The sequence below is a fragment of the Roseateles sp. GW823-FHT07B05 genome (assembly GCF_058794515.1).
The window spans coordinates 54,888-111,195 of sequence record NZ_JBXAGX010000013.1 but is presented as its reverse complement, the minus strand read 5'-3'; the positions used below and the strand labels follow the sequence as shown (position 1 = coordinate 111,195).

At 70.6% G+C, this 56,308-nt stretch carries 49 protein-coding genes (2 of these 49 only partly in view); 35 read left to right on the top strand and 14 right to left on the bottom strand.

The window, feature by feature from the left end:
• The 11 genes from serC to AC1Q7O_RS22630 all read left to right on the top strand — a co-directional run.
• Positions 1 to 99, top strand: the final stretch of a protein-coding gene (serC, locus tag AC1Q7O_RS22680) for a 3-phosphoserine/phosphohydroxythreonine transaminase (RefSeq protein ID WP_492662347.1). It extends 993 nt beyond the left edge of the window; the window shows 99 of its 1,092 coding nt (coding positions 994–1,092); the start codon falls outside the window, past its left edge; it ends in the stop codon at positions 97 to 99.
• Positions 92 to 1,189: a prephenate dehydratase gene (gene pheA / locus AC1Q7O_RS22675; RefSeq protein WP_492662346.1), complete on the top strand. Its 1,098-nt coding sequence runs from the start codon at positions 92 to 94 to the stop codon at positions 1,187 to 1,189. Before serC ends, pheA begins: the two co-directional genes overlap by 8 nt.
• 2 nt (positions 1,190 to 1,191) lie before the next feature.
• Positions 1,192 to 2,088 (top strand): prephenate dehydrogenase, encoded by an 897-nt coding sequence (locus AC1Q7O_RS22670; protein ID WP_492662345.1) that lies wholly within the window; start codon positions 1,192 to 1,194, stop codon positions 2,086 to 2,088.
• Positions 2,088 to 4,088: a bifunctional 3-phosphoshikimate 1-carboxyvinyltransferase/cytidylate kinase gene (locus tag AC1Q7O_RS22665; RefSeq protein WP_492662344.1), complete on the top strand. Its 2,001-nt coding sequence runs from the start codon at positions 2,088 to 2,090 to the stop codon at positions 4,086 to 4,088. The genes AC1Q7O_RS22670 and AC1Q7O_RS22665 overlap by 1 nt, the downstream gene beginning before the upstream one ends.
• Before the next feature lie 185 nt (positions 4,089 to 4,273).
• The gene (rpsA, locus tag AC1Q7O_RS22660; protein WP_492662343.1) at positions 4,274 to 5,986 is read left to right on the top strand and encodes a 30S ribosomal protein S1; all 1,713 of its coding nucleotides are present in this window, start codon (positions 4,274 to 4,276) and stop codon (positions 5,984 to 5,986) included.
• A 117-nt stretch (positions 5,987 to 6,103) separates the two neighbouring features.
• Positions 6,104 to 6,403, top strand: a complete 300-nt coding sequence (locus tag AC1Q7O_RS22655) for an integration host factor subunit beta (protein WP_056202110.1) — start codon at positions 6,104 to 6,106, stop codon at positions 6,401 to 6,403.
• A gap of 16 nt (positions 6,404 to 6,419) precedes the next feature.
• Positions 6,420 to 6,716: a LapA family protein gene (locus AC1Q7O_RS22650; protein ID WP_492662342.1), complete on the top strand. Its 297-nt coding sequence runs from the start codon at positions 6,420 to 6,422 to the stop codon at positions 6,714 to 6,716.
• Positions 6,706 to 7,848: a lipopolysaccharide assembly protein LapB gene (gene lapB, locus AC1Q7O_RS22645; RefSeq protein WP_492662341.1), complete on the top strand. Its 1,143-nt coding sequence runs from the start codon at positions 6,706 to 6,708 to the stop codon at positions 7,846 to 7,848. The genes AC1Q7O_RS22650 and lapB overlap by 11 nt, the downstream gene beginning before the upstream one ends.
• 3 nt (positions 7,849 to 7,851) lie before the next feature.
• Complete coding sequence (locus AC1Q7O_RS22640; protein WP_492662340.1) at positions 7,852 to 8,583, top strand: glycosyltransferase; 732 nt, start codon at positions 7,852 to 7,854, stop codon at positions 8,581 to 8,583.
• Positions 8,580 to 9,545, top strand: a complete 966-nt coding sequence (locus tag AC1Q7O_RS22635) for a glycosyltransferase family 32 protein (protein WP_492662339.1) — start codon at positions 8,580 to 8,582, stop codon at positions 9,543 to 9,545. Before AC1Q7O_RS22640 ends, AC1Q7O_RS22635 begins: the two co-directional genes overlap by 4 nt.
• Positions 9,532 to 10,566, top strand: coding sequence for a glycosyltransferase family 2 protein (locus tag AC1Q7O_RS22630; protein ID WP_492662338.1), 1,035 nt, complete (start codon positions 9,532 to 9,534; stop codon positions 10,564 to 10,566). Before AC1Q7O_RS22635 ends, AC1Q7O_RS22630 begins: the two co-directional genes overlap by 14 nt.
• Here the strand turns inward: AC1Q7O_RS22630 and AC1Q7O_RS22625 are convergent.
• Complete coding sequence (locus AC1Q7O_RS22625; RefSeq protein ID WP_492662337.1) at positions 10,543 to 11,385, bottom strand: WlaTC/HtrL family glycosyltransferase; 843 nt, start codon at positions 11,383 to 11,385, stop codon at positions 10,543 to 10,545. The two genes, AC1Q7O_RS22630 and AC1Q7O_RS22625, sit on opposite strands and share 24 nt — an antisense overlap.
• Positions 11,386 to 11,407: 22 nt before the next feature.
• Complete coding sequence (locus tag AC1Q7O_RS22620) at positions 11,408 to 12,412, bottom strand: glycosyltransferase (protein WP_492662336.1); 1,005 nt, start codon at positions 12,410 to 12,412, stop codon at positions 11,408 to 11,410.
• A gap of 37 nt (positions 12,413 to 12,449) precedes the next feature.
• Here AC1Q7O_RS22620 and AC1Q7O_RS22615 point away from each other — a divergent pair, with 37 nt between their 5' ends.
• Complete coding sequence (locus tag AC1Q7O_RS22615; RefSeq protein WP_492662335.1) at positions 12,450 to 14,189, top strand: ABC transporter ATP-binding protein; 1,740 nt, start codon at positions 12,450 to 12,452, stop codon at positions 14,187 to 14,189.
• Position 14,190: 1 nt separating this feature from the next.
• Positions 14,191 to 14,478: a ComEA family DNA-binding protein gene (locus tag AC1Q7O_RS22610; protein ID WP_492662334.1), complete on the top strand. Its 288-nt coding sequence runs from the start codon at positions 14,191 to 14,193 to the stop codon at positions 14,476 to 14,478.
• Here AC1Q7O_RS22610 and AC1Q7O_RS22605 read toward each other — a convergent pair.
• The 3 genes from AC1Q7O_RS22605 to dnaE are packed head-to-tail and all read right to left on the bottom strand — an operon-like array spanning position 14,459 to position 20,485.
• The gene (locus AC1Q7O_RS22605; protein WP_492662333.1) at positions 14,459 to 15,607 is read right to left on the bottom strand and encodes a glycoside hydrolase family 5 protein; all 1,149 of its coding nucleotides are present in this window, start codon (positions 15,605 to 15,607) and stop codon (positions 14,459 to 14,461) included. The two genes, AC1Q7O_RS22610 and AC1Q7O_RS22605, sit on opposite strands and share 20 nt — an antisense overlap.
• Entirely contained in the window at positions 15,607 to 16,908 is a 1,302-nt protein-coding gene (locus tag AC1Q7O_RS22600; RefSeq protein ID WP_492662332.1) for a patatin-like phospholipase family protein, read from the bottom strand. The genes AC1Q7O_RS22605 and AC1Q7O_RS22600 overlap by 1 nt, the downstream gene beginning before the upstream one ends.
• 28 nt (positions 16,909 to 16,936) lie before the next feature.
• On the bottom strand, positions 16,937 to 20,485 hold the full coding sequence (dnaE, locus tag AC1Q7O_RS22595; RefSeq protein WP_492662331.1) for a DNA polymerase III subunit alpha: 3,549 nt from the start codon (positions 20,483 to 20,485) through the stop codon (positions 16,937 to 16,939).
• Positions 20,486 to 20,688: 203 nt separating this feature from the next.
• Here dnaE and AC1Q7O_RS22590 point away from each other — a divergent pair, with 203 nt between their 5' ends.
• The 3 genes from AC1Q7O_RS22590 to AC1Q7O_RS22580 are packed head-to-tail and all read left to right on the top strand — an operon-like array spanning position 20,689 to position 23,532.
• Entirely contained in the window at positions 20,689 to 21,666 is a 978-nt protein-coding gene (locus AC1Q7O_RS22590) for a glycoside hydrolase family 43 protein (RefSeq protein ID WP_492662330.1), read from the top strand.
• Complete coding sequence (locus AC1Q7O_RS22585) at positions 21,663 to 22,538, top strand: hypothetical protein (protein ID WP_492662747.1); 876 nt, start codon at positions 21,663 to 21,665, stop codon at positions 22,536 to 22,538. Before AC1Q7O_RS22590 ends, AC1Q7O_RS22585 begins: the two co-directional genes overlap by 4 nt.
• Positions 22,539 to 22,587: 49 nt before the next feature.
• Entirely contained in the window at positions 22,588 to 23,532 is a 945-nt protein-coding gene (locus AC1Q7O_RS22580) for a peptidylprolyl isomerase (protein ID WP_492658870.1), read from the top strand.
• Positions 23,533 to 23,681: 149 nt separating this feature from the next.
• Here AC1Q7O_RS22580 and feoB read toward each other — a convergent pair whose 3' ends face one another.
• The 4 genes from feoB to AC1Q7O_RS22560 form a co-directional block, all read right to left on the bottom strand.
• The gene (gene feoB / locus AC1Q7O_RS22575) at positions 23,682 to 25,553 is read right to left on the bottom strand and encodes a ferrous iron transporter B (protein WP_492658869.1); all 1,872 of its coding nucleotides are present in this window, start codon (positions 25,551 to 25,553) and stop codon (positions 23,682 to 23,684) included.
• A complete protein-coding gene (locus AC1Q7O_RS22570; RefSeq protein WP_492658868.1) occupies positions 25,546 to 25,809 on the bottom strand; it encodes a FeoA family protein in 264 nt (87 codons plus the stop codon). Before AC1Q7O_RS22570 ends, feoB begins: the two co-directional genes overlap by 8 nt.
• Before the next feature lie 76 nt (positions 25,810 to 25,885).
• On the bottom strand, positions 25,886 to 29,635 hold the full coding sequence (locus tag AC1Q7O_RS22565) for a response regulator (protein WP_492658867.1): 3,750 nt from the start codon (positions 29,633 to 29,635) through the stop codon (positions 25,886 to 25,888).
• A 62-nt stretch (positions 29,636 to 29,697) separates the two neighbouring features.
• The gene (locus AC1Q7O_RS22560) at positions 29,698 to 30,864 is read right to left on the bottom strand and encodes a sensor histidine kinase (protein WP_492658866.1); all 1,167 of its coding nucleotides are present in this window, start codon (positions 30,862 to 30,864) and stop codon (positions 29,698 to 29,700) included.
• Positions 30,865 to 31,002: 138 nt separating this feature from the next.
• On the opposite strand from AC1Q7O_RS22560, the gene AC1Q7O_RS22555 reads away from it, so the two are divergent.
• The 13 genes from AC1Q7O_RS22555 to AC1Q7O_RS22495 all read left to right on the top strand — a co-directional run bounded on the left by AC1Q7O_RS22555 (position 31,003) and on the right by AC1Q7O_RS22495 (position 43,786).
• Positions 31,003 to 33,318 carry a hybrid sensor histidine kinase/response regulator gene (locus AC1Q7O_RS22555; RefSeq protein ID WP_492658865.1) on the top strand — a complete coding sequence of 772 codons (2,316 nt, stop codon included), beginning with the start codon at positions 31,003 to 31,005 and terminating at the stop codon, positions 33,316 to 33,318.
• On the top strand, positions 33,318 to 35,348 hold the full coding sequence (locus tag AC1Q7O_RS22550) for an ATP-binding response regulator (protein WP_492658864.1): 2,031 nt from the start codon (positions 33,318 to 33,320) through the stop codon (positions 35,346 to 35,348). The genes AC1Q7O_RS22555 and AC1Q7O_RS22550 overlap by 1 nt, the downstream gene beginning before the upstream one ends.
• The gene (locus tag AC1Q7O_RS22545; protein WP_492658863.1) at positions 35,345 to 36,448 is read left to right on the top strand and encodes an HD-GYP domain-containing protein; all 1,104 of its coding nucleotides are present in this window, start codon (positions 35,345 to 35,347) and stop codon (positions 36,446 to 36,448) included. Before AC1Q7O_RS22550 ends, AC1Q7O_RS22545 begins: the two co-directional genes overlap by 4 nt.
• 14 nt (positions 36,449 to 36,462) lie before the next feature.
• Entirely contained in the window at positions 36,463 to 37,200 is a 738-nt protein-coding gene (locus AC1Q7O_RS22540) for a sulfurtransferase (protein WP_492658862.1), read from the top strand.
• A 91-nt stretch (positions 37,201 to 37,291) separates the two neighbouring features.
• Positions 37,292 to 38,239, top strand: a complete 948-nt coding sequence (locus AC1Q7O_RS22535) for an alpha/beta fold hydrolase (protein ID WP_492658861.1) — start codon at positions 37,292 to 37,294, stop codon at positions 38,237 to 38,239.
• A gap of 26 nt (positions 38,240 to 38,265) precedes the next feature.
• Positions 38,266 to 39,045, top strand: a complete 780-nt coding sequence (locus tag AC1Q7O_RS22530) for an ABC transporter substrate-binding protein (RefSeq protein WP_492658860.1) — start codon at positions 38,266 to 38,268, stop codon at positions 39,043 to 39,045.
• A complete protein-coding gene (locus tag AC1Q7O_RS22525; protein WP_492658859.1) occupies positions 39,045 to 39,824 on the top strand; it encodes a transporter substrate-binding domain-containing protein in 780 nt (259 codons plus the stop codon). The genes AC1Q7O_RS22530 and AC1Q7O_RS22525 overlap by 1 nt, the downstream gene beginning before the upstream one ends.
• Positions 39,825 to 39,826: 2 nt before the next feature.
• Complete coding sequence (locus AC1Q7O_RS22520; RefSeq protein ID WP_492658858.1) at positions 39,827 to 40,519, top strand: ABC transporter permease; 693 nt, start codon at positions 39,827 to 39,829, stop codon at positions 40,517 to 40,519.
• On the top strand, positions 40,516 to 41,202 hold the full coding sequence (locus tag AC1Q7O_RS22515) for an ABC transporter permease (RefSeq protein WP_492658857.1): 687 nt from the start codon (positions 40,516 to 40,518) through the stop codon (positions 41,200 to 41,202). Before AC1Q7O_RS22520 ends, AC1Q7O_RS22515 begins: the two co-directional genes overlap by 4 nt.
• Positions 41,203 to 41,204: 2 nt before the next feature.
• Positions 41,205 to 42,320, top strand: coding sequence for a succinylglutamate desuccinylase/aspartoacylase family protein (locus AC1Q7O_RS22510; RefSeq protein WP_492658856.1), 1,116 nt, complete (start codon positions 41,205 to 41,207; stop codon positions 42,318 to 42,320).
• Between the two features lies 1 nt (position 42,321).
• Positions 42,322 to 43,089 carry an ABC transporter ATP-binding protein gene (locus AC1Q7O_RS22505; protein ID WP_492658855.1) on the top strand — a complete coding sequence of 256 codons (768 nt, stop codon included), beginning with the start codon at positions 42,322 to 42,324 and terminating at the stop codon, positions 43,087 to 43,089.
• Between the two features lie 5 nt (positions 43,090 to 43,094).
• A complete protein-coding gene (locus AC1Q7O_RS22500; RefSeq protein ID WP_492658854.1) occupies positions 43,095 to 43,412 on the top strand; it encodes a hypothetical protein in 318 nt (105 codons plus the stop codon).
• A 5-nt stretch (positions 43,413 to 43,417) separates the two neighbouring features.
• The gene (locus tag AC1Q7O_RS22495; RefSeq protein WP_394509898.1) at positions 43,418 to 43,786 is read left to right on the top strand and encodes a YbaN family protein; all 369 of its coding nucleotides are present in this window, start codon (positions 43,418 to 43,420) and stop codon (positions 43,784 to 43,786) included.
• A gap of 22 nt (positions 43,787 to 43,808) precedes the next feature.
• Here the strand turns inward: AC1Q7O_RS22495 and AC1Q7O_RS22490 are convergent, their stop codons facing one another.
• The 3 genes from AC1Q7O_RS22490 to AC1Q7O_RS22480 form a co-directional block, all read right to left on the bottom strand.
• Positions 43,809 to 44,771, bottom strand: a complete 963-nt coding sequence (locus tag AC1Q7O_RS22490) for a hypothetical protein (RefSeq protein ID WP_492658853.1) — start codon at positions 44,769 to 44,771, stop codon at positions 43,809 to 43,811.
• Between the two features lie 390 nt (positions 44,772 to 45,161).
• On the bottom strand, positions 45,162 to 47,219 hold the full coding sequence (locus tag AC1Q7O_RS22485) for a M3 family metallopeptidase (RefSeq protein ID WP_492658852.1): 2,058 nt from the start codon (positions 47,217 to 47,219) through the stop codon (positions 45,162 to 45,164).
• 89 nt (positions 47,220 to 47,308) lie between these two features.
• Positions 47,309 to 47,974 carry a hypothetical protein gene (locus AC1Q7O_RS22480; RefSeq protein ID WP_492658851.1) on the bottom strand — a complete coding sequence of 222 codons (666 nt, stop codon included), beginning with the start codon at positions 47,972 to 47,974 and terminating at the stop codon, positions 47,309 to 47,311.
• Positions 47,975 to 48,105: 131 nt separating this feature from the next.
• On the opposite strand from AC1Q7O_RS22480, the gene AC1Q7O_RS22475 reads away from it, so the two are divergent.
• From AC1Q7O_RS22475 to argG, 3 genes are read left to right on the top strand one after another with little or no spacing between them, the layout of a single operon-like run.
• Positions 48,106 to 48,666 carry a YaeQ family protein gene (locus AC1Q7O_RS22475; RefSeq protein WP_492658850.1) on the top strand — a complete coding sequence of 187 codons (561 nt, stop codon included), beginning with the start codon at positions 48,106 to 48,108 and terminating at the stop codon, positions 48,664 to 48,666.
• Positions 48,663 to 48,929, top strand: coding sequence for a GNAT family N-acetyltransferase (locus AC1Q7O_RS22470; protein ID WP_492658849.1), 267 nt, complete (start codon positions 48,663 to 48,665; stop codon positions 48,927 to 48,929). The genes AC1Q7O_RS22475 and AC1Q7O_RS22470 overlap by 4 nt, the downstream gene beginning before the upstream one ends.
• Positions 48,930 to 48,939: 10 nt before the next feature.
• Positions 48,940 to 50,259 carry an argininosuccinate synthase gene (argG, locus tag AC1Q7O_RS22465; protein ID WP_492658848.1) on the top strand — a complete coding sequence of 440 codons (1,320 nt, stop codon included), beginning with the start codon at positions 48,940 to 48,942 and terminating at the stop codon, positions 50,257 to 50,259.
• A gap of 54 nt (positions 50,260 to 50,313) precedes the next feature.
• On the opposite strand, the gene AC1Q7O_RS22460 is transcribed toward argG, so the two are convergent.
• Together AC1Q7O_RS22460 and murB are read right to left on the bottom strand one after the other, a co-directional pair.
• Entirely contained in the window at positions 50,314 to 51,078 is a 765-nt protein-coding gene (locus AC1Q7O_RS22460) for a DNA ligase (protein WP_492658847.1), read from the bottom strand.
• A gap of 136 nt (positions 51,079 to 51,214) precedes the next feature.
• Positions 51,215 to 52,264: a UDP-N-acetylmuramate dehydrogenase gene (murB, locus tag AC1Q7O_RS22455; RefSeq protein WP_492662746.1), complete on the bottom strand. Its 1,050-nt coding sequence runs from the start codon at positions 52,262 to 52,264 to the stop codon at positions 51,215 to 51,217.
• Between the two features lie 83 nt (positions 52,265 to 52,347).
• On the opposite strand from murB, the gene AC1Q7O_RS22450 reads away from it, so the two are divergent.
• From AC1Q7O_RS22450 to prsT, 3 genes are all read left to right on the top strand, one after another.
• Entirely contained in the window at positions 52,348 to 52,836 is a 489-nt protein-coding gene (locus tag AC1Q7O_RS22450) for a YajQ family cyclic di-GMP-binding protein (protein WP_492658845.1), read from the top strand.
• Between the two features lies 1 nt (position 52,837).
• Entirely contained in the window at positions 52,838 to 53,488 is a 651-nt protein-coding gene (locus AC1Q7O_RS22445) for a retropepsin-like aspartic protease family protein (RefSeq protein WP_492658844.1), read from the top strand.
• A gap of 65 nt (positions 53,489 to 53,553) precedes the next feature.
• Positions 53,554 to 56,308, top strand: partial view of an XrtA/PEP-CTERM system TPR-repeat protein PrsT gene (gene prsT / locus AC1Q7O_RS22440; RefSeq protein WP_492658843.1) — the 5' portion only. The gene runs 53 nt beyond the window's last position; the window shows 2,755 of its 2,808 coding nt (coding positions 1–2,755); its start codon is at positions 53,554 to 53,556; its stop codon lies off the right edge, out of view.

The following is a 56,308-nucleotide window of genomic DNA, read 5'->3' as shown; positions in this document are numbered from 1 at the left end:
GTCGGCGGCATGCGCGCCTCCATCTACAACGCGATGCCGCTGGAAGGCGTGCAGGCGCTGGTCAGCTTCATGAAGCAGTTCGAGGCCCGTCATGGTTGAACCCGTCGCCTCACAGGCGCTGCTGGCGCTGCGCGATCAGATCGACGGACTGGACAAGCAACTGCTGGCGCTGTTGAACCAGCGCGCACACGTCGCCGAGCAGGTGGGCGAGATCAAGCGCGCCGAAGGCACGCCGTTCTTCCGCCCCGACCGCGTCGCGCAGGTCATCGAGAAGATCCGCGCCGCCAACCCCGGCCCGCTGAAGGGCGAGCATGTGGCGGCCATCTGGCGCGAGATCATGTCCGCCTGCCTGGCGCTGGAGTCGCCGCAGCGCGTCGCCGTGCTGGGCCCCGTCGGCACCTTCTGCGAGCAGGCCGCCATCGAGTACTTCGGTGGCGCGGCCGACATGACGTACTGCGCCAACTTCGACGAGGTCTTCCACGCGACGGCCTCGGGCAGCGCGCAGTTCGGCGTCGTCGGCGTCGAGAACATGACCGAGGGCGTCGTCACGCGCTCGCTGGACCTGTTCCTGCACACGCCCTGCCATGTGGTCGGCGAAGTCAGCCTGCTGATCCGCCACAACCTGATGCGCAAGGAGCCGTCCATGCACGGCATCGAGGCCGTGCTGGCGCATCCGCAGGCGCTGGCGCAATGCCAGAACTGGCTGAACAAGCACCTGCCCGACGTCGAGCGCCGCGCGGTGTCCAGCAACGCCGAGGGCTCGCGCCTGGCCGCCACCAACCCGGCCTGGGCCGCGCTGGGCAGCGAGCGCGCGTCGACGCTGTTCGGCCTGCACATCACCGCGCACGCCATCCAGGACGAGGCCTACAACCGCACGCGCTTCGCCGTCATCTGCCTGCCGCAGACGATGGCCACGCCGCCCGCCACCGGGCGTGACTGCACCAGCCTCGTCGTCTCCGTGCCCAACCGCCCGGGCGCGATGCATGACCTGCTGGTGCCGCTGAAGACGCACGGCGTGTCCATGACGCGCCTGGAGTCCCGCCCGGCCCGCACCGGCCAGTGGGACTACTACTTCTACATCGACCTCGACGGCCACCCCAGCCAGCCCAACGTCGCGGCCGCACTCGCGGAACTGCGCGAGAACTGCGCCTTCTTCAAGATGCTGGGCGCCTACCCAGTCAAGAACTGACCATGTTCCAGCAACTCGGCGTCATCGGATGCGGCCTGATGGGCGGCAGCTTCGCGCTGGCGATGAAGAAGGCCGGCCTGGTCAAGCGCGTCGTCGGCTACAGCAAGTCGCCGTCCACCACCAAGCAGGCCAAGAAGCTGGGCGTCATCGACGTCGCCGCCGAGTCGGCGCTGCTGGCCGTGTCGGGCTCGGACATCGTGCTGATCGCCGTGCCGGTGTCGGCCACCGAGGCCACGCTGAAGGCCATCCGCCACCTCGTGAACCCCGGCGTGCTGTTCATGGACGTCGGCTCGACGAAGTGCGACGTCATCGAAGCCGCACGCCGCGCGCTGGGTGAGCGCGCGGCCAGCTTCGTGCCCTGCCACCCCATCGCCGGCAAGGAGTCGGGCGGCGTGCAGCACGCCGAGGCGACGCTGTACGAAGGCCGCCAGGTCATCCTGACGCCGCAGCCGTTCACGAACCCGCAACTGGTGCAGTTGGCCACCGACGTGTGGTCCGCGCTGGGCTGCACCGTGCTGAAGATGCGGCCGCACAACCACGACGCCGCGTTTGCCGCCGTCAGCCACCTGCCCCACCTGCTGGCCTTCGCCTACTTCCAGGCCATCGCCGAGCAGCCCGCCGCGCGCGACTACCTGAGCCTCGCCGGCCCGGGCTTCCGCGACTTCACGCGCATCGCCGCCGGCGAGCCTGGCGTCTGGCGCGACATCCTGCTGGCCAACAAGCACGAGGTACTGGCGCAGTCCAAGCGCTTCCGCACGATGCTGGACCAGCTCGAAGCCCTCATCGAAGCCGGCGACGCTGCCGCGCTCGAAGCCGCACTGCGGCCCATCGCCGAAGGCCGCTCGGCCTGGAACCTGTCTTCCCCTGCTGTCCCTCCCGGCCGCCCTCCGGCTAAGTGATGTTCAAGATCCCCTTCCTCGACTTGCCGCCGCTGCGCGGTGCCGCGGGCACGGTGCGCCTGCCCGGCTCCAAGAGCATTTCCAACCGCGTGCTGCTGCTGGCGGCGCTCAGCGAGGGCAAGACCTTTGTGCGCGACCTGCTGGCGTCGGACGACACGGCCGTCATGCTGGAGTCGCTGCGCACGCTGGGCTGTGGCGTCTGGCGCGAGGGCGACGCGGTCGTCATCGACGGCCTGGGCGGCAAGCTCCGCGCCAAGGAGGCCAAGCTGTTCCTCGGCAATGCTGGCACGGCGATGCGCCCGCTGACGGCTGCACTCGCCTTGCTGGCCGCCACGCAAGGCGGCAGCTTCGAGGTGTCGGGCGTGCCGCGCATGCACGAGCGCCCCATCGGCGACTTGGTCGACGCGCTGCGCGGCCTGGGCTGCGAGATCGACGACCTGGGCAACCCCGGCTACCCGCCGCTGCGCCTGCGCGGCCCGTCCGCCCTGGCGCTGGACACGCCGGTGCGCGTGCGCGGCGATGTGTCCAGCCAGTTCCTGACGGCGCTGCTGCTGGCGCTGCCGCTCGTGGCCGAGCGCAGCATCCGCATCGAAGTCATCGGCGAGCTGATCTCCAAGCCCTACATCGAGATCACGCTGGCGCTGCTGGCGCGCTTCGGCATCGCCGTGCAGCGTGAAGGCTGGGCCGCGTTCGTCATCCCGGCCGGCAGCCGCTACGTTTCGCCGGGCGAGGTGTTCGTCGAGGGCGACGCGTCCTCGGCGTCGTACTTCGTCGGCCTGGGCGCCATTGCGGGCTCCGACACGCCCATCCGCATCGAAGGCGTCGGCAGCGAATCGCTGCAGGGCGACGTGCGCTTCATCGAGGCCGCCGCCGCGATGGGCGCCGACGTGAAGGCCGGCCCGAACTGGCTGGAGGTCAAGCGAGGCGCCTGGCCGCTCAAGGGCCTGACGCTGGACTGCAACCACATCCCCGACGCCGCCATGACGCTGACCGTCATGGCGCTGTACGCCGACGGCCCGACGACGCTGACCAACATCGCCAGCTGGCGCGTGAAGGAAACCGACCGCATCGCCGCGATGGCCACCGAGCTGCGCAAGCTGGGCGCGACGGTGGACGAAGGACCGGACTGGATCCGCGTCGAGCCGCTGAAGGACTGGCAGGCCGCGGCCATCCACACCTACGACGACCACCGCGTCGCGATGTGCTTCTCGCTGGCGGCCTTCAATGGCCTCGTCACCGACGCCGCCAAGCCCGTCCGCATCCTGGAGCCGCACTGCGTCGCCAAGACCTTCCCGGACTATTTCGAGACGCTGTTCGGCGTCGTCAGCGTCGATGCCGCCGACGTGCCCGTCATCACCATCGACGGCCCGACCGCCTCTGGCAAAGGCACGCTGGCCGACGAGGTGGGCAAGCTGCTGGGCTTCAACGTGCTGGATTCCGGCGCGCTGTACCGCGTGACCGGGCTGGCGGCCCGCCGCGCCGGGCTGGACCTGGACGACGGCGACGCAGTCGCCGCCATCGTGCCGACGCTGCAGTTGCGCTTCGCAGACGGGCAAGTCTTCCTGGGCCAGGAAGACGTCAGCGCCCGGCTGCGCGCCGAGGCCACCGGGCTGCTGGCGTCGCAGGTGGCCGTGCACCCGCAGGTGCGCCGCGCGCTGCACCAGCTGCAGCTGGACTTCCGCCGCCTGCCGGGGCTGGTCGCCGACGGCCGCGACATGGGCACGGCCATCTTCCCGGACGCCGCGCTGAAGGTGTTCCTGACCGCCAGCGCCGCCACGCGCGCCGAGCGTCGGTATAAGCAATTGATTTCCAAGGGTATTTCGGCTAATATCGATGGCTTGCGTGAAGATTTAGAGGCTCGGGACGAGAGGGACAAGAACCGCTCGACCTCACCTCTGGAACCCGCGCAAGACGCGCAACTGCTCGACAACTCGGCGCTGACCATCGAAGCCTCGGTGGACCAGATGCTGGCTTGGTGGCAGCAGCGCAGGCCCTTCTGAACTGAACCGCAGAGAGGCCACGGCCCGCCGGCCAGCATCGGGCGCCCGCCCGATTGCCATGAGCGACGCAAGTCGCCTGGCTTGTGACGAGCAACGCAAGTTGCTCGGCCGGTGATGTCAACAACCTAACCCCGCAGGCTCGCCTGCAACGCGCGCCGTCCCACGGCGCATCAGGATCAACCAACATGTCCCAAACCCAAACCGCCTCTTTCGGCATGGAATCCTTTGCCGCGATGTTCGAGGAGTCGCTGCAGCGCTCCGACATGCGCGCCGGTGAAGTGATCTCGGCCGAAGTCGTTCGTGTCGAACACAACTTCGTCGTCGTCAACGCCGGCCTCAAGTCCGAAGCGTATGTGCCCATCGACGAGTTCAAGAACGACCAAGGCGAACTGGAAGTCCAGGTCGGCGACTTCGTCTCCGTCGCCATCGACGCCATCGAAAACGGCTACGGCGACACCATCCTGTCGCGCGACAAGGCCAAGCGCCTGGCCTCGTGGCTGAGCCTCGAAACGGCCCTGGAGTCCGGCGACTTCGTGACCGGCACCGTCTCCGGCAAGGTCAAGGGCGGCCTGACCGTCCTGGTCAACGGCATCCGCGCCTTCCTGCCGGGTTCGCTGCTGGACACCCGCCCGGTGAAGGACATGAGCCCGTTCGAGGGCAAGACCATGGAATTCAAGGTCATCAAGCTCGACCGCAAGCGCAACAACGTTGTGCTGTCGCGTCGTGCCGTGGTGGAAGCCTCCATGGGTGAAGAGCGCGCCAAGCTGCTCGAGACGCTGTCCGAAGGCGCCATCGTCAACGGCGTGGTCAAGAACATCACCGAATACGGTGCGTTCGTCGACCTGGGCGGCATCGACGGCCTGCTGCACATCACCGACATGGCCTGGCGCCGTGTCCGTCACCCGAGCGAAGTGGTGACGGTCGGCCAGGAACTGACGGCCAAGGTCCTGAAGTTCGACGCCGAGAAGAACCGCGTCTCCCTGGGCATCAAGCAGCTGGGCGATGACCCGTGGTTCGGCGTGGCCCGCCGCTACCCGACCGGCACGCGCCTGTTCGGCAAGGTCACGAACATCGCCGACTACGGCGCGTTCGTCGAGATCGAGCCGGGCATCGAAGGCCTGGTGCACGTCTCCGAGATGGACTGGACCAACAAGAACATCGCCCCCAGCAAGCTGGTCACGCTGGGCGACGAAGTCGAAGTCATGGTCCTGGAAATCGACGAAGACAAGCGCCGCATCAGCCTGGGCATGAAGCAGTGCAAGGCCAACCCGTGGGAAGAGTTCGCCGAGAACGTCAAGCGCGGCGACAAGGTCAAGGGTCCGGTCAAGTCCATCACCGACTTCGGCGTGTTCGTGGGCCTGGCCCAGGGCATCGACGGTCTGGTGCACCTGTCCGACCTGTCTTGGGACGAGTCCGGCGAAACCGCCGTTCGCAACTTCAAGAAGGGCCAGGAAGTCGAAGCCGTCGTGCTGGCCGTGGACGTCGAGCGCGAGCGCATCTCGCTGGGCATCAAGCAGCTGGACAGCGACCCGTTCACCGCCTTCACCACGATCAACGACCGTGGCGCCTCGGTGACCGGCAAGGTCAAGACCGTCGACCCGCGCGGCGCCGAGATCGAGCTGGCTGACGGCGTGATGGCCTACCTGCGCGCTTCGGAAATCTCCCGCGACCGCGTGGAAGACGCCCGCAATGTGCTGAAGGACGGCGACGAAGTCACCGCCATCATCGTCAACGTGGATCGCAAGACCCGCAACATCCAGCTGTCGATCAAGGCCAAGGACAACGCCGACCAACAGGAAGCCATGCAGCGCCTGAGCCAGTCGAACGAGCGTGAAACCGCCGGCACGACCAGCCTGGGCGCCCTGCTGCGCGCCAAGCTGGACAACCAGGGCAACTAAGCTCCCGGTTGACCACCCGGCCTGAAGCATTTCGCTGAAGGCCGGGTATGCTCCCTACAGGCTCGCCGGCCTCGCCAGCGGGCCTGTTTCAATTCAGAACCACAAAAGCCGTCTCGCATGACCCGCTCCGACCTCGTTGCCGTCCTCGCCGAACGATTTGGCCAACTGACCCAGCGCGACACCGAGTTCGCGGTCAAGACCATCCTCGACGCGATGAGCGACGCGCTGGCGCGCGGCCACCGCATCGAGATCCGCGGCTTCGGCAGCTTCTCCATCAGCCGCCGCCCGCCCCGCGTGGGCCGCAACCCGCGCAGCGGCGAGCAGGTCATGATCCCCGAGAAGCTGGCGCCCCATTTCAAGCCGGGCAAGGCCTTGCGCGAGGCAGTCGACAAGCATCTGCCGGTGACCGACGCCTGAGCCAGAATCCGGGGCCATGCGCACCTTCGTCTGGCTCCTGCGGGCCCTGCTTTTCTTCACGCTGTTCGCCTTCGCGTTGAACAACAGCCACGAGTCTGTCGTCCGCTGGTTCTTCGGGCACGAATGGCGCGCCCCCCAGGTCATCATCGTGCTGCTGGCCTTCGGTCTCGGCGCCGCATTCGGCGTGCTGGCTATGGTGCCCGCCTGGTGGCACCACCGCCGCGCCGCACAGCGCCTGGAGCCGCCCGCCGCCCCCACTCCCGCGCCCGAGGCGCCTGCCGTTCCCTACGCCGCCCACCAAGATGGAGTTTGATCCGCGCTGGCTGCTGTTCGTCCTGCCCGTCGTCTTCGTGCTCGGCTGGCTGGCCTCGAAGCTCGACTCCAAGCAGTGGAAGCTGGAGCAGCGTGAGTCGCCCAAGGCCTACTTCAAGGGGCTGAACCTGCTGCTGAACGAGCAGCAGGACAAGGCCATCGACGCCTTCATCGAAGCCGTCCAGAACGACCCCGACACGTCCGAGCTGCACTTCGCGCTGGGCAGCCTGTTCCGCCGCCGTGGCGAGACCGAGCGCGCCGTGCGCGTGCATGAGCACCTGATCCGCCGCGGCGACCTCGCCAAGGCCGACCGCGACCGCGCCCAGCACGAGCTGGCGCAGGACTTCTTCAAGGCCGGCCTGTTCGACCGCGCCGAGGCCGCCTACGCGGAGCTGCGCGGCACCGCCTTCGAGCGCGAGGCGCGCCTGGCGCTGCTGTCGCTGTACGAGCGTTCGCGCGACTGGGCCAAGGCTGCCGAGGTGGCCGCCGAGCTGGAGGCCGCGGGCACCGGCTCGTTCTCGGGCCGCATCGCGCATTACCTGTGCGAGCAGGCGCTCGTCGCGCAGTCGCAAGGCCATGCCGACCTGGCGCCCGAGCTGCTGGACCAGGCCCAGCGCCGCGCGCCCGAGGCCGCGCGGGCCTACGTGCTGCAAGGCCAATTGCTGCTCAAAGCCGGCCAGCACGACGCGGCGCTGGCCGCGTTCACGAAGCTGCTGGCCGTGAACCCACCGGCCTTCAACCTCGTGGCCGCCGACTGCGCCGCCGCCGCCAAGGCCCTGGGCCAGCCCGAGCGCGCCATCGCGATGCTCACGGAGCAGTACCAGCGCGCGCCCAGCATGCACCTGCTGCGCGCACTGGCGACCCTGCAGCCCGAGCCGCAGCGCGAGCGCCTGGCCGCCCACCTGCGCGAGCAGCCGGCACTGTCGGCCGCGACGGACCTGCTCAAGCTCAACGCCGCCGCGCTGCCCGCCGACGAGGCCGGTCCGCTGGTGCAGACGCTGGAGAAGGCCACCAAACCGCTGCTGCGCTACCGCTGCGCGGCCTGCGGTTTCGAAGCGGCGCACTATTTCTGGCAATGTCCCGGCTGCCTGAACTGGGACAGCTACCCGCCCCGTCACGTCGAAGAGCTTTGAACGATGCGCCACATCATCTGCATGAAGTGGGGCACCAAGTACGGCCCCGAGTACGTCAACCGCCTCTACGCGATGGTGCGCCGGCACCTGAAGGGCGAGTTCACGTTCGTCTGCCTGACGGACCGCACCGAGGGCATCCGTGACGACGTGCGCTGCTTCCCCATCCCCGAGCTGACGCTGCCCAACGGCGAGCCCGAGCGTGGCTGGAAGAAGCTCACCACCTTCAGCCCCGTGCTCGTCAACGACTACGGCCTGCGTGGCACCGCCCTCTTCCTGGACCTGGACGTCGTCATCGTCGACGACATCACGCCGTTCTTCGAAGTGCCGGGCGAGTTCCTCGTCATCCACGACTGGAAGCGCCCCTGGCGCGTCACCGGCAACTCGTCGGTCTACCGCTGGGAGCTGGGCGCGCACCAGGACGTGCTGACCGAGTTCGTCGCCGACCAGGCCAAGGCCAAGGCCGAGTTCCGCAACGAGCAGGCCTTCCTGTCCGCCGTGCTGCATCGCCAGGGCAAGCTGCAGTACTGGGACGCGAGCTGGTGCGCCAGCTACAAGTACCACTGCATCCCGGCCTGGCCGACGAGCTACTGGCGTGACCCGTTCATCCCCGACGGCGCCCGCATCCTGATCTTCCACGGCGTCATGAACCCGCCCGACGCGCTGGCCGGCCGCAGCAACGGCAACTGGCGACATGCGCGGCCGGCGCGCTGGATTGCGGACCACTGGCGCGAATGAGCCTCGCCGCGCTCCTCTTCCTGGCGTTCTTCGTCACCGTCGCCGGCCTGTTCCTGCGCGAGTTCGCCACCGTCGCGCGGGCGCACGCGCCGGCGCAGACGCGTGCCGTCTTCGTGGGTGACAGCGGGCCGGCTTGTGCCGCCGAAATCCCCAAGGTGATCTGGGCCTACTGGCATCCCGCGCCGGCCCCCGCCTTCATCCAGGCCTGCGTTGCCAACTGGCGCCGCCATGCGCCCGACCATGAAGTGCGGCTGCTGGACCGCGCCAGCATCGACCGCTGGCTGCCCGCGCTGCGGGCCGACTTCGACACCCTGCCGCCTTATCGCCAGGCCGACTGGCTGCGCATCCAGCTGCTGGCGCGCCACGGCGGCGTCTGGATGGACGCCTCCATGCTGCTGAGCCGCGACCTCGCCTGGCTGCATGACCTGCGCGCGCACCGCCAGGCCGAGTACGTAGGTTTCTACATAGACCGCCACACAACGCGGCCCGAGCTGCCGCTGATCGAGAACTGGTTCATGGCGTCCGTGCCCGGTGGCGGCTTCGTCACCGAGCTGGCCGCCGCGTTCGACCGTGCGCTGGATGAAGGCGCCGACAACCTGCTGCAGCGGCTGCGCAGCGAAGGCCGGCATGCGGCCGTCGTGCAAGGCCTCAGCGATGAGTTCCAGCGCTACCTGCTGATGCACGTGGCCGCCGCCGACCTGCTGGACCGCGCGCCCGAAGCGCACCGGCTCGCGCTGCTGCGCGCCGAGGACGGCCCCTATGCGTGGCTGGCGGCCGTCGGCTGGCGCAAGCGCCACCATTACGCGCGGCTGGCGCTGACGCATGCCCCGACGCGCCTGCCCGCGCTCATCAAGCTGCGCGGCGGCGACCGCGCCGTCACCGAGCGCCAATGGCTCAAGGGCCGCTGGCTGGCGGGCAGCGCGCTGATCGAACTGCTGGGCAGGCCGGATGACACGCGCTGAAGTTGCGCGGCCGTGGCTGAGCGTGCTCATCCCGGTCTACAACGTGCAGGACTACCTGACGCAGTGCGTGGACTCCGTGCTGGCGCAGGCGGACGACGGCGTCGAGATCGCCCTGTACGACGACTGCTCCACCGATGGTTCGCGCGCGCTGATGCAGACGCTCGCCGACCGCCACCCGGGCCGCCTGCGCCTGCTGGACGGCGACCGCAACCGCGGCCTCAGCGCCGCGCGCAACCGGCTGCTGGAGGCCGGCAGCGGCGCGTGGATCTGGTTCCTGGACTCGGACGACTTCCTGCTGCCCGGCGCCATCGCCGGGCTCCGGGCCTGGGCCCACCGTGGCGATGTGGACCTCGTGCTGTGCGACTTCCGCGACCACCACGACTGCCCCCGGCTGCGCCAGCGCCTGCTCGGCGAACGCCACCAGCGCACGCAGGACATCCCGCCGCACCAGCCCTGGCGCGACGCCGGACGGCTCCTGGAAGGCGCGCTCACGCGCAGCCAGCTGCACGCCTGGAGCAAGATCGCCCGCCGCGAGCTGTACGGCGACGACCTGCGCTTCCCCGAAGGCCGCTACTTCGAGGACGTGTTCGTGTCGCCGACGCTGATGCTGCGCGCGCAGGCCGTGGTCTACGTACCCGAGCCATGGATCGCCTACCGCAAGCGCCCCGGCAGCATCCTCAGCACGCCCAACCCGAAGAAGTGGCAGGACCTGCAGGACTCGCTGGACCACCTGCCAACGCTGCTCGCGTCGAACCGCGCCCGGCTCGATGAGAACACGTTGAACGCAGCCACCTACCTGGCCTACCGCAGCTGGATGCGCGCAACCTGCCAGGCCCGCGATGCCGGCGACTGGGCGACCGTCATGCGCCAGCTGCGCCAATGTGAAGCCAACTCGCCGACCTCTCTGGCTGCCATGCTGGGCTATTGCCTGAAGCGCGGGTGGCTCTGGCGCGCGTTGCGCATCCGCGCGGCCGTGGGCGCGGCCAGCCGGCGGGCGTCAGCGCAGCCGGCTGGCCAGTAGGGCCAGCTGCAGGCTGACGCGCTCGGCCAGCGTCGCCGACGCCTCGGCCGCATTGAAGCGGCGGAACAGGTTGAACCAGCCGAAGCGCGGGTCCTCCACGTTGGGATGCACGGTGACCCGGTCGGGGTGCTTCAGCGCCACCATCAACAGCAGCGTCTGGTCGTCGTCCACCCAGTCCCTGACCAGCAGCTCTTCCAGCGCCGCATGCACGCCATCGCGCATCAGCGGCCAGTCTTCGCGGTGCGCAACCAGGTGGCAGCCCTGGATGTAGACCGTGTTGGTCTGGATGGTCTTGAGCAGGTCGATGGGCTGGTCGAGCGAGCGCAGCCCGAAGAAATGGATACCCTTCGGCCAGGGCGACATCCAGCGCCGCGAGCGCGGCAGCTGGCGCGGCTTGCGCAGGTAGCCGAAGTCGATCCAGGCGACCTGCTCATGCCCTGATTTCGCGAGGGCCTGGCAGCAGAAATCGCTCTTCAGCGTGTTCACCAGCACGTATTCGGCCGAGTTGTACTCGGGCGAGTCGATGGGGACTATGCCGGCGCGGTAGACCGGGTCCTGCTGCACGCGGCGGATGCGCTCCAGCAGCGTGGCGTGGCGCTCGAAGATATCGTCATAGACGACGCTCAGGTTGGGCTTGCGGCGCTGGATGGCCTCGAAGCGCTCGCGGAACTGGGGCTGCGAGAACACGACGATGTCGTTCTTCAGCAGGCACAGCCGCTCAAAGCAGTCGAAATAGCGGTCGCTGCTGCGCTGGTAGTGCTGCCACTGGCTGCGACCGATGTCGTAGAAGGCGGTGACGATGAGCGGGAGATCCGTCATGGGTGGTCGTGCAATGGGTGACTCAGCGCGCCCCACAGGCGCGGTAGAAGGCCTCGATCTCGGCCACGCGTGCCGGCAGCGCGAACGGCTCCGTGGGATGTGCACGCCGCTCCGGCCGCTGCGCATGCAGCCTCACCAGCGCCTCGGCCAGCGCCGCCACGTCGCCGCACGGCAGCAGCGGCTCGAAGCTGGCCTGCAGATGCCGCGCGCCCTCGGTGGCCGTGGCCAGGATGGGCAGGCCGGCGTGCATGGCTTCCAGGAACACCAGCCCGAACGGCTCGCTGCGCGCCGCACTGACGAACAGGTCGAACGCCGCGAGGCAGTTGGCCGGCTCGTTCGTGAAGCCGGGCATCACGACGTCCGCGCCGGCCTGCGCGCGCACCGCCTGCCAGTCGGGCCCCTGCCCCACCAGCACCAGCCGCGCGCCGGGCAGCGCCGCGCGCTGGAAGGCCTGCACCAGCATGTCCCAGCCCTTGCTGCGCTCGCCGCGGCCCAGCGTGCCGACCAGCCAGTCGTCGGGCCCGACACCCCAGGCCGCGCGCAGCCGCTCGCGGGCGCCGGGTTCCGGCGGCCTGGGCTGGCTCCAGTTGTTGATCTGCGCGACGCGGCCCGCGAAGCCGGGCGGGATCTGCGGCAACTGCTGCGGCGTGATCGCGATGAGCCCGTCCAGGTGGCCGTGCTGGCGCGCCTTGTAGGCGATGTGCAGCGTCGCCACACGCACCGTAGGCGGCTTCACGCCCGCCAGCGCCTTGCACGCGAAGCTCAGGTGCGCATGGCAGACATCGGGCCGCCAGGCCTTCGCCCAGCGCGCGATGCGGGTGGCCGGCAGGAACTGCGGGTAGGTCAGCCGGTGCTGCTGCACGCGCGGGTCCAGCCGGTGCGCCCAGGCGTCCGGCCGGTCCTCGGCCGCCGCGTCGGCCAGCACGAAGCACACCTCGTGCGCCTGGCTCTGCGCGTTGGCCAGCTCGATGGCGTAGCGCTCGCTGCCGGCAAAGCGTTTCGTGAAGAGAAGGTGGGCGATGCGCATCGGGCCAGCATTGAAACACGGACGACAATCGCGCCCCATGTCCATCGACACCCGTCCCTCCCTCGCCCGCCGGTTGGGCCAGTACGTCTACCCCTATCGCTGGGGCGCGGTGCTGACGGTCGTGGCCTACCTGTGCCTGGCAGGCACCGAGTGGCTGCTGCCCAAGCTGATCAGCTATGCCTTCGACGACGAGGGCTTCACGAAGGACGCCTACCCGCTGTGGATGGTGCCGGTGGTGCTGATCGGGCTGTACGCCGTGCGCGGCGCATCCAGCTTCGCCGGGCAGTACCTGTTCCACTGGACGCAGACGCGCAGCGTGCTGGACTTCCGCACCGCACTGGTCAGTTCGCTGCTGCGGCTGGACGCGCAGGCGTACACACGCATGCAGCCCGGCACCGCGGTCACCAAGGTCGTCAACGATCCACAGCAGATCCTGCAGCTGACCGGCGACGTGGGCATCGCGCTGCTGCGCGACGGGCTGGCCGGCATCGGCTTCGTGGTCTACCTGTTCTACCTGAACTGGCAGCTCACGCTGATGGCGCTGGTGGTCACGCCGGTGATGGCGCTGGTGATGCGCAAGGTCAACCAGCGCATGCGGCAGATGTCCACGCGCTCCTACGACTCGCAGCTGGTGCTGGTCAACAAGGTGGACGACATCACGCGCGCCTGGCGCGTGGTGCGCCAGTTCGGCGCTGCGGACTACGAGCGCCAGCGCTTCATGGACGCCGCGCTGGAAGTGCGGCGCTACAACCTGAAGGCCGCCGCGGCCAGCGCGCTGGCGCAGCCGGTATCGCAGCTGGTGGCCAGCGTGGGCCTGTCGCTGATCATCTGCCTGGCGCTGTGGCAGGCGCGCACCGAAGGCACCGGCGTGCAGCACTTCGTCACCTACGTGGCCGCGCTGCTGCTGCTGCTGTCCAAGCTGCGCCACCTGTCGGACCTGACGTCGCAGCTCACCCGCGCCAGCGTCATCGCCAAGAGCTGCCTGGAGCTGCTGGACGCGCCGCCGGAGGTGGACACCGGCACGCAGCAGCTGCCCGGCCCGGCGCATGGCGACATCGTCATGGAGGCCGTGTCGCTGACCTACCCCGGCGCTTCGCGGCCGGCGCTGGACGGCCTGAGCTTGAGCTTCGGCGCGGGCAAGACGACGGCGCTGGTGGGCTCGTCAGGCGCAGGCAAGAGCTCCATCGTCCACCTGCTGCTGGGCTTCGGGCGCCCCGACGCCGGCCACATCCGGCTCGACGGCGCCGACATCGACGTGCTGACGCGCGCATCGCTGCGCCGCCAGTTCGCCGTCGTGTCGCAGGACATCGTGCTGTTCGACGATTCCGTGGCCAACAACATCGCCTACGCGCAGCCGCGCGACGAGGCCCGGCTGGAGCAGGTGCTGCGCGCGGCCCATCTGTGGGACTTCGTGCAGACGCTGCCCGAGGGCGTGGAGACAGCGGTGGGCGCCAACGGCAGCAAGCTGTCCGGCGGCCAGCGCCAGCGCCTGGCCATCGCCCGTGCGCTGTACAAGGACGCGCCGATCTGGATCTTCGACGAGGCCACGTCCGCGCTGGACACCGAGAGCGAACGCGCCGTGCAGCAGGCGCTGGCCGCATGGTCGGGCCGCAAGACGCTGATCGTCATCGCGCACCGGCTGTCCACCATCCGCGATGCCGACGCCATCCACGTGCTGGGCGCCGGCAAGCTGGTGGAGACCGGCACGCACGCCGAGCTGATCGCCCGCGATGGCGCCTACGCGGCCATGGTGCGCGCGCAGGCCGGCGAGGGCTGACATGAAGCGGCGCGCGCTGCTGCTGTGGGTGGCAGCGCCGGCGCTCGCTGATGCCACCGCCCATGCGGACGTCGACGCCAACACGGCCACGCGCGCGCAGCTGGAGTCGTTGCCCGGCCTGGGCCCTGCCCTGGTGCAGCGCCTGCTGGCCGCACGGCCGTTCGCGGACTGGCCCGACCTGATGAAACGCGTGCCCGGCATCCGTGCCGCCACGGCGAAGAAGCTGTCCGACGCCGGCCTGCGCGTGGCCGGCCAGGCCTACGCGCCCGTCAGCGCATCCGGCGCCTGATGACGCCCATCAGCGGGCTGTCCAGCGGCACCTTGTCGCCCCGCCCCTGCTCGCGCAGGTGGTACACCTGCCCCGCCGGGAACGCCGGCGGGATCTCGTAGTCCATGCCTTCCCAGACGTCTTCGCGGAAGCTGTAGAACGCCCAGTGCGCGCCGTGCGCGTTCAGCGTATCGAGCACGTCGCCGAGGTAGGCGCCACAGTCCACCCACACGCGCACGCAGCCGAACTCGCCTGCCACCAGGCGGCTGGCCGGCACGCCGTGCGCGCGGGCCCACGCGAAGGGCACGCCGAGGAAGGTCGTCATCGCCGCCTTGTCGAAGGCCGCCGCCGGGTAGCGCAGTTGCGGCCGGCGCCTGATCTGCGGCGCGCTCGTCAGGTTCCACGGCTCGTACATGTGAAAGGCGTACAGCACCTTGTCGTCCTTCAGCGGCGTCCAGTAGCTGAAGCTCCACGCATGCGCGTACCAGCCGCCGTCGACCATGACGGGCGTGTCGGCGTCCACCGTGCGGATGGCGGCGATCAGCTGCGCGTAGAACGCCGGCAGGTCCCGCGCGGTACCGCGGTGCTGCGCATACCAGGCCTCGCGTGCGGCGGGTGCGGCCTGCTCGTCGAGCCCGGCCCCCTTCTCCGGGGTGGGCTCGTTGAGCAGGTTGTAGCCGGCCAGCGCCGGGTGGTCCTTCAAGGCGGCGGCCAGGTCGCGCCAGAACGCGGCGGACTGAGCCCAGTAAGCACGGTCGCGCCACAGGCGCTCGTCCTGCCGGTCGCCGTTGTGCTGCACCCAGCGGTTGCCGGGCAGCGACAGCGGCACCAGCACGACCTTCATGCCGGCCGCCTGCGCCGCGTCCAGACAGGCGCGCAACAACGCCAGGTCGGCGGCCGGCAGCCCGGTGTAGCGGTCGGCGTCGCCGATGAGGAAGTCGCGGCCCGCGCCTTTCCATTTGCTGAAGGTCAGCCGCACCCAGGTCGCGCCACTGGCGCGCAGCGCGCGGAAATAGGCTTCGTCGGGCGGGCGGCCATTGAAGCTGTTGCCGCCATGCCGCGGCGTATCCCAGAGCGCGATGTCGGCCGCCTGCGCGGGCCCGGCCACCAGCGCCGCCACGGCGCACAGGGCGCCCAGCCAGGCCCGCATCAGCCGCCCGCCGCGAGGCCTGCCGCGAAACCGGCCGACCGGGCGCGGCGCAGCGCGGCCGGGTCGGTCTGCGGCGCCCGCGCCGGCCAGCCGAAGAAGCGCTGCACCTCGGCGCGCCGGGCCAGCGTGTCGCTCATGCCCAGGTTGATCAGCTCGTTGACGAAGCTGGGCTCGAACAGCAGGTAGCTCACGAGCGCCGAGCCGCTGGTGGTCTTGCCCTTGCCGCTGACGCCGAAGGCCCGCAGCATCGCCCGCACGGACTGCGGCAGGCTGGCCTGGTGCTCCCCAGCCAGGTCGTCCAGCCGCCGGCTCGGCGCGATGACCAGCAGCTCGATGGAGCGCAGCGCCGTCGCCATGCGCGTCTCGTGCGGCAGCAGCGCCAGCGTGCGGTTGATGCGGCGCAGCCGCTCGACGTCCACGGCCAGCGCGTCCAGGAAGATGTTGGACAGCGCGTGGCCGGCGATCTGCGCCATGCTGGGGTGGGCATCGCTGGCGCCGGTGCGCCGGCCCTCGGGCTCCTTCATGCGGCCGGCGCCGATGACGAGGATGCGCTCGGCCCCCAGGTGCACGGCCGGCGAGATCGGCGCGCTCTGGCGCATGGAGCCGTCGCCGAACCATTCCGGCATGCCCTCCAGCTCCAGCAGTTCGGCGGGAAAGATGAACGGGATCGCGGACGAGGCCATCAGATGGCTCAGCGTCAGCCGCGACTGCACGGCCATGCGCTGCTCGCGCAGCCAGGGCACGACGTGGTGGTGGGTCTGGAAGAAGGTGACGTGCTGGCCGGAGGTGTAGCTGGAGCCCGTCAGCGCCAGCGCGCGCAGGTGGCCGCCGTCCAGCATGGCTTCGATGCGGCCCATGTCCAGGTAGCGCCCCAGCAGCTCGCGCAACGGCCGGTTGTCCAGCAGGCTGCGCGGGCGGCTGCGCGTCCATTGCGCGATAGCCCAGCCCAGGCTCAGCATGGACAGCCATCGCGCGCCGCTCTTCACCGCCTCGAACGCATCGGCCCGGTAGATGTTCTCGACGTGCAGGCCCTGCCACAGGTGCATCAGGCCGTCGACGGCGCCGTCGAAGTCATCGGCATGGCAAGCCAGCGTGGACGCGTTGATGGCGCCGGCCGACGTGCCGCTGATGATGGGAAAGGGGTTGCTCTGCGTGGCGCCGGCATCGCGGCGCAGCTGCGCGATGGCGGCCAGCACGCCCACCTGGTAGGCCGCGCGCGCGCCGCCGCCGGTCAGGATCAGTCCGGTGACCGGCGAAGGGCGGGTCAGTCCCGTCGAGGGCTTGGGAACGATTTGTAGCATCTGGCGAAATCATCGCCGATGCGACGCCTCATCCAAGCTCGTAAATCACCTCAGCCGCCCCCCCGAGTCGGGCCAGCGCCTCGTCCGCCGGCCAGAAGCGGCTGGCCTCGCCCAGCTCCACCAGCCAGCGTGCGCCGACCTGGCCGCCCTCGGGCTCCACCTTCATCGCCACGCGCACCGGCAGGCCCTGCTTGCGCAAGCCGCCCTCCTCCGTCTCCACCTCGCGCGGCGGGAAGCGCTGCACCAGCTCGTGGATGAGGCCGGCCGCGCCGGCGTCGTTGAGCAGCAGGTGCCGGCCGAACTTCGCCCGCGCCGCCGTCAGGCTCCACACCGCCTGCACGTTCATGCGCAGGCCGCCGGAGAAGCGGTCGTTCTGCACCTTGCCCTGGGCAATGATGAGCTCGTCCTCCACCAGCAGCTCCTTGGCGCTGTTCAGCAGCTCCTCGTTGGCCACGGCCTCGATGGCGTCGCTCTTGTCGTCCAGCTTGAAGATGCCGACGCGGCCGCGCTGGCCGTTGATGACACGCATGCCGCTGACGATGCCGGCCACCATGGTGGGCTCACGGCTGTCGACGACGTCGGCGATCTGGCGCTTGACGATGCGCCGCACCTCGGCGCCGCTCTGGTCGAACAGGTGGCCTGACAGGTAGAAGCCGATGGCCGTCTTCTCCAGCGACAGCCGCTCCTTGATGCTCCATGGCTCGGCGTGCACGAGGTCGGGCTCGGCGGTGCTGGATGCGTGCGAGTCGCCGAAGTCGAACAGGCCGCCCTGGTCGGCGTTGGCCTCGGTCGTTTCGGCGTGCGTGTAGCCGCGCGCCACGCTGGCCAGCAGCTTGGAGCGCTCGGGGTTGATGCTGTCGAACGCGCCGGCCTTGATGAGCGCCTCGACGACGCGCTTGTTGACGGCCTTGCGGTCCACGCGCAGGCAGAAGTCGTAAAAGCTCAGGAACGGCCCGCCGGCATTGCGGGCCGCGATGATGGCCTCGATGGCGCCGCGGCCCGTGCCCTTGACGGCGCCCAGGCCGTAGTTGACGAGGCGGTTGGACAGCGGCTCGAAGCGGTACATGCCCTTGTTGACGCAGGGCGGCTGGAAGTCGACGCCGAAGATCTTGGCGTCATTGAGCAACACCTTGAGCTTGTCGGTGTCGTCCATTTCGATGGTCATGTTCGCCGCGTAGAACTCGGCCGTGTAGTGCTGCTTCAGCCACGCCGTGTGGTAGCTCAGCAGCGCGTAGGCGGCGGCGTGCGACTTGTTGAAGCCGTAGCCCGCGAACTTCTCCATCAGGTCGAAGACCTCGTCGGCCTTCTTCTCGTCGATGTCCTTGGCCGCGGCGCCCTTGCGGAACAGGTCGCGGTGCATGGCCATCTCGTCGGCCTTCTTCTTGCCCATCGCACGGCGCAGCATGTCGGCACCACCCAGGCTGTAGCCCCCCAGCACCTGGGCGGACTGCATCACCTGCTCCTGGTAGACGAACACACCGTAGGTCTCGGACAGCACCTGCTCCAGCAGCGGGTGCGGGTACTCGATGGTCTCCTTGCCATGCTTGCGGGCCACGAACGACGGGATCAGGTCCATCGGGCCCGGGCGGTACAGCGACACCAGCGCGATCAGGTCCTCGAAGCGCGACGGCTTGGCGTCCTTCAAGAGGCGCTGCATGCCGGGCGATTCAAACTGGAAGATGCTTTCCGACAGGCCCTTGCCGAACAGGTCGAAGGTCTTGCGGTCGTTCAGCGGCACGTTGGCCCAGTCGAAGCCGGCACGCTCGGGGTGGCGCTGGACGATGAAGTCCTTGGCCAGCTCCAGGATGGTCAGCGTCGCCAGGCCCAGGAAGTCGAACTTCACGAGGCCGATGGCCTCCACGTCGTCCTTGTCGTACTGGCTCACCGCGCTGGTGGAGCCGGGCTGCTGGTACTGCGGGCAGAAGTCGGTGATCTTGCCGGGCGCGATCAGCACGCCGCCGGCGTGCATGCCGATGGAGCGCACGGTGCCTTCCACGCGTGCCGCCATTTCCAGCAGGCCGGCCACTTCCTCGTCGGCCTTCTCGCGCTCCTCGATCTCCGGCGACTCGTGGCGCGCGTAGACCATCTTGGCCTTCTCAGGGTCGAAGTTGGGCGGCAGCTTGGCCAGCGTGACCGTCTTGCCGGGCGGCGCCGGGATGAGCTTGGCGACGCTGTCCACATGGCCGAAGCCCATGCCCAGCACGCGGCCGATGTCGCGCAGCGCGCCCTTGGCGGCCATGGTGCCGAACGTCGCGATCTGGCTGACAGCCGGCAGGCCGTATTTCTGCTTCACGTAGTCGATGACGCGGTCGCGGTTGCCCTGGCAGAAGTCGATGTCGAAGTCGGGCATCGAGACGCGCTCGGGGTTCAGGAAGCGCTCGAACAGCAGGTTGTACTTGAGCGGGTCCAGGTCCGTGATGAGCAGCGCATAGGCCACCAGCGAGCCGGCACCGGAGCCCCGGCCCGGGCCCACCGGGCAGCCGTTCTCCTTGGCCCAGCGGATGAAGTCCGACACGATCAGGAAGTAGCCCGGGAAGCCCATCTTGATGATGGTGTTCAGCTCGAAGTCCAGCCGCTCGACGTAGCGAGGCCGCTCCTTCTCGCGCTCGGCCTCGTTGGGGAACAGGTGGATCAGCCGCCCCTTCAGCCCGTCGTGGCTGAGCTCACGGAAGTACTGCTCCATGGGCATGGGCTGGCCGTCGTCCATCAGCGGCGTCGGGAAGTTGGGCAGCTGCGGCTTGCCCAGCACCAGCGTCAGCGAGCAGCGCTTCGCGATTTCGGTCGTGTTGCGGATGGCGCTGGGGATGTCCTTGAACAGCTCCCGCATCTGCGCCTGCGTCTTGAAATGCTGGCTGGGCAGGAAGCGCTTGATGCGCTTGGGATTCGCCAGAGTCTCGCCTTCGGCCACGCAGACACGCGCCTCGTGCGCCTCGAAGTCGTCTTCGGTCAGGAACTGGATGGGGTGCGTCGCCACCACCGGCAGGCCCAGCTCGGCGGCCAGCGGCACGCTGGCCTGCACCAGCGCCTCCTGGCCCGGCAGCCCGGCGCGCTGCAGCTCGATGTAAAAGCGGTTCGGGAAGATGGCCGCGAGCTTCTGCGCCCACTCGCGCGCCCGCACCTTGTCACCCTGCAGCAGCGCCTGGCCCAGGCCGCCCAGCTGCGCGCCGCTCAGGCAGATCAGCCCCTCGCCCAGCTCCTGCAGCCAGTCCCAGGTCACGCAGGCCTGGTTGCGCTGCACGTTCTGTATCCAGGCGCGCGACAGCAGCTCGCTGATGTTCAGGTAGCCCTGCTTGTTCTGCACCAGCAGCAGCAGGCGCGTGGGCGGCTTGTCGGTGGCGTCGGGCTCCAGCCAGCAGTCGGCACCGAGGATGGGCTGCACGCCCTTCTTGCGGCAGGCGGAATAGAACTTGATGCCGCCGAACAGGTTGGCCAGGTCCGTGATGGCCGCCGCCACCTGGCCGTCCTTGGCGGCCGCCGCGGCGGCGTCATCGGTGCGGAGCGTGCCATCCACGACCGAGTACTCGGTGTGCATGCGCAGGTGGACGAAGGGCAGTTCAGCGGAAGCAATCTCGGACATCGGGGCATTGTAGGAAGCCGCTCCGGCACCCCGAACCGCCGCCGCTGTAAACGCTTCCGGCTCGAATTTTTAAGTATTACTTTTAATCGATACCAATTCCAGAATCGGCGTTTGTTCGCGGTCAGCCGGCGTTAATAGTCATATTTAATTCGAACAGGTCGCACGCAGAGGCGGCCGCACCGACAACATCCGGAGACAAGCTCATGTTCCTGACCCTGAAGCGCCTGCTGCGCCTGGCCGCCGGCTGCGCACTCGCCACCGCCCTGACGGCCGCCCAGGCCGCCCCGTGGACGCTGACCGGTGCCATCGGCACGCACGACCCCCACCTCTACAAGACCAGTTCGACCTGGTGGCTATTCGAGACCACCGACAACGGCGGCATCGGCGTCAAGTACTCCGCCAACGGCACCGCGTGGACGCAGGGCGGCCCCATCTTCGCGGGCGGCCTGGCGTGGTGGAAAACCTACCTGCCCGCCGACAAGACGGCCATGGTCTGGGCGCCGGGCTGCGGCGAGTACAACGGCCTGGGCTATTGCTACTACGCGATCTCCAGCTTCGGCTCGCAGAAATCGGCCATCGGCCTGACGACCTCGGCCGGCGGTATCGCCGCGGGCCAGTGGGTGGACCAGGGCGCCATCCTGACGTCCAAGTCCGGCGACGGCTACAACGCCATCGACCCCGCCTTCGTGCTGGCCGACAACGGTGACCCCTACCTCGTCTTCGGCTCGTTCTGGAACGGCATCCACATCACCCGCGTCAGCAAGGTCAACCTGAAACCGCCGACGGGCGGCATCGTCAACATCGCCAAGGACGCCACCAACGGCATCGAGAACGGCTTCGTCGTCAAGAAGGCCATCAACGGCACGACGTACTACTACCTGTTCGCGTCCAAGGGCGCCTGCTGCAAGGGCGCCAACAGCACGTACTACATCGTCGTCGGCCGCTCGACCTCCATCACCGGCCCCTACGTCGACAAGGCCGGCAAGGCGATGCTGTCGGGCGGCGGCACGGTGCTGGCCAGCAGCGGCTCGCGCCTCAAGGGCCCCGGCGGGCAGTCGCTGCTGGCCGACGGCTCCGTGATGGCCTGGCATGCCTATGACGCCAACAACAACGGCGCGCCCATCCTGTTCATCGGCAACGTGACCTGGGGCTCGGACGGATGGCCACAAGCGGTCTGGTGATCGCGCCGCGCGTCGCGCTGGCGCTGGGCGTCGCGCTGCTGGCCTGGGCCTGGTGGGGCGAACAGCGGGCCGACGCGCCGCTCCTGGCCGACCCGCCACGGCTCGTGCTGCCAACGGCGCCCGCGGTCACTGCGGCCGGCGTCGCCACCACACAGGCTCGCCCCGTGTTGGCCGCGCTGGCGATCACGACCGTCAACCTGCCGGCGCTGCTGGCCGCGCCGGGCGCCGACCTGCGCGTCACGCTGCAGGCCGCGCTCGCCGCCCAGGCCCAGGGCGGCCGCCTCTACGCCCGCGCGCTGGCCCGCCGCTGCGCCGACCTGGCCGGCCTGCAGCCCGCCGCCGCGCCGGACCGCAACGACGCCCGCCACCAGCGCGCCGTCGCCCGCCAGGTGGCGCTGGCGGCCGGCTGCGGCCAGTTCGCGGCGGCCGAGTGGCTCGCGCTGGTCAACATCGCGCCCGGCGAGACCGCCGCCGGCGACCCGCTGCTGGCCGTGCAGCAGTCGGACCTGGACGACGCCGCGCTGCTGCAGGCCGTCTTCGCCCACCCAGACCCCTTGCTGCTCGACGAACTGGGCGAGCGCCTGCTGCGGCGCCGCCTGGACGGCCAGCCGGTGCTGTACTTCGACGGCCAGCGCTTCGACGATGACGACAGCCGCGCCACGGCCCAGGCCGCGCTGCGGCTGCTGCCCTGCGAGTTCGGCCTGGCCTGCGACGAACGCGACCCCGAGGTCTGGCTGGCCTGCCTGCGCGGCGACGGCTGTGCCGCATCGCGTGCAGACGATGCGACGGCGCACGCGCGTGCACTCGCGGTCCGGCTGGCAGCGGCGCTGCGCGCCGGCGATCTCGGCCGCTTCCTGCCGCCACCCGCCTGAGGTTTGCGAGGGCTGGGCAGGCACGCCGCCGCAGCTAAGCTGCGCGCCCATGAAACACCTCGCCCTCGCGCTGGCCACCGCCGGCCTGCTGTCCACCGCCGTCGCCGCCCCCAAGGCTGCGCCCAAGCCGGCGGCCCCCAAGAAGAGCGCCCAGGAGATCCTGGCCACCTCGCCCGCCAGCGACTGGCGCGCGCTGGACCCCGACAACACGCTGCTGATGGAACTGGCCACACCGCAAGGCACTGGCCAAGTGCTCATCGAACTGGCACCGCGCTTCGCGCCGGCCCACGTCGCCAACATCCGCGCGCTGGCCCGCGGCGGCTATTGGGACGGCCTGGCCGTCGTGCGCGTGCAGGACAACTTCGTCACCCAGTGGGGCGACCCCGACGGCGAGGACACCGGCAAGGCCCGCCCGCTGCCCGCCGGTGCTGCACCGAAGCTGCCCGCCGAGTTCTCGGTGCCGATTGACGCCATCGGCAAGGCCGCCGGCTTCGCACGGCTGCCCGATGCCGAGGGCTGGGCGCCGCGCACCGGCTTTGCCGGTGGCTTCCCGGTCGCGGCCGACCCCAAGACCGGCAAGGCCTGGCTGGCGCACTGCTACGGCATGGTGGGCGCTGGCCGCGGTGACGCGGTGGACTCCAGCAACGGCACGGAGCTCTACGCCGTCATCGGCCAGGCGCCGCGCGGGCTGGACCTGAACATCACGCTGGTGGGCCGCGTGCTCAAAGGCATGGAGCACCTCGCCGCCCTGCCCCGCGGCGGCGCGGCCATGGGCTTCTACGAGAAGCCGGAGCAGCGCACCGGCATCCCGCGCGTGCGCCTGCTGGCTGATGTGCCCGAGGCCGAACGGCCCGCGCTGCAGGTGCTGCGCACCGAGTCCGCCACGTGGAGCCAGCTGCTGGACGCCCGCCGCTACCGCGGCGGCTGGTTCGTGCACAGCCCCGGTTACATCGACATCTGCAGCGCGAGCGTTCCGACCCGCCCCAAGCCCTGAAGCCCCTCGTCCGGTCTCGCGCCGCTGAACGCGGGCGAGGCCAGACGGTCCCCCGAGGGGACGGCGATGCATGCGGCATCGAGCCGCAAGCACATCGCCAAACGGGCCGGCTCGGGGCGGCCCAGCGCCCGGCCCCGAATACCCTGGCGTCAGCCGCCCAGGTAGAGCGCCACGCGGTAGGTGATGAACGACGCCAGGTAGGCCAGGCCGAACAGGTAGCCGGTGATGATGAGCGGCAGCTTGTAGCCGCCGGTCTCGCGCTTGACGGCCGCGAGCGTCGCGATGCACTGCGGCGCGAACACGTACCAGGCCAGCAGCGACAGCGCCGTCGCCAGGCTCCAGCTCTGCGCGATCAGCGGCGTCAGCGCCTGCGCGGCGTCGTCGCCGGTGGCCGACAGCGCGTACACCGTGCCCAGCGCACTCACCGCCACCTCGCGCGCCGCCAGGCCCGGCACCAGCGCCAGGCTGATCTGCCAGTTGAAGCCGATGGGTTCGAAGATGGTGGCCAGGCCCGCGCCGAGGTAGCCGGCGATGCTGTACTGGATGGGCGCGCCCGTGGCGCCCTCCGGCGGCGACGGGAAGCTGGACAGCAGCCACAGCGCCAGCGTCAGCAGCAGGATGATGCCGCCCACGCGCTTGACGAACACGACGGCGCGCTGCCACAGGCCGATGGCGATGGAGCGCGGATGCGGCCAGTGGTAGGCCGGCAGCTCCATCATCAGCGGCCGCACCAGCCGGCCGGTGCTGGTGAAGCGCTTGAGCACCCAGGCCACCGCCATCGCACCCAGGATGCCGGCCAGGTACAGGCCGAACAGCACCAGCCCCTGCAGCTCGAAGCCCCAGACCTCGCGGGCGGGGATGAACGCGCCGATCAGCAGCGCATACACCGGCAGCCGCGCGGAGCACGTCATCAGCGGCGCGATCATGATCGTGACGATGCGGTCGCGCGGGTTGGCGATGGAGCGCGTGGCCATGATGCCGGGGATGGCGCAGGCGAAGCTGGACAGCAGCGGGATGAAGCTGCGCCCCGACAGGCCCACGCTGCCCATCAGCCGGTCCAGCAGCAGCGCGGCGCGCGGCAGGTAGCCCGACTCCTCCAGCACGAGGATGAAGAAGAACAGGATCAGGATTTGCGGCAGGAACACCAGCACGCCGCCGGCACCGGCGATCACGCCGTCGACGATGAGGCTGTGCAGCCAGCCGTTGGGGATCAGCTGCCCCACCTGGGCGCCCAGCCAGGCCATGCCGTCCTCGATCAGCGCCTTGGGCGGCTCGGCCCACGAGAACACGCCCTGGAACAGCAGGAACAGCAGCACGGCCAGGATGACCGAGCCGGCCACCGGATGCAGCAGCACGCGGTCGACGCGGTCGCTGGGCAGCGTGGGCAACTCGTGGTCCAGGTCCAGCGCCTGCAGCCAGGTCTTGACGGCCACGTGATCGTCCACGTGCGGCGCGGCGGCCGGTGCCGGGTGGGCAGCCTCCCACACCTCGGGCCGGTCCAGCAGCGCGCGCAGTTCGTCCAGGCCTTCCTTGTGGATGGCGACGGTGCGCACCACCGGCAGCCCCAGCTGCGCCGACAGCGCCTCGGCGTCCACCTTCAGGCCGCGGCGGGCCGCGAGGTCGGCCATGTTCAGCGCGACGACCACCGGCAGCCCCAGCCGACGCACGGCCAGCAGCAGGCGCAGGTTGCGGCGCAGGTTGGTGGCGTCCAGCACCATGACGACGAGGTCGGGCCGCTTCTCGCCCTTGGCGCGGCCGGCCAGCACGTCGCAGGTGACGCGCTCGTCGGGCGAGCGCGGGTGCAGGCTGTAGGTGCCCGGCAGGTCCAGCAGGCGCAGCGCCTTGCCGGCGGCCGAGATGACGCGGCCTTCCTTGCGCTCGACGGTGACACCGGCGTAGTTGGCCACCTTCTGGTGGCTGCCGGTCAGGCCGTTGAACAGCGCGGTCTTGCCGCAGTTGGGGTTGCCCACCAGCGCGACGAGCTTGCCCCCCTTGTGGACATGGATGACGGCCTCAGTCATGGGCACGCGGCTTCACGGCGATGCATTGGGCCTCGGCATGCCGCAGCGCGAACGTCGACTGCCCCACGCGCACCACCAGGTTGCCGTCGCCCAGGCTGCCGCGGCGCAGCACGCGTACCGCCTCACCCGGCAGGAAGCCCAGGTCGGACAGCCAGGACGCCCACTCCGGTGAATGCGCCGGCGCGCTGACCTGCTGGACGGTCATCGCCTGCCCGGCGGGGGCGGCGGCGAGGCTGGAAGGCAGCGTCTCGGACATGGATGCGGGCTCGTCGGCACAAGCCAATGATGAGAATGATTCTCATTGTAAGGGCCGCGAGAGTGCCCCGGGGGACTCAGCGGGGATTCAGGCTTTCCAGCAGCAGGTCGCAGGCCTTGAGCGCCTTGGCGAAGTCCAGCCGGGCGACGGCCGCGGACAGCGTGGCGAACTCCGGCCCCAGCGTGTCGGCTTGGGGCCCCAGCTGCTCGCAGGCCGTCACGGAGCGCATGTTGCGCTCCACCAGCAGCTGGCGCAGGCGGCGCAGCGCATCCAGCGGGTCCACCGGCGTGCCCGCGCTCACGGGTGGCCGGGCCGGCGTCAGCACGGCCAGCGTGTCGTGCAGCAGGCGCTGCAGCGCGTCGGCATCGGCCGCCTGCGGCGTGGCCTGCGTGCGCACGGCCAGCTCCTGCTCGCCGGCCAGCGCCGCCAGCGCGTTGGCGCCGACGGCGCCAGCCAGCCCGCGCAAGGTGTGCAGCGCACGCACGACGTCCGCCACGGCGCCGACGCGGAGCTGGCGGCGCAGCGCCTCCATCTCGGTGGGCGCGTCCTGCGTGAACGACACGACGAGCCGGTCGTACAAGGCTTCGCGCCCGCCCAGGCGCTGCAGCGCGGCGGCGCGGTCCAGCAGCTGCGGCGCCGCCGCGGGCACGGTGGGCGCCGCCACCGCCTCGACGCGGCGCACATGCCGGTGCAGGCAGGCCACCAGTTGCTCCAGGTCCACCGGCTTGGCGACGTGGTCGCGCATGCCGGCGGCCAGGCAGGCCTGGCGGTCGGCGTCCATCGCGTTGGCTGTCATCGCGATGACGAGGCTGTCCGGGCGCTTGTTCAGGATGCGCTGCGTGGCCTCGAAGCCGTCGATGTCGGGCATCTGCAGGTCCATCAGGATGGCGTTGAACGGCGGCTCGGTGACCAGCGCGAGGTGGCTGCCCTCCACGCCGCCCGAGGCCAGCGTGACGACGGCGCCTTCGTCCTCCAGCAGCTCCTGCGCCACCTGGCGGTTGAAGCCGTTGTCCTCCACCACCAGCAGCCGCATGCCCGTCAGCCGCTGCTCGCCGCCCTCGGCGCGGCGCGGCCGCGGCCCGCCGCGCGTGGCCTCGGCGACGGCGTCCTGCAGCATCGACGCCGTGACCGGCTTGACGAGGTAGCCGCCCAGGCTCTGGATCTCCAGCTCGCTGCGCTCGGCCAGCAGTTCACGGCCGTGAGCCGTGACCATGATGATGACCGGCGCGTCGGACTCATGGCTGTCGCGGATGCGGCGCGACGTCTCCCAGCCGTCCAGCCCCGGCATGCGCCAGTCCATCAGGATCAGGTCGTAATGCGGCTCGCCGCGCTCGGCCGCCAGGTGGACGAGCGCCAGCGCCTGCTCGCCGCTGGACGCCATGTCGCAGTCCCAGCCCAGGCTTTCGCCGATGCCCTGCAGCACCTCGCGGGCCATCGGGTTGTCGTCGACGATGAGCACCTTCAGGCCCGGCCGCAGCGGCACCAGCTCGTGCGGCTCGGCCGCCGCCTCGGGCAGCGTCAGCTCGAAGTGGAAACGGCTGCCCTCACCGACGCGGCTGTCCACGCGCAGCTCGCCGCCCATCAGCGCGACGAGGCGGCGGCTGATGGCCAGCCCCAGCCCGGTGCCGCCGTAGCGCCGTGACGTGGTCTGCTCGGCCTGGCTGAAGCCAGTGAAGATGTGCTCCAGCTTGTCCGGCGCGATGCCGATGCCGGTGTCCTGCACCTCGAAGCGGATGCGGGCGCGGCCCTGGCTTTCGTCCACCAGCGCCAGCCCCAGCACCACCTCGCCCTGCTCGGTGAACTTGAGCGCGTTGCCGGCCAGGTTCAGCAACACCTGGCGCAGCCGCGTCGAGTCGCCCACCAGCGCCGCGGGCAGCCGCGGGTCCAGCCGGAACAGCACCTCGATGTCTTTGCTGCCGACGTTGGCCGACAGGATGACGGCCAGCTCGCGCATGAAGTCGCTGAGCTCGAAGCGGTGCGGGTCCAGCTCCATCTTGCCGGCCTCGACCTTGGAGAAGTCCAGCACGTCGTTGATGACGGCCAGCAGCGCCTGCGCAGCCGTGCGCGCCTTGGACGCGTAGTCGTGCTGGCGCGGTGACAGCTCGGTGCGCAACAGCAGGTTCAGCATGCCCAGGGCGCCGCTCATGGGCGTGCGGATCTCGTGGCTCATGTTGGCCAGGAAATCGCTCTTGGCCTGGCTGGCCGCCTCGGCCGCCACGCGGGCCCGCACCAGCTCGATCTCGGCGCGGTGGCGCTCGGTCACGTCGATGAGCATCTGCACGACGTTGACGAGGCGGCCGCGCCGGTCGCGGATGGCGCTGGCGCTGCCGTCCGCGAACAGCTCGCCGCCGCCCGGCAGCGCGAAGCCGCGCTCGAAGCGCACATGCTCCACGCGCCCGCCGGCCAGCCGGTTCAGCTCGCCGCCGGGCATGCGGCCGGGGCGGAAGTCCGGCAGGTCGGCCAGCTTGCCGCCGCGCAGCTCGTCGCCGGTACGGCACAGCATGGCCGTCAGCGCCTGGTTCACGTCGAGGATGACGCCCTGCGCGTCGCACAGCGCGATGCCCACCTGCGCGCGCTCGAACACGCCGCGAAAGCGCTGCTCGCTGTCGTTCAGCGCCCGCGTGCGCTGCTCCACGCGCGCCTCCAGCAGCTGCTTCTCGACGACCAGCTGCTCGGCCATGTGGTTGAAGTTGCGCGCCAGCTCGCGGAACTCGGTGAAGCCGCAGATGGGCGCACGCTCGTCCAGGCTGCCACCGGCGATGCGCGCCACCGCGCGGTTCAGCAGCTGCACCGGCTCCACCAACCGGCGGCCCACCAGCAGCGCCAAGCCCAGCGCCAGCGTCAACGCCAGGCCCAGCGCCACCAGCAGCCGGTTGCGCAGCGAGCGCACGGGCGCGAAGGCCTCGTCGGCATCGACGTTGACGGCAATGCCCCAGTCCAGCGCCGCCAGGTGCCGCCACGACGACACCACCTCGACGCCCGCGTAGTTGCGCGCCAGCCCGCTGCCGCTTTCGCCGCGCAGGCCGCGCACCGACGGGAGGGCGTCGGCCGCGCGCAGGTCCAGCGGCCGCGCCACCTGGTCATGCGGCTTGCGCAGCGCGTCGCCGACGAACGCGGCCCTGTCGCCATCGCGCTGCACCAGCACCGTCTCGCCGCTCGGCGGCAGGCCGGCGCGGTCGGTCGCCACGCGCAGCAGCCGCGCCAGGTCCAGCTGCAGCACGATGCTGCCCAGCACGTGGTCGCCGTCGACGACGGCATGCACCAGGAACAGCGTCGCCGGCCCGCCGTCGCGCAGCCGCTTGACCGGCGTCAGCTGCGCCTGCAGGCGGTCGATGGCGCGGCGGTGCGCAGCGAGCAGGTCGCTGCCCTCGAAGGCGCCGTCGTCCAGCCGCGCTGGCGCCGGGTCGGCCCCGGCGGGCGGCTTCACCGCGAAGCTGATGCGGCCGTCCGGCTGCACCAGCAGCAGGTTGGCGTACTTGCCGGTCTCGTACAGCCGTTGATAGAAGGCCAGGCTGCCCGGCGGCACGCGCGTCGCCGCCGCGTCACGACGCTGCGCCAGCAGCTCGCGCGAGTCGGCGGACTGGGCCGTGAGCTGGGCGTCCACCTGCACCTCGCTGAGGTACTCGTTGATCTCGGTCGCCTTCTTGCGCGCAATGCCCACCAGCCCGTCGGTGACGGTGTCGCGCAGGCTGCGCTCGAAGCTTGCCAGCTGCCACGCCCCCATGACGCCCAGCGGCAGCATGGACAGCAGCAGGCAGCCCAGCAGCAGCGCCGGGCCCACGCGCCAGGCGGCGCGGCTGGATTCGGCGGCCGGCGCACTGATCAACGCGGTCCCTCCGCCAGCAGCAGCCCAGGCCCTCCCAGCAGCGCGCTCGCCATCGGCATCGGCTAGCTGGCGGCGCGGCGCGCCTCGGGAGAGATCAGCGGCAGCGTCAGCCGCACGGTGGTGCCGACGCCCGGCGTGGAGTCGACCTGGATCTGGCCGCCCAGCGCGAAGGTGACGAGGTTGCGCACGATGTACAGCCCCGGCTCGCTGCGGTTGGGGCCGAAGCGGGTCGAGAAGAACGGGTCGAACACGCGGCCCAGCAGGCCCGGCGGGATGCCCACGCCATGGTCCTGCACGCTGATGGTGAGCTGGTCGGTGCCCAGCGGCCGCACGCGCAGGTGCACCTCGCCGCCGGCCTCGCGGTAGGCATGCTTGACGGCGTTCTGGATCAGCGTGGACAGCACCTTGGCCAGCGCGCCGCGGAAGCTCAGCAGGTGCAGGTCGTCGCCGACGTCCAGCTCGCAGCGCACCTGGTGCGCATCCAGCGCCGGCGCGAGGCTGGCCACCACCTCGTGCACCAGCTCCAGCAGCGAGAAGCTGCGGCGCTGGTCGCCGAAGTTGTCGGCCGTGGACTGCAGGAAGGAGTCGACGATGGACAGCGTGCGCTGCAGGTTGGACAGCACCAACCCGACGCTCTCCTCGCTGACGCGCAGGTGCTTGTCCAGGTCACTGCGCTTGATGCTGCCGGCGTTGGCCAGGCTGTTCAGGTGGGCCAGGTCGTCCTGCAGCGTGCAGGCGGAGATCAGCGCGTTGCCCAGCGGCGAGCTCAACTCCTGCGCGATGCCGGCGATGGTGCGGCCCACCGACGCCAGCTTGTCGCGCTGGAACAGCTCGATCTGCGAGCGCGCAAAGCTCTCGGACGCCAGCTTCAGCGCCAGCTGCGTGCGCACGCGCGCCTTCACGACGACATCGACGAAGGGTTTGGGGATGTAGTCCACCGCGCCGTGGGCGAAGCCCTCGGCCTCGTCGGCGGCGCTGCCCTGCACGGTGACGAAGATGACCGGCACGCTGCGCGTGCGCGGGTCGGCCTTCAGGCGGTCGCAGACCTCGTAGCCGCTCATCTCGGGCATCAGCACGTCGAGCAGGATCAGGTCGGGCAGCTGCTGCGCGCAGAAGGCCAGCGCCTCGGCGCCGCTGGTGGCCATGGACACCTCGCAGTCATCCACCAGCAGCTGGTACAGCGCGTGGATGTTGCTCGGTTGGTCGTCGACGACGAGGATCAGCGGCATGGCGCCTCAGGATAACCGCTGCGTCAGGCGTCGCGACCGCACGCCGCCCGGGGCTTTCCCCAGGGCGCGGGTGTGCATTCCTGCCCACAGTTGCCGACGGCCGCTATCCATAATCGGCCAGCCTCAAGCGACCGTTCCATGCCCCAGCGCCACGCCACGTTCGCCCTCCTCCTGCTCGCCACGGCCGCGCTGCTGGCGCTGCTGGCCCTGCTGCTGAATCTGCGCAGCAGCGCGGGCGGCGCCGTCGATGCCGCGCTCGCGCTGAACCTGCTGCTGTTGCCGCTGCCGCCGCTGTGCGCGCTGGCGCTGCGCCGCCGCGAGGCCGAGGCCCGCGCGCAGACCGCCGCCACGCAGGCTGCCGCCGAGGCCAAGACCCGTTTCCTCGCGCAGATCAGCCACGAGATCCGCACGCCCATGAACGCCATCATGGGCATGACGCAGCTGGCGCTGCAGACGCCGCTGACGCCCGAGCAGCGCGAGCTGCTGGGCAAGGCCGACGCCGCGTCGCGCACGCTGCTGGGCCTCATCAACGACGTGCTGGACGTCTCCAAGATCGAGGCCGGCCAGCTGCGCATGGAGTCGCACCCGCTGCGGCTGGAGGACGTCGTCGCGCAGGCCGTGGAGCTGGTGCGGCCGCTGCACGTGACACCCGGCGTCGCGCTGGTGTGCGACTGGGCCGATGCCGGCCTGCTCGGCGCGCGCGGCCAGCTGCTGGGCGATGCGCTGCGGCTGCAGCAGGTGCTGGTCAATCTGCTGTCCAACGCGCTCAAGTTCACGCCGGCCGGCCAGGTCGTGCTGCGGCTGGACACGCAGGCCGGCAGCGCACCGGGCGCGGTGACGCTGCGCCTGACCGTGCAGGACAGCGGCATCGGCATGGATGCCGAGCAGATCGCTGCGCTGTTCCGCGAGTTCTACCAGGGCGATGCGTCCGTGCCGCGCCGCTTCGGCGGCACCGGCCTGGGCCTGGCCATCACGCGCCGCCTCGTCGAGCTGATGGGCGGCACGCTGGACGTGCAGAGCACGCCGGGCCATGGCAGCCGCTTCGTCATCCAGCTGGCGCTGCCGCAGGACGCCACCGCCGCGCCACCGGCGGCGCTGCCGCCCTGCCGGCTGCTGCTGGCCGATGCGCATGCAGGCAGCCGCGCGGCCACGCAGGCGCTGCTCGGGCACCTGGGGCTGGCCGCGGGGCTGGACGCCAGTGCCGACGTCGCCGGCACGCTGGCCGCGCTGGACCAGGCCCGCCAGGCCGGCCGCGCCTTCGAGTGGCTGCTGCTGGACTGGGCCCTGCCCGGCCCCGGCCCGGGCGGCGCCGACCTGCTGGCCCGGCTGCGCCGCGACCACCCGGCGCTGCGCATCGCCGTGCTGAGCCCGCGCGGCGCCGACGACAACACCACCCAGCTGCGCGCCTTCGGCGCCCGCGCGCTGTGCCCGCAGCCGCTGCTGCCGGGCGAGTTGCGCCGGCTGCTGCGCGACGCGCCGGCGGAGCGGCCCGCGGCGGGCGCCGACGGCCAGCCGCTGGCCGGGCTGCGCGTGCTGCTCGTCGAGGACCACCCGACCAACCAGGAGATCGCGGTGCGGCTGCTCGGCAGCCATGGCGCGCGCGTCGACGTCGCCGGCGACGGCCAGGCGGGGCTGGACAAGCTGCAGGCCGCCGGCCCGAGCGCCTACGACCTGGTGCTGATGGACCTGCAGATGCCGGTGCTGGACGGCCTCAGCGCCACGCGCCGCCTGCGCGCGCTGCCCGGCTTCGAAGCGCTGCCCGTGCTGGCCATGACGGCCCATGCGCTGGGCGAGGAGCGCGCCCAGTGCCTGGCCGCCGGCATGCAGGGTCACATCGCCAAGCCGCTGGACGTGGCGCGGCTGGTGCGCGAGCTGCAGCGCTACCGCCCCGCCCCGGCCGCCGCGCCGACGCTGCCGGTGCTGGACATGGCGACCGGCCTGCGCCAGTTCGACGGCCAGGCCGCGCTGTACCGGCGCACGCTGCAGGGCTTTGCCACGCAGTACGCCGACGGCCTGGCGGCGTGGGCTGGCTGGCTGGACAGCGGCGACTGGCCGGAGCTGCGCCGCGCCGCGCACACATTGCAGGGCCTGGCGGCCACGCTGGGCGCGCAGCCGCTGCACCGGCTGGCGCTGGCGCTGGAGCGCAGCGCGGCCCTCGCGGACACCACGGCCGCGGCGACGCAGCTGGCCCGCGTGGACACGGCGCTGGCGGCGCTGCTGGCCGAGGTGCGCGGCGCACTTGACGAGCCCCCGACGCCGCCGACTGCGCAAGTCCCCGGCGACCTTGCCACGCTGCAGCTGCTGCTGGGCCAGAGCGACAGCCGCGCGCTGGACTGGTGGCAGGCCCACGGCGGCCACAGCGGGCTGGACGCGGCCGTGGCCACGCGGCTGGAGCGGGCGCTGGGTGCGCTGGACTTCGACGCCGCGCTGCTGGCGCTGAAGGAGGCCCGCTGATGGCTGGCGCCACGCTGGTGGTGCTGGGGGCCGTCGGCACGCGCTGGCTGTTCGGCCTCATCGTCGCGTCGGCACTGGGCGCCTGGGCCAGCGAGACGCTGCTGGGCGTCATCGATCCCAACGACCGCCTCGCCTACCCGCTGCTGGTCGTCGCGTTCTCGGTGCTGGCCGTGCTGGTCTGGCAGCGGCCGCGTCAGCTGCGGCTGTGGCAGCGCTGGGGCGTCACGCTGCTGGCGCTGTACTTCAGCGTCAACATGCTGACCTTCACGCTCAGGCCCGACCCCGGACCCAGCCTCTACACGCTGGGCAGCCTGGCGCCGTGGACGCTGGGCGGCTGCCTGCTGCTGTTCGCGACCTGGCGTGCCCGCCAGGCGCTGCTCATCTCGCTAGCGCTGCTGGCGCTGATGCTGGCGCCGCCCACGCTGCTGCGGTTTGCAGGCCAGCCGCCGCAGTGGCTGCTGGAAGCCTGGCCGCTGCTGGCCAACCTGGCGCTGTGCCAGGTGATGTTCTGCCTGGCGCTGTGGGGCCTGTCGCGCCAGCTGGGGCTGCTGGCGCTGCTGGCGCCGGCCGGCGACGGGCCGGCCACGGCGGACGACCTCGTGAAGGCCCGCCTCGACGAGCTGGAACGCTCGCGGGCGGCCGCCGAGGCGGCGTCGCGCGCCAAGTCCGACTTCCTCGCCAACATCGGCCACGAGATCCGCACGCCCATGAACACCGTGCTGGGCCAGACGCGGCTGCTGCTGGCCGGCCGCCTGAACGCCGGCCAGCGCGGCCAGCTGCAGGAGGTGGCGCAGGCGGGCGAAACCCTCATCAAGCTCATCGACGGGCTGCTGGACTACGCCGACCTGGATGCCGGCCGCCTGCAGCTGGCCGACGAGCCGCTGCGGCTGGAGTCGCTGCTGGCCAGCGCCTTCGACGCCGTGCGCCCCGCGGCGCAGGCCAAGCAGCTGGAGCTGCTGTGCGAGATCGCGTCCCCCGAGCTGCTGGGCGCGGCCGGCACCCGCCGCGGCGACGCCATGCGGCTGACGCAGCTCATCACCGAGCTGCTGGTCAACGCCGTCAAGTTCACGCCGGCCGGCCAGGTGAAGCTGACCGCGGCGCTGGACAACGGCGGCGCCTGGCGGCTGCGCGTGCGCGACAGCGGCGTGGGCCTGACGCCCGAGCAGCTGGCCCGGCTGTTCATGCCGTTCACGCAGGCCGAGGCCGGCGCCGCGCGGCGCTTCGGCGGCACGGGGCTGGGCCTGGCCATCTGCCGCGCGCTGGCCCAGCGCATGGGCGGCACGCTGACGGCGCGCAGCACGCCAGGCCGCGGCAGCGCCTTCGAGCTGGTGCTGCCGCTGCCGCCCTGCCCCGGCCTGGCGCCGCCGGCCATGAGCGAGCCCGCCAGCGTCGTGCTGGTGCAGGCGCCCCACAGCGCCGGCCACGACGCCTTGCTGGCGCTGCTGAAGGCGCTGGCGCCCACGGCCCACGTCGAGGTGCTGCCGCAGGGCGCACAGGCGCTGGCACGGCTGTGCAGCACGCCCGGCGGCACGCCCCTCGACCTGCTGCTGGTGGACTGGGTGCTGCCCGACATGGACGGCGGCGAGCTGCTGCGCCGGCTGTCCGAGAGCGGCCCGCCGCGCGTGCGCCGCGCCGTGCTGCTGAGCGCGTTCGACACGCCGCTGCTGCGCGAACGTGCGCTGCGCCAAGGCGCGCACGCACTGGCGCCCAAGCCGCTGCTGCCGCACACGCTGCGCCGCCTGCTGGACCTGGAGCGCCCGCTGCCCTTCGTCGCCGCCGAGCCGGCCGGCATGGAACTGCCGGACGCCAACCCCGCCGCCGCCACGGATGCCGCCACGCTGATCAGCGAGCTGGACACGCTGCTGGGCGACGCCGACAGCCACGCGCTGACGCTGTGGGAGCAGCACGGCTCGGCCTTCCTGGACATGCTGCCCGCGCCGCAGGCCAAGGCGCTGGCCGGCGCGATGCAGCGCTTCGACTTCGATGAGGCACAGGCCGCACTGCGCGGCGACAAGGACAAGATGCCATGACGCCGCACGACGCTTTCCTGTCGCCGCAGGCCACCGTGCTGGTCGTCGACGACACGCCGGCCAACCTGACGCTGCTGGCCCAGGTGCTCAAGCCCGACTACCGCGTGCAGCTGGCGGTCAGCGGCGCGAAGGCGCTGGAGATCTGCCGCCGCCAGCCGCCCGACCTGATCGTGCTGGACGTGATGATGCCGGAGATGGACGGCTACGAAGTCTGCCGCCGCCTGAAGGCCGACCCGGCCACGCGCCGTGTGCCGGTCATCTTCCTGACCGCGCTGACGCGGCCCGAGGACGAGAGCAGCGGCTTCGACGCCGGCGGCGCCGACTTCATCCACAAGCCCTTCAACCCGTCGACGGTGCTGGCGCGCGTGCGCACCCACCTGCAGCTCAAGCTCGCGGAAGACCACCTGCTGCGCCACAACGCCCAGCTCAGCGGCGAGCTGGACGCGCGCCGCCGCGAGGTGGAACGGCTGCGCGACACGACGCTGTTCGTCATGGTGGGCCTGGCCGAGTTCCGCGACGCCGACACCGGCAACCACATCCAGCGCACGCAGGAATACGTGCGCACGCTGGCACGCTGGATCGCCGACCAGCCCGACGGCCCGGCCGACCTGACCGAGTTCGCCATCGATGAGCTGGCCAAGGCCGCGCCGCTGCATGACATCGGCAAGGTGGCCATTCCCGACGGCATCCTGCTCAAGCCCGGCAAGCTGTCGGCGGACGAATGGCGCGTCATGAAGACGCATGCCGAGCAGGGCGCCGACCTGCTGCAGCGCGCCATCGACAAGCTCGGCGACGACGCCGGGCTGATGCTGACCTTCGGCAAGCAGATCGCCCGCCACCACCACGAGAAATGGGACGGCAGCGGCTACCCGGACGGCCTGTCCGGCGAGGCCATCCCGCTGTCGGCGCGGCTGATGGCCGTGGCCGACGTCTACGACGCGCTGATCAGCGAGCGGCCCTACAAGCAGGCCATGACGCACGACGAGGCGCTGGACTTCATCCGCGCAGGCTGCGGCAGCCACTTCGACCCGCATGTCGTCGCCGCGCTGGAGGCCTGCGTGGACGACGTGCGGCAGATCGCCTCCCGGTGGGCGGACTGATAATCCGCCCCCTCATGCAGTCCGGCCCCATCCTCAACATCTCCTGCTACCTCTTCGTCTCGCTGACCGACACGGCGGCGCTGCGCGACCGCCTCGAGGCGCGCGCGCTGGCGCTGGACCTGAAGGGCACCGTGCTGATCGCCGAGGAAGGCATCAACCTGTTCCTGGCCGGCCCCGCCGAGGCGGTGAACGCCTGGGTGGACGAGCTGCGCGCCGACGCCCGCTTCGCGACGCTGACACCCAAGGAAAGCTGGAGCGAGGTGCAGCCCTTCCAGCGGCTCAAGGTCAAGGTCAAGCCGGAAATCATCCGCATGAACCGGCCCGCCGTGCGCCCCGACCAGGCCCCGCGTGCGCCCGCGCTGCCGCCGGCCACGCTGCTGCGCTGGCTGGACCAGGGCGTGGATGACGAGGGCCGCGAGGTGGTCATGCTGGACACGCGCAACGGCTTCGAGGTGGACGCGGGCGCCTTCGACGGCGCCATCGACTGGCGGTTGCACAAGTTCAGCGACTTCCCCGACGCGTTGGCCGCCCACCGCGACGAGCTGGCCGGCAAGACCGTCGTGAGCTACTGCACCGGCGGCATCCGCTGCGAGAAGGCCGCGATGCTGCTGCAGGAGCAGGGGCTGACGGCCTGGCAGCTGGACGGCGGCATCCTGAAGTACTTCGAGGACACCGGCGGCAGGCACTACCACGGCAACTGCTTCGTCTTCGACGACCGCCGTGGCGTCAACGCAGACCTGAGCCCCACGTGAGCGGCCAGCGGACCGAGCGCCGGGCCGCGCCAAGCCGGGCCGCCATCCCCTCGGGGGATCGACTGGCGTACCCGCCGGTCGAGGGGCGGGCGTGAAGGGCGATCTGGCGCTGAAAGTCGTCGGCATCCTGCTGATGCTGGCGGCGCTGGGCTTCGCCGTCAGCAAGGCGCCCGACCGCTCGCTGGAAAGCCTGGTGCCGCGCTGGGCGCCGCCGCCGTCGGACTTCGTCGAGGTGGACGGCCTGCTGGTGCACGTGCGCGACCAGGGCCCCAGCAGCGACCCGCTGCCGCTGGTGCTCATCCACGGCACCAGCGCCAGCCTGCACACCTGGGAGGGCTGGGCGGCCGAACTGGCACACACGCGCCGCGTCATCAGCTTCGACCTGCCGGGCTTCGGCCTGACCGGGCCCAACGCCGACGGCGACTACCGCGAGGCCCGCTACGTGGCGTTCACGCGCGCGCTGCTGTCCCGGCTGGGTGTGGGCCGGGCCATCGTCGTGGGCAACTCGCTGGGCGGCGGCATCGCCTGGGAGCTGGCGCTGGCCGACCCGACGCGCGTGGCCGGCCTGGTGCTGGTGGACGCCAGCGGCTACGACTTCGTCCCCGAGTCCGTGCCGCTGGGCTTCCGCGTCGCGCGGCTGCCCGTGCTGCGCGAGCTCATGCGCTGGGTGCTGCCGCGCCGCGCCATCGAGGACAGCGTGCTGGACGTCTACGGCGACCGGTCGCGCGTGACGGCCGCACTGGTGGACCGCTATTACGAGCTGGCGTTGCGCGAAGGCAACCGTGTGGCGCTGATGCGGCGCCTGGACCAGATGGCGCCGGGGCCCGTGCAACGGCTGGGCGAGATCCGCGTGCCCACCCTCATCCTCTGGGGCGGCAAGGACCGCCTGATCCCGCCCCGCTGGGGGCAGGCCTTCCACGCCGCCATCGCCGGCAGCCGCCTCGTCACCTTCCCCGGCCTCGGCCACGTGCCTCAGGAAGAAGACCCGGCTGCTACGCTTGCGGCCCTGCGCGACTGGCTACCTGCCGTCGGCCACTGAACACCGTCCCACCCAAAAGGTCAGACATGAAGAAAACCGCCCTGTTCATCCTCGCCCTGGCCGCCACGGCCGCCCAGGCCCAGGCTCCCGAGTGGAAGAAGCTGCGCATCGGCGTCGAGGGCGCCTACCCGCCGTTCTCCGAGATCGGCACCGACGGCAAGTTGAAGGGCTTCGAGATCGAGCTGGTGCAGGCCTACTGCGCCGAGATGAAGGCGCAGTGCACGCTGGTGCAGCAGGAGTTCGACGGCCTGATCCCCGCGCTGCAGTCGCGCAAGGTGGACGCCATCTTCGCCAGCGTCTCCATCACGGCCGAGCGCGAGAAGGTCATCGCGTTCACCAAGCCCTACTACTCGACGCCGGCCCGCCTCGTCGCCAAGGCCGGCGTGAAGCTGGAACCCACGGCCGCCGGCCTCAAGGGCAAGAAGATCGGCGTGCAGCGCGGCACGACGCACGAGACCTACGCCGCCGCCAACTTCAAGCAGAGCGAGGTGGTGCGCTACGGCAGCCAGGACCAGGTCTTCCTGGACCTGAAGAGCGGCCGCATCGACGCCACGCTGATGGACTCCCCCGCAGCGGACTTCGGTTTCCTGAAGAAGCCCGAGGGCAAGGGCTTCGCCTTCGTCGGCGGCCCGGTGCTGGACGACAAGATCTTCGGCCAGGGCACCGGCGTCGGGCTGCGCAAGGCCGACGAGGCCACGCTGGGCAAGAAGTTCAACGCCGCCATCGACGCGTTGCAGGCCAACGGCACGTTCAAGAAGCTGGCCGACAAGTACTTCGACTACGACATCGCGCCCGCCAGGAAGTGATGCAACGCCGCGCCGCGCTGTTAGCCCCGCTCGCCCTCGCCGGCCCGGCGCGGAGCGAGGCACCGTCGCTGAAGCTGCGCGTCGGCCTGGCGGCCGGCTACGCGCCGTTCAGCGAGGTGGGCAGCGACGGCAGGCTCAAGGGCTTCGAGGTGGACCTGGCCCAGGCGCTGTGCGCCCGCATGGGCCTGCAGTGCGTGCCCGTCATGCTGGACTTCGACGGCCTCATCCCGGCGCTGCGCGCGCGCAAGATCGACGCCATCATGGCCTCCATGTCCATCACGCCGGAGCGCCAGCAGGTCATCGCGTTCTCGACGGCGTACTACTTCTCGCCGGTGCGCATGGTGGTGCGCATGGATTCACGGCCCGACGTCAGCCCGGCCGGCATGAAGGGCAAGCGCATCGGCGTGGAGCGCGGCACCATCCACGAGCGGCTGCTGGCCGCGCAGTTCAAGGACAGCCAGGTGCTGCGCTACGCGACGCAGGACCAGGTCTTCCTGGACCTCAGGGCCGGCCGCCTCGACGCCACACTGGTGGACGCCGTCATCGCGCAGTTCGGCTTCCTGGACCGCTCCGAGGGCCGCGGCTTCGCGTTCGCCGGCCCCGATTTCGGCCGTGAGGCGCAGTACTACGGCAAGGGCATCGGCGTCGGGCTGCGCAAGACCGACGCGGCCACGCTGGGGGTGAGGCTGGACGAAGCGCTGGCCGGGCTGCGCGCCAGCGGTGCGCTGAAGGCGCTGAACGACCGCTATTTCAGTTTTGACCTCGTGACCATTCGCTGACCATGCTGCTGCACGGATTCCTTCCCAGCCTCCTCGAAGGCGCCGCCGTCACGCTGGGCGTGGCGCTGTCGTCGCTGGCCGTGGCCGTGGCACTGGGCCTGGTCGGCGCGCTGGCCAAGCTGTCGGGCTCGCGCGCGCTGCAGGCCATCGCCGCCACCTACACGACGCTGATCCGCGGCGTGCCCGACCTGGTGCTGATGCTGCTGATCTTCTACGGCGGCCAGGTCGCGGTGAACACCGTCGCGCCCATGCTGGGCCACGAGGACTACATCGACATCGACCCCTTCATCGCCGGCGTGCTGACCATCGGCTTCATCTTCGGCGCCTACCTGACCGAGTCGTTCCGCGGCGCCTTCCTGGCCGTGCCGCCGGGCCAGCGCGAGGCGGGCCTGGCCTACGGCATGAGCCCGCGCCAGGTGCTGGTGCGCATCACGCTGCCGCAGATGCTGCGCCACGCGCTGCCGGGGCTGTCCAACAACTGGCTGGTGCTCATCAAGAGCACGGCCATCGTGTCCATCATCGGCCTGTCGGACCTGATGACGCGCGGCCAGCAGGCGGCCGGCAACACGCGCGAGCCGTTCAGCTTCTACCTCGCCGTGGCGCTGATCTACCTCGTCTTCACCAGCGTGTCGGAGCTGGTCTTCGCCTGGGCGAACCGGCGCCTGGCCATCGGCGTGCGAAAGGGTGAGCTGTGAACTTCGACGCCATCGCCGAGAACCTGCCGATGTACTGGGAGGGCCTGGGCATCACGCTGAAGCTGCTGGCGCTGTCGCTGGGCTGCGGCCTGCTGATCGCCGTGCCGCTGGCGCTCGTGCGCACCGTGTCCAGGGGCCTGGCCTCGCGCCTCGTCTGGGCCTACACCTACGTGTTCCGCGGCACGCCCATGCTGGTGCAGCTGTTCCTCGTCTACTACGGCCTGGCGCAGTTCGACGCCGTGCGCGACAGCCCGCTGTGGCCGTGGCTGTCGTCGGCCACCTTCTGCGCCTGGCTGACGTTCACGCTGAACACGGCGGCCTACACGACCGAGATCATCGCCGGCAGCATCCGCGCGCTGCCGGCCGGTGAGATCGAGGCAGCCAAGGCGCTGGGCATGGGCCGCGGCCTGATGCTGCGCCGCATCGTGCTGCCGGCAGCGCTCCGCCGCGCGCTGCCCGCCTACGGCAACGAAGCCATCTTCATGCTGCACGGTACGTCGCTGGCCAGCGTCGTCACACTGCTGGACGTCACCGGCGCGGCCCGCGCCGTCAACGCCAAGTACTACCTGCCCTTCGAAGCCTTCATCACCGCCGGCGCGTTCTATTTCGTGCTGACGCTGAGCCTGGTGGGCCTGTTCCGCTGGGCCGAGAACCGCTGGCTCAAACCCATGATGAGCCGCTGACCATGCAACTCAATCGCCACCCTCTCCTCTCCCCCGCCCCCGGCACGCAACGCGAGCTGGTGTCGCTGCACTACGGCCGGCCCGGCGGCCAGAAGGCCTACATCCAGGCCTCGCTGCACGGCGACGAGCTGCCCGGCATGCTGGTGGCCCACCACCTGCGCCTGCAGCTGGACGCGCTGGAGGCCGCCGGCCAGATCACCGGCGAGGTGGTGCTGGTGCCGATGGCCAACCCGATCGGCCTGAGCCAGTTCCTGCTGCATGCGCACCTGGGCCGCTTCGAGCTGATGTCGGGCGAGAACTTCAACCGCCACTACCCCGACCAGATCGAGGCCGTGGCCGCCGCCGTCGAGCCGCAGCTGGGCGCCGACCCGGCCGCCAACGTCGCGCTGCTGCGCCGCGCGCTGAAGGCGGCCGTGCTGGCCTCGCCGGTGGACACCGAGCTGCAGTCGCAGCGGCGCACGCTGATGGGCCTGTCCTGCGACGCCGACATCGTGCTGGACCTGCACTGCGACGCGCAGGCCGTCATGCATCTCTACACCGAGACGCCCTGCTGGCCCGACTGCGAGCCGCTGGCGCGCTTCCTCGGTTCACGGCTGACGCTGCTGGCCCAGGACTCGGGCGACAACCCGTTCGACGAAGCCTGCTCGCAGGTCTGGTGGAAATGGAAGGCGCGCTTCGGCGAGCGCTTCCCCATCCCGCAGGCCTGCCTGTCCGTCACCGTGGAGCTGCGCGGCGCATGCGACGTGACGCACGAGCTGGCCGCCGCCGATGCGAAGAACATCGTGGACTTCCTGCGCTGGCGCGGCCTCATCGCCGGCGACCGGCCCGTGCTGCCAGACCCGGTGGGCGACGCCCGCCCGCTGGCCGGCAGCATGCCGATCAAGTCGCCGGTGGCGGGCGTGCTGACCTTCCTAGCGGCCGTCGGCGCCGAGGTGAAGGCGGGCGACGTGCTGGCCCATGTCATCGACCCCATCACCGCCCAGGTCACCGAGCTGAAGAGCCCCGTTGACGGCCTGTTCTTCGCGCGCGACTTCTTGCGCTTTGCCAACGCCGGCATGCGTGTCGCCAAGGTCGCCGGCAAGCAGGCGCTGCGCACCGGCAAGCTGCTGGGGGCCTGACATGACGATCCAACTGCAGGCCACCAACATCCACAAGCGCTTCGGCGACCGCGAGGTGCTGAAAGGCATCTCGCTGAGTGCCGCCCGCGGCGACGTCGTCACGCTGATCGGCTCGTCCGGCTCGGGCAAGAGCACCTTCCTGCGCTGCCTGAACCTGCTGGAGCAGCCGCATGACGGCGAGCTGGCGCTGGGCGGCGAAACGCTGAAGCTCGTGCGCGACCGCGACGGCAGCCTGAAGGCCGCCGACGCGCCGCAGCTGCAGCGCTGGCGCGCCCGGCTGGCCATGGTGTTCCAGAACTTCAACCTGTGGGCCCACATGACGGTGCTGGAGAACGTCATCGAGGCGCCCATCCACGTGCTGGGCAAGCCGCGGGCCGAGGCCATCGAGCGCGCCCAGGCGCTGCTGGCGCGCGTGGGCGTGTCGCACCGTGCGAACGTCTACCCGGCCCAGCTGTCCGGCGGCGAGCAGCAGCGCGTCGCCATCGCCCGCGCGCTGGCCGTGGACCCGGAGGTGATGCTGTTCGACGAGCCCACGTCCGCGCTGGACCCGGAGCTGGTCGGCGAGGTGCTCAAGGTGATGCGCGACCTCGCCGCCGAGGGCCGCACGATGATCGTCGTCACGCACGAGATGGGCTTTGCGCGCGAGGTGTCCAACCACTGCCTGTTCCTGCACCAAGGCAAGGTCGAGGAGGAAGGCAACCCCAAGGAGATGCTGATCCGCCCGCAGTGCGAGCGGCTGCAGCAGTTCCTCAGCGGCGGGCTGAAGTAGGCGGCATGAGCCTGGAGCTGGTGCTGGGCTTCGCGACGGCGCAGCACGCGTGGAGCTGGGCGTTGCTGCTGGCCATGGCGGCCAAGGTCGGCAGCACGCTGGCGCTGCTGGCCCCCAAGGCGGGCCGGCACTGGCGCTGGGTGCAGCGCCACGAAGCGCCGTTGTGGTGGACCACCAAGCTCAGCGCCCTCGCGCTGTGCGTTTGCGCGGCCATGCTGTGCCACCTGGGTGATGACCGGCTCGGCGAGCGTTTCTTCGCCGGGCTGCTGCTTGTCGCCATGCTGCTGGTGGCGGTACGCGTGAAGCGCCGGCTGGCGGACTGACGGGCATGCGCCGAACGCTGGCCCGGTTGCTGTGGCGCGCGCTGGCGGTGCTGAGCATCGCGTTGGGCCTGGTGGGCATCGTGCTGCCGGGGCTGCCCACCGTGCCCTTCCTGCTGCTGGCCGCCTGGGCCGGCAGCCACGGCTGGCCGGCGCTGGAACAGTGGCTGCTGGCCCACCCACGCTTCGGCCCGCCCATCCGGCGCTGGCGCGAGCACGGCGCCGTGCCTCGGCGCGCCAAGTGGCTGGCCAGCCTCATGATGACGGTCAGCGCCGCCGTGCTGCTGCTGTCATCCGCGCCGCTGCCGGTGCAGATCGCCGTGCCAGCCCTGATGGCCTGCGTGGCCGCCTGGCTGTGGCGCCGGCCAGACGCGTGACCCGGCCGGCGCGCTGGCGGCGTCAGAGCAGCTCGGCCCAGTTCTTCAGGGTGCTCGTCTCGAAGTTGCCGTCGCCATCGGCGTCCAGTTCGAAGCGCACCTGCGCGGCACTGACCGGCGTGATGCGCAGCGCCGACCCGGCGCGACCGCGCACCAGCACTTGCCCCGCGCTCGGATAGGCGTCGTCACCCTGCATGACGAGCGGCTGCGGCGTGCTCACCCGCACCTGCCTGCCGTCGGCGGTGTTGGTCAGCGTGCCGGCGTAGGTCAGCGTGGCCCGGGCGCTGCCGTTGACGGTTTCGTCGCGCAACTGCAGCTGCATGTCCCCCAGCGTGTAGGACTGAGCCTGACCGCCCAAACGGCCCGTCAGCGCCATGCGTGGCGCCGACAGGCCCAGTTCGCCGACCCCAGCTGGCGTGCGGCTGAGCTTGAAGGCGAGCTCGCCATCACCCTGCAGCGAATTGCCGCCCTGGCCGATGCCGAAGCCCGTCAGCTTCATCCCCAGCGTGGCGTTGAAGCTGTTGCTGCCGTAGACGCCGGTGACGGCCTGCATGCTGAGGTCGACGCGGCCTTGCGTCGTGACGCCGTCCTCCTTGCAGGCATTGGCTTCGATGGCCAGCGTCTCGCCGGCCTCCATGTCGCCGCTGCCATTGGTGTCGTTGAACACCACGGCGAGGCTGCCGCCTTGCCCGCAAGCCACTTCGATCGGCCCCACGACAGCCGCGGGCTGCGGCTTGTCGGCAGATTGCACCTGGCGCAGCAAGGGCCCGCCGCGCGTGCCGCCGGCGAGGCTGCCGGCGCCGCCGAGGTACAGCGCGCTGACGGCGGCCGTCTGGCCCACGGACTGGTAGTTGCCGACACCCAGGCTGAGCGCCGTCGGGTCGTCGTTGTCGGGGGCGCCTGGCGACCCGGATCCGCCACCGCAGGCGGACAAGGTGAGGACAGCGGCCAGGTGGAGGCCGACGCGAACGCGAGGAAAGGACATGGTGTCTCCCTGTGAATGCCGCGTGCATCGTGCGCACGCAGCGGCCCCATTCAACGACGTCAGCAAGTCGGCAGATGACGAGCGCAGCAGGCTTCGTCTTGCAAAGTGCAAGCAGCACCTTAAGAAACCTTGCAGCCCGCGCGCGGCTGAGCGGAATCGAGCGCCTGCTGTCGCCCTGCGTCGACAGCAGGCGACAAGCCGACACCGGGCCTTGGGCCCGGGTCGAGGTCAAGGGCGCCGCATCGAGCAGCGTCGAGGAGGCGCCCAGGCGTTCAGCTCAGTGACCGTTCTCCGACCCGTTCGCCTTGTCGCCACATGCCACCCCGAGCCAGCTCGGCAAGCGGCGCCGCCACCGCGCCCGCCTGCCGGCAAGGAACCCGCGCCGGACGCTCAAGCGATGGCTTGCAGCAGCCCGCGGTCCTTCAGCATGGGTTCCACGACCGGGTCACGCCCGCGGAAGGCGCGGAACGCCGCGCCGGGCTCCACGCTGTTGCCGGCCGCGTAGATGCACTCGCGCAGCCGCGCGGCGACGGTCGGGTCGAACACGTCGCCAGCCTCGACGAAGGCGTCGAAGGCGTCGCAGTCCAGCACCTCGGCCCACAGGTAGACGTAATAGCCGGCCGCGTAGCCGGCGCTGCTGAACAGGTGCTGGAAGTGCGTCATGCGATGGTTCATGCCCACCTCGGCCGGCAGCCCCCAGCGCGCCAGCGTGTCGCGCTCGAAGGCCACGACGTCGGCCGGCGCCTCGGGCAGCGCGTGAGCCGACATGTCGACGATGGCGCTGGCCGTGTAGCGCAGCGTCTCGTAGCCCTGGCCGAACTGGCGCGCCGCCTGCAGCTTGGCCAGCAGCGCGTCCGGCAGCGGTTCGTCGGTCTGCCAGTGGCGTGCAAACTTCTTCAGCACCTGCGGATCGGCCATCCAGTGCTCGTACAGCTGCGAGGGCAGCTCGACGAAGTCACGCAGCACCTGCGTGCCGGCCAGCCGGTCGTACTCGACGCTGCTCAGCAGCCCGTGCAGGCCGTGGCCGAACTCGTGGAACAGCGTGCGGACATCGTCGAAGCTCAGCAGCGTCGGCTCGCCGGCCGCGCCCCTCGCAAAGTTGTTGTTGTTCAGAATGATGGGCGTTGCGCCGAGTGCCCGGCTCTGGTTGCGCAGCGCGTTCATCCACGCACCGCTGCGCTTCGTGGGCCGAGCAAAGTTGTCCTGCAGGAACAGGCCGCGCAGACTGCCATCGGCGTTCAGGACCTCGTAGGCGCGCACGTCGGGGTGGTACGCAACGATGTCCGGCCGGGCCTTGAACTGCAGGCCGAACAGGCGCCTGGCGCAGTCGAACATCGCGGCCACCATGCGGTCCAGCGCGAAGTACGGCTTGACCTCGGCCTCGTCCAGCTCGAAGCGGGCGCGCTTCGCCTGCTCGGCGTAGAAGCGCCAGTCCCAGGCCTCCAGCGCGTGCGTGGCGCCGGCGGCGGCCATCGCGCCCAGCACGGCCTCGCGCTCGCGCGCCTGCGCGGCCAGCGCCGGCTGCCAGACGCGCTGCAGCAGGTCCATCACCGCGCCCTGGTGGCGGGCCATGGTGTCTTCCAGCGCGAAGTCGGCGTAGCAGGCATGGCCATGCAGCGCGGCCTGCTCGGCGCGCAGCGCCAGGATCTGCGCACAGAGGGCGCGGTTGTCGGTGCTCCCCGTGTCATCACCGCGGCCCACCCACGCGCGCCAGGCCTGCTCGCGCAGGTCGCGCCTGGCGCTGAAGCTGAGGAACGGCACGATCAGCGAGCGCGACAGCGTGATGACGTGCACGCCGTCGGCCAGCCCGCGGTCCAGCGCCGCCTGCCGCGCCGCGGCGCGCACAAAGCCTGGCAGGCCCGCCAGCTCCGCCTCGGTCGTCAGCCGCAGCTGGTAGCCGCTCTCGGACGCCAGCACGTTCTGCGCGAAGCGCGTGGTCAGCTCGGCCAATTGCGCCATCACGGCGGCATAGCGCTCGCGCGCCGCTGGCGCGAGGCGTGCACCGGCGCGCACGAAGTCCAGGTGCACGCGTTCCAGCAGCCGAAGGGGCTCGGCGCCCAGGCCCAGTGCGTCGCGCTGCTCGAACAGCGCGTCCACGCGCTGGAACAGGCCCTGGTGCATGTAGATGGCGCTGTCGTGCGCGGCCAGCGGGCCGGCCAGCGCGCGCTGCTGCGCCTGCAGCTCGGGCGACGTGGCCGACGCGCCCAGCGTGTAGAAGAGGGGCTCCAGCCGCGCCAGCTGGCGGCCGCTGGCATCGAAGGCGGCCAGCGTGTTGGCGAAGCTGGGCGGCTCGGTCTGCGCGGCGATGGCGTCGATCTCGGCGCGGTGCGCGGCCAGCGCCGCCTCGAAGGCGGGCTGGAAATGCGCTGGCGAGATGTCGGCAAACGGCGGCAGGCCGTGCGGGCCCTGCCAGGGTTGCATCAGCGGGTTGGTGGTGGTGGTGGTCATGCGAAGGCCTTTCGGGCGGAACCATGAAAAAGGGCCGCTCCCTGTTGGGGCGGCCCTGTCGTGCGGTGCTGTTCAGCGGATGGCGCGGATCACTTGCCCGCGGCGGCCGCCTTTTCCTTGCGGACGGCCTTCTCGTCGTTCTCGTCGTAGGCCTTGTTCTGGCACTCGGCCTTCCACTTGTCGAGCGCGTCGAAGTGCTTCTCGGTGCGCTCTTCCAGCGCCTTGAACTGCGCGTCCAGTCCGTCGACCTTCTCCGCGAAGGCCTTGCGGCGGGCGCTCTGCTCGCCGTCGGCGGCCTTCACGCTCTCGAACATCGTGTTGAAGCCGTTGGCGCGGGCCTGGTAGGCCTCGTTGCGGGCCTTCAGCTCCTTGGCGTCCAGCTTGGGGGCTTCGGCGGTCAGCGCGGCGTGGGCGTCCAGGATGGCCTGCTTCTCGGCCTTCATGTCGGCGATCTGCTTGCCCAGTGCCGCTTCGCCGGCCTCGACGGTGCCCTTCTCGGCCTTGAGCTTCTCGGCGTTGGACTTGTAGGACGCCTGCTCCACCTTGATGGCCTCGGCTTCCTTGGAGTTGGCTTCCTGCTGGTCGATGCACAGGCGCAGTTCGTCGCGCGTCATCAGCTTGGGCTTGGCCTTCTCGACGACCGGGTTGCTGACCTTGTTGTTCTTCGGGTCGACCTTGGCCTTGGGGTTGTTGACGATCTGCGCCTGGGCAGAGACGGCGAGGACCAGGGCCAGCGGGAGAAGAATGCGTTTCATGAAGAGGGCGCAACCGGGTTGCGAAGGTTCCAAACGGGAGGCGGCAATGATGCCATGAGGCTTCGCCGCGATAATGCCCGGCTGCCCTTTCGTTACCACCTTGTACACGGCGCCTGCCGCCGCCGCCCCGCATGGCGCTCAAAGCCACCATCTACAAAGCCCAGCTGCAGATCGCCGACATGGACCGCCATGTTTACGGCGACCACCACCTCACCCTCGCCTGCCACCCCAGCGAGACCGAGGAGCGGCTGATGATCCGGGTGCTGGCCTTCGCGCTGAACGTGCCCGCCGACGACCTGCGTGGCCGGCTGGAGTTCACCAAGGGCCTGTCAGACGTGGACGAGCCCGACCTCTGGCAGCTGGACCTGACCGGTGACGTCGTGCACTGGATCGACCTGGGCCAGCCCGACGACCGCCGGCTGATGAAGGCCCACGGCCGCAGCGAGCGGGTGTCGGTCTACAGCTTCGCGTCCAGCACCGAGGTCTGGTGGCGCAACCTGGAGAACAAGCTGACGCGCACGCCCAAGCTGGCCGTCTGGCAGGTGCCGGCCGAGCAGTCGCAGGCGCTGGCCCGCCTGGCCGCGCGCAGCATGCAGCTGCAGATCAGCATCCAGGACGGCAGCATCTACGTGTCCACGACCGAAGCGTCGGTCGAGATCCATCCCGTCGCGCTGAAGACGCCCACGGCATGACACCCCAGCACGAACCCGACCGCCAGCGCTTCACGCTGCCGACCACGCCCGTCAGCGTGCTCGACTACAGCCTGAGCGCCGGCCGGGTCGTCTTCACCCACACCGGCGTGCCGGCGGCCTACCAGGGCCAGGGCCTCGCCGCCCAGCTCGTCGAAGCCGGCCTGCAATGGGCGCAAGCCCAAGGGCTGAAGGTCACGCCGGCCTGCAGCTACGTTCACGTCTACATCCAGCGCCACCCCGCGTGGCAGAACCTCGTCGCCTGAAGAGACCACCATGTCCACGATCCTGCAATCCGTTCCCGTCGGCCAGAAGGTCGGCATCGCCTTCTCCGGCGGCCTCGACACCTCCGCGGCCCTGCACTGGATGAAGCTCAAGGGCGCCCTGCCCTACGCCTACACGGCCAACCTGGGCCAGCCCGACGAGCCCGACTACGACGAGATCCCGCGCAAGGCCATGCTGTACGGCGCCGAGAAGGCCGTGCTGGTGGACTGCCGCGCGCAACTCGTGGCTGAGGGCATCGCCGCGCTGCAGGCCGGCGCCTTCCACATCAGCACTGCCGGCGTCACCTACTTCAACACCACGCCCATCGGCCGCGCCGTGACCGGCACGATGCTGGTGGCCGCGATGCAGGCCGACGGCGTCAACATCTGGGGCGACGGCAGCACGTTCAAGGGCAACGACATCGAGCGCTTCTACCGCTACGGCCTGCTGACCAACCCCTCGCTGAAGATCTACAAGCCCTGGCTGGACCAGACCTTCATCGACGAGCTGGGCGGCCGCGCCGAGATGTCGGCCTTCATGACGGAGAAGGGCTTCGCCTACAAGATGAGCGCGGAGAAGGCCTATTCGACCGACTCCAACATGCTGGGCGCCACGCACGAGGCCAAGGACCTGGAGCACCTCAACAGCGGCATCCGCATCGTCAACCCCATCATGGGCGTGGCGTTCTGGCGCGACGACGTCGTCGTCAAGGCCGAAGAGGTGTCGGTGCGCTTCGAGGAAGGCGTGCCCGTCGCGCTGAACGGCGTCGAGTACCGCGACCCGGTGGCCCTGCTGGCCGAGGCCAACAAGATCGGTGGCCGCCACGGCCTGGGCATGAGCGACCAGATCGAGAACCGCATCATCGAGGCCAAGAGCCGCGGCATCTACGAGGCCCCGGGTCTGGCGCTGCTGCACATTGCCTACGAGCGCCTCGTCACCGGCATCCACAACGAAGACACCATCGAGCAGTACCGCGACAACGGCCGCAAGCTGGGCCGCCTGCTGTACCAGGGTCGCTGGTTCGACCCGCAGGCCATCATGCTGCGCGAAGCCGCCCAGCGCTGGATCGCCCGCGCCGTCACCGGCGAAGTGGCGATCGAACTGCGCCGCGGCAACGACTACTCGCTGCTGGACACCAAGAGCCCCAACCTGACCTACGCGCCCGAGCGCCTGTCGATGGAAAAGGTGGAAGACGCGCCCTTCAGCCCCGCCGACCGCATCGGCCAGCTGACCATGCGCAACCTCGACATCACCGACACGCGCGGCAAGCTGGGCATCTACACCGGCACCGGCCTGCTGGCCGGTGGTGGGCTGCCGAAGCTGGAAGGCTAGAGCCTTTGCGGGACAGACCGATAGCGCGCAGCGAGTAGCTCTGTCCCCAACTGACTAGAACGTCTCGGCGACCCGCAGGAAGCTTGCGAAGCGCGGCTTCCCTGTGGGCGTCAGGTCGCGGTAGCGGTATGTGACCGTCGCGCCGATGGGCGGCGGGTCACGGCGCTGGGCTTCGGTGAAGCCGGTGCCCAGCTTGAAGCGCACGCCCTCCGGCGTCTGCAGTTCCAGCGCACCAAGCTGGCCGGCAAGGCGGCCCTTGCCGGGCTCGTGGCCGACAACCACCGCCTCGGCGTCCGCCAGCGGCTTGAGTTTCAGCAGCAGGTCGCTGCGACCGGACGCCACCGGTGCATCGGCCCGGTGCAGCATCAGCCCCTCGCCGCCGGCATCGACAACCTGCTTCAGCTTCACCCGAAGTTCCGCGTTTGAGTTGAAGCGCCGCTGCTCGACCGGCTGAACGATGTCACTGGCCAGCGACTTGAGCTTATCGGCCCGCTGCTCGAACGTGCCCTCGCCCGCCGGCAGCTCGAACACGTGAAAACGAATGAGGCGCCACTCGGCATCGACCGGCTCGGTTCGTCGCACCGCGCCCGACAGCTCATAGAAGCGGCGCCGCCCCATCCACAGCTCGCCGTCCAGCGGCGTCTTCGGCAGCGCGGCCAGGAACCATGCCGGCGCGGCCACCACGCGGCCACTGCGAAAGCGCAGCGTTGTGCCGTCCCACAGCGCGCGCACGCCATCCAGCTTCTCGCTGACCAGGTAGGGTCTCGGGTCAATGCCCGTTGGCGCGTTCTTCGCCAGCAGCGGCTCCAGCGCCAGCACCGGTGCGGCCCAACTTCCCAGCCAGGCCAGGCACACGCGCCGGCTCAACATCGTGCTGCTCATCGCCGTCCTCCCGCAAGAACTGGAGGCGGCATGATCAACCCAGCCTGCCGCGCGCGGGCGGCAGGATTCACGTTCAGACGACGACCGGCTCCGGCTCCAGCCGGATGCCGAAGCGCCCGTAGACGCTCTCCTGGATGGCCCGCGCCAGCGTGACGACCTCGGCGCCACGCGCGTCCGCCTTGTTCACCAGCACCAGCGCCTGCTTGTCGTAGACCGCAGCGCCACCGACCGTCTTTCCCTTCCAGCCGCACGCGTCGATCATCCAGCCCGCGGCCAGCTTCACGCTGCCGTCGGGCATCGGGTAGTGCACGATGCCGGGGTCGCGGCCGATGATGTCCTTGCACTGCTCGGCCGTGACGACCGGGTTCTTGAAGAAGCTGCCGGCGTTGCCGATGACGGCCGGGTCCGGCAGCTTGGCGCGGCGCACGGCGACGATCCAGTCGTAGATCTGCCGCGGCGTGGGCGCGCTGATGCCCGTCTCGGCCATCTTGCGCTCGATCTCCAGGTAGCCCAGCACCGGCTGCCACGGCTTGGACAGCCGGAAGCGCACGTGCGTGATGACGCTCTTGCCGGCCAGGCCGCCGAAGTCGCTGTGCTTGAACACGCTGTCGCGGTAACCGAAGCGGCACACCTCCGCCGGCAGCAGCGCCGGCCGGCCGGTGATGAGGTCCATCACCTCCACGGCCTCCAGCCGGTCCTTGACCTCGATGCCGTAGGCGCCGACGTTCTGCACCGGCGCCGCACCGCAGGTGCCGGGGATCAGCGCCATGTTCTCCAGCCCGGGATAGCCGTGGTCCAGCGTCCACGTGACGAGGTCGTGCCAGACGACGCCGGCACCGGCCTCGACGATCCACGCGTCGTCGCGCTCCTCCAGCAGGCGGATGCCGGGGATCTCCACCTTCAGCACGACGGCCTCGACGTCCCTGGTCAGCACCAGGTTGCTGCCGCCGCCCAGCACGAACTTAGGCGCCCGGCCCAGCTCCGGGTGGTCGACAACGCGCCGCACGTCCGCCGCCTCGCGGATGCGCACGAGGCGCTTCGCGACGGCCGGCAGGCCGAAGGTGTTGTAGGGCTTCAGGTTGACGTCGGTTTCGACCAGAAGCGGCGGAATGGGAATCGGCACGCCGGCGGGCACTGCGTTCGAGGGGGTCTGTGAGGGCGTGGGCATGGGAAAATTTTCGCAGACCCTTTACCCCCCGACTGCAAATGCCCAGCTTCGACACCGTTCTCGAACCCGACCACGTCAAGATCCGCAATGGCGTGGACAACGCCATCAAGGAAATCGGCACCCGTTTCGACTTCAAGGGAACGGGCGCCAAGGTCGAGCTGAAGGACAAGGAAATCCACGCCACCGGCGACAGCGAGTTCCAGCTGGAACAGATCGAAGTCGTGCTGTACGGCAAGCTGACCAAGCAGGACGTCGTCATCAGCTTCCTCGACAAGCAGGAAAAGATCGAGAAGCTCGGCGGCGACAAGGTGCGCCAGGTCTACAAGATCAAGGAAGGCATCGAGGCCACGCTGGCCAAGAAGATCGTCGCCTCGCTGAAGGAGAGCAAGCTCAAGGTCCAGGCCAGCATCCAGGGCGACGCCGTGCGCGTGACCGGCAAGAACCGCGACGATCTGCAGGTGGCGATCGCCCACCTGAAGAAGAGTTTCAGCGACACGCCGCTGACCTACAACAACTTCCGCGACTGACATGCTGCGCACAGGCCTGGCCGTGACCCTGCTGGGCCTGTCGCTGGCCGCGCCGGCGCAGACGCCGCCGCCCCGCGTGCAGCTCAACGGCATGCTGGGCGCCCGCGCGGCGCTGCTGCTCATCGACGGCGAGCCGCGCACGGTGGCCGTCGGCGCCACGACGCAGGGCGTCACGCTGGTGGCGCTGGAGGACGGCCGCGCCGTCATCGAGATGGGCGGGCGCCGCCAGACGCTGGCGCTGGGCGCCGCGCCCGGCCGCGTCGTCTCCGGCGCGCCAGCCTCCGCGCGCCAGATCGTGCTGCCCGTCGGCCCGGGCGGCCATTTCACGATGGCCGGCGCCATCAACGGCCGCTACACCACCTTCCTGCTGGACACCGGCTCCACCAGCGTCGCGCTCAGCCAGGTCGAGGCGGACAAGCTGGGCCTGCGCTACCAGCAGGGCCGGCAGGTCTTCACGCACACCGCCAACGGCATCGTGCCGGCCTACATGTTCGAACTCGCCAGCGTGCGCGTCGGCGAGGTCGAGGTTCGCAACGTCGAGGCCATCGTCATCCCAGGCCAGATGTCCCATGTGCTGCTGGGCAACAGCTTCCTGAACCGCTTCCAGATGCGGCGCGAGAACGATGTCATGACGCTGGAGCTTCGCTACTGACCCGGCGCGGCTGGCGCTGCCGGCGTTCTGCAAGAATCCGGCGCCTCATTCCGTCGGCCGCATCGATGACCCGTCACACCGCCTCGTTCCCCGGCCTGCTGGCCGCGCTGCTGATCGCCAGTGCCCCCGCGCATGCGCAGGACGCCGCCAAGGCCTCGCGCTTCTACGAAGACGCGCTGCAGCGCTACGAGAAGCGCGACATCCCGGGCACCATCATCCAGCTGAGGAACGCGCTGCAGGCCGACAAGACGCAGCTGCCGGTGCAGGTGCTGCTCGGGCGGGCGCTGATGGCTGATGGCCAGGCCGTCGCGGCCGAGGTCTCCGTGACGGAGGCGCTGAAGCTGGGCGTCGACCGCGCCGAGGTCGTCGTCACGCTGGGGCAGGCGCTGCTGGCGCAGGGCAAGCAGGCCCAGCTGATCGAGCAGCCGCGCATGGCCACCACCGGGCTGCCCAACAGCGTGCGCATGCAGGTGTTGCTGATCCATGCGTCGGCGTATGCCGACCTGGGCGACCCGGCCAACGCGCTCAAGGCCATCGAGGAGGCCCGCGCCATCGACCGCGAAGCGCCCGAGAGCTGGCTGGCGGAAGTGCCGCTGCGCCTGCGCGCACGCCAGCTCAAGGAAGCCGCACTGGCCGCCGACATGGCGCTCAAGCTGGCGCCCTCCTCGGCGGAGGCGCAATACCAGCACGGCACCGTGTTGCACATGCGCGGCGACATTGCCGGCGCGACGGCCGACTACACCAAGGCCCTGAGCCTGGACGCCGACCACCTGGAGTCCCGGTTGTCGCGCGCTGCCATCCATTTCGACGCCCGGCGCGACGCCGAGGCCAATGCCGACATCGACGCCATCCGCAAGCGCTTCCCCAAGGAGCCCCGGGCCGCGTACCTGCGCGCACTGCTGGCCGAGCGCAACGGCGACCGGGTCGCCGCCAAGGCGGCGCTGGGCGAAGTCGTGGCGCTGCTGGACCCGGTGCCCATCGACTTCATCAAGCACCGCCCGCAGATCCTGCTGCTGGCCGGGCTGGCGCACTACGGCCTGGAGGAGTTCGGCAAGGCCAAGCCCTTCCTGGAACTGGTGCTACGCGGCATGCCCGCCAGCCCGGTGAGCAAGCTGGTCGCCCGCATCGCGATGCAGGAGAAGGAACCCGACCGCGCCATCGCCGTGCTGGAGCCCTACCTGCGCAGCAGCCCCAGCGACAGCCAGGCGCTGGTCCAGCTGGCCGCCGCCCACATCGCCAAGGGCCGCCCCGGCAAGGCCAGCCAGCTGATGCAGGACGCGCTCAAGGCCAAGGAGGCACCCGCCTACCAGACCGTGCTGGGCATCGCCATGCTGCGCGGCGGCGACCCGGCCACCGCCAAGGACCAGTTGCTCGCCGCCTTCAAGAAAGACCCGCGGCAGGCGCAGGCCGGCATGACGCTGGTGGCCCTGCTGTTGAAGGAGGGCCAGCCCACCCAGGCCGCCACCATCGCCGAACAGTTGCTGCGCCAGCAGCCCGCCAACTCCGCCTTCCTGACGCTGGCCGGTGTCGCCAAGGCCGAGGCGGGCGACTACGGCGTGGCGCGGCGCCACTTCGAGGCCGCCCTCGCCGCCGACGCCAAGCTGATGACGCCGCGGCTGGGCCTGGCGCGGCTGGACATCGCATCGCGCTCCTTCGAGAGCGCGTCGCGCCGACTGAAAGCCATCCTGAAGGACGACGAGCGCAACACCGAGGCCATGTACGACATGGCCGCGCTGCAAGAGCGGCTCGGCAAGATCGACGATGCCAAGCTCTGGCTGCAGCGCGCGGCCGAGGCCTCGGGCAAGGTGGACACGCAGTCCAACGTCGCGCTGGTCGAGCTGAACCTGCGCGCCAGGAACCTGCCCGCCGCCATGGACGCGGCCAAGCTGCTGCTGGCCAAGCAGCCCGAGGACGTGCAGGCGCTGTCCACCTACGCCAAGGTGCAGCTGGCGTCCGGCGACATCGCCGGCGCCCGCCAGACGCTGGTGAGCGCCTCCCGCCGCGCCGCTTTCGACACCGACCAGCAGACCCAGGTGGCCGCGATGCAGCTGACCGCGGACGACCTGGCCGGCGCCGCCTACAGCCTGGACAAGGCGCTGTCCTCGCAGCCCGACGCGCTGACCGCCAACGGCCTGATGACCGAGGTCGACATCCGGCGCAAGGAGTTCGGCAAGGCCGAGGCGCGGGCCAAGCGCATCGTGCAGCTCAAGCCCGGGCTCGCGCTGGGCCACCAGTTGCTGGGCGACATCGCCGGCGCCCGCGGCCAGCCCGCCGCCGCGCTGGACGCCTACCGGCAGGCCTTCAAGCTGCAGCCCGCCTCGGCGACCGCCCTGCCGCTGATGCGCCTGCTGAGCAGCCAGGACAAGACCGCGGAGCTGCGCACCACGGCGGAACGCTGGCTCAAGACCAACCCGAACGACATGGCCGTCCACCGGCTGCTGGGCGACCATTTCGCGCGCCACGGCGACTTCGCCGGCGCCCGCGCCATCTACGAAGCTGCCGCCAAGCTGCCGTCCCGGGATGCCGAACTGCTGAACAACCTGGCCAACGTCCACCTGCAGCTCGGCGCCTTCAAGGCAGCCCGCGACGTGGCCCAGCAGGCGCTGACGCTGGCGCCCAACAATCCGCTGGTCATCGACACGCTGGGCTGGGCGCTGCACAACGCAGGCGAGTCCGAGGCGGCGTTGCAGAAGCTGCGCGACGCGCGCCTGCGCGCGCCGAACAACCCGGAGATCCGCTACCACCTCGCCGTGGCGCTCGCCAAGGGCGGCAAGAAAGGCGAGGCCCGCGACGAGCTCGCGGTCGCCCTGCGTGACAACC

Coding starts and splice junctions, on each gene's coding strand:
- pheA (WP_492662346.1), top strand. CDS start 92: ATGGTTGAACCCGTCGCCTCACAGGCGCTGCTGGCGCTGCGCGATCAG.
- AC1Q7O_RS22670 (WP_492662345.1), top strand. CDS start 1,192: ATGTTCCAGCAACTCGGCGTCATCGGATGCGGCCTGATGGGCGGCAGC.
- AC1Q7O_RS22665 (WP_492662344.1), top strand. CDS start 2,088: ATGTTCAAGATCCCCTTCCTCGACTTGCCGCCGCTGCGCGGTGCCGCG.
- rpsA (WP_492662343.1), top strand. CDS start 4,274: ATGTCCCAAACCCAAACCGCCTCTTTCGGCATGGAATCCTTTGCCGCG.
- AC1Q7O_RS22655 (WP_056202110.1), top strand. CDS start 6,104: ATGACCCGCTCCGACCTCGTTGCCGTCCTCGCCGAACGATTTGGCCAA.
- AC1Q7O_RS22650 (WP_492662342.1), top strand. CDS start 6,420: ATGCGCACCTTCGTCTGGCTCCTGCGGGCCCTGCTTTTCTTCACGCTG.
- lapB (WP_492662341.1), top strand. CDS start 6,706: ATGGAGTTTGATCCGCGCTGGCTGCTGTTCGTCCTGCCCGTCGTCTTC.
- AC1Q7O_RS22640 (WP_492662340.1), top strand. CDS start 7,852: ATGCGCCACATCATCTGCATGAAGTGGGGCACCAAGTACGGCCCCGAG.
- AC1Q7O_RS22635 (WP_492662339.1), top strand. CDS start 8,580: ATGAGCCTCGCCGCGCTCCTCTTCCTGGCGTTCTTCGTCACCGTCGCC.
- AC1Q7O_RS22630 (WP_492662338.1), top strand. CDS start 9,532: ATGACACGCGCTGAAGTTGCGCGGCCGTGGCTGAGCGTGCTCATCCCG.
- AC1Q7O_RS22625 (WP_492662337.1), bottom strand. CDS start 11,385: ATGACGGATCTCCCGCTCATCGTCACCGCCTTCTACGACATCGGTCGC.
- AC1Q7O_RS22620 (WP_492662336.1), bottom strand. CDS start 12,412: ATGCGCATCGCCCACCTTCTCTTCACGAAACGCTTTGCCGGCAGCGAG.
- AC1Q7O_RS22615 (WP_492662335.1), top strand. CDS start 12,450: ATGTCCATCGACACCCGTCCCTCCCTCGCCCGCCGGTTGGGCCAGTAC.
- AC1Q7O_RS22610 (WP_492662334.1), top strand. CDS start 14,191: ATGAAGCGGCGCGCGCTGCTGCTGTGGGTGGCAGCGCCGGCGCTCGCT.
- AC1Q7O_RS22605 (WP_492662333.1), bottom strand. CDS start 15,607: ATGCGGGCCTGGCTGGGCGCCCTGTGCGCCGTGGCGGCGCTGGTGGCC.
- AC1Q7O_RS22600 (WP_492662332.1), bottom strand. CDS start 16,908: ATGCTACAAATCGTTCCCAAGCCCTCGACGGGACTGACCCGCCCTTCG.
- dnaE (WP_492662331.1), bottom strand. CDS start 20,485: ATGTCCGAGATTGCTTCCGCTGAACTGCCCTTCGTCCACCTGCGCATG.
- AC1Q7O_RS22590 (WP_492662330.1), top strand. CDS start 20,689: ATGTTCCTGACCCTGAAGCGCCTGCTGCGCCTGGCCGCCGGCTGCGCA.
- AC1Q7O_RS22580 (WP_492658870.1), top strand. CDS start 22,588: ATGAAACACCTCGCCCTCGCGCTGGCCACCGCCGGCCTGCTGTCCACC.
- feoB (WP_492658869.1), bottom strand. CDS start 25,553: ATGACTGAGGCCGTCATCCATGTCCACAAGGGGGGCAAGCTCGTCGCG.
- AC1Q7O_RS22570 (WP_492658868.1), bottom strand. CDS start 25,809: ATGTCCGAGACGCTGCCTTCCAGCCTCGCCGCCGCCCCCGCCGGGCAG.
- AC1Q7O_RS22560 (WP_492658866.1), bottom strand. CDS start 30,864: ATGCCGCTGATCCTCGTCGTCGACGACCAACCGAGCAACATCCACGCG.
- AC1Q7O_RS22555 (WP_492658865.1), top strand. CDS start 31,003: ATGCCCCAGCGCCACGCCACGTTCGCCCTCCTCCTGCTCGCCACGGCC.
- AC1Q7O_RS22550 (WP_492658864.1), top strand. CDS start 33,318: ATGGCTGGCGCCACGCTGGTGGTGCTGGGGGCCGTCGGCACGCGCTGG.
- AC1Q7O_RS22545 (WP_492658863.1), top strand. CDS start 35,345: ATGACGCCGCACGACGCTTTCCTGTCGCCGCAGGCCACCGTGCTGGTC.
- AC1Q7O_RS22540 (WP_492658862.1), top strand. CDS start 36,463: ATGCAGTCCGGCCCCATCCTCAACATCTCCTGCTACCTCTTCGTCTCG.
- AC1Q7O_RS22530 (WP_492658860.1), top strand. CDS start 38,266: ATGAAGAAAACCGCCCTGTTCATCCTCGCCCTGGCCGCCACGGCCGCC.
- AC1Q7O_RS22525 (WP_492658859.1), top strand. CDS start 39,045: ATGCAACGCCGCGCCGCGCTGTTAGCCCCGCTCGCCCTCGCCGGCCCG.
- AC1Q7O_RS22520 (WP_492658858.1), top strand. CDS start 39,827: ATGCTGCTGCACGGATTCCTTCCCAGCCTCCTCGAAGGCGCCGCCGTC.
- AC1Q7O_RS22510 (WP_492658856.1), top strand. CDS start 41,205: ATGCAACTCAATCGCCACCCTCTCCTCTCCCCCGCCCCCGGCACGCAA.
- AC1Q7O_RS22505 (WP_492658855.1), top strand. CDS start 42,322: ATGACGATCCAACTGCAGGCCACCAACATCCACAAGCGCTTCGGCGAC.
- AC1Q7O_RS22500 (WP_492658854.1), top strand. CDS start 43,095: ATGAGCCTGGAGCTGGTGCTGGGCTTCGCGACGGCGCAGCACGCGTGG.
- AC1Q7O_RS22495 (WP_394509898.1), top strand. CDS start 43,418: ATGCGCCGAACGCTGGCCCGGTTGCTGTGGCGCGCGCTGGCGGTGCTG.
- AC1Q7O_RS22490 (WP_492658853.1), bottom strand. CDS start 44,771: ATGTCCTTTCCTCGCGTTCGCGTCGGCCTCCACCTGGCCGCTGTCCTC.
- AC1Q7O_RS22485 (WP_492658852.1), bottom strand. CDS start 47,219: ATGACCACCACCACCACCAACCCGCTGATGCAACCCTGGCAGGGCCCG.
- AC1Q7O_RS22480 (WP_492658851.1), bottom strand. CDS start 47,974: ATGAAACGCATTCTTCTCCCGCTGGCCCTGGTCCTCGCCGTCTCTGCC.
- AC1Q7O_RS22475 (WP_492658850.1), top strand. CDS start 48,106: ATGGCGCTCAAAGCCACCATCTACAAAGCCCAGCTGCAGATCGCCGAC.
- AC1Q7O_RS22470 (WP_492658849.1), top strand. CDS start 48,663: ATGACACCCCAGCACGAACCCGACCGCCAGCGCTTCACGCTGCCGACC.
- argG (WP_492658848.1), top strand. CDS start 48,940: ATGTCCACGATCCTGCAATCCGTTCCCGTCGGCCAGAAGGTCGGCATC.
- AC1Q7O_RS22450 (WP_492658845.1), top strand. CDS start 52,348: ATGCCCAGCTTCGACACCGTTCTCGAACCCGACCACGTCAAGATCCGC.
- AC1Q7O_RS22445 (WP_492658844.1), top strand. CDS start 52,838: ATGCTGCGCACAGGCCTGGCCGTGACCCTGCTGGGCCTGTCGCTGGCC.